The 55,626-nt window shown below is 60.0% G+C and carries 52 protein-coding genes, 1 tRNA gene, 2 pseudogenes and 1 other annotated feature (1 of these 56 running past the window's edge); of the genes and pseudogenes, 31 read left to right on the top strand and 24 right to left on the bottom strand.

Features of this window, described 5'->3' with window-relative positions:
- Positions 1-7: 7 nt before the first annotated feature.
- Entirely contained in the window at positions 8-1,189 is a 1,182-nt protein-coding gene (locus AQUI_RS0120575; protein ID WP_084294480.1) for an AcvB/VirJ family lysyl-phosphatidylglycerol hydrolase, read from the bottom strand.
- Between the two features lie 216 nt (positions 1,190-1,405).
- On the opposite strand from AQUI_RS0120575, the gene AQUI_RS0120570 reads away from it, so the two are divergent.
- Entirely contained in the window at positions 1,406-1,732 is a 327-nt protein-coding gene (locus AQUI_RS0120570) for a hypothetical protein (RefSeq protein ID WP_027259190.1), read from the top strand.
- 77 nt (positions 1,733-1,809) lie between these two features.
- On the opposite strand, the gene AQUI_RS0120565 is transcribed toward AQUI_RS0120570, so the two are convergent.
- Both AQUI_RS0120565 and AQUI_RS0120560 read right to left on the bottom strand, forming a co-directional pair.
- The gene (locus AQUI_RS0120565; RefSeq protein ID WP_027259189.1) at positions 1,810-5,640 is read right to left on the bottom strand and encodes an efflux RND transporter permease subunit; all 3,831 of its coding nucleotides are present in this window, start codon (positions 5,638-5,640) and stop codon (positions 1,810-1,812) included.
- Positions 5,637-6,752, bottom strand: coding sequence for an efflux RND transporter periplasmic adaptor subunit (locus AQUI_RS0120560; RefSeq protein WP_027259188.1), 1,116 nt, complete (start codon positions 6,750-6,752; stop codon positions 5,637-5,639). Before AQUI_RS0120560 ends, AQUI_RS0120565 begins: the two co-directional genes overlap by 4 nt.
- 291 nt (positions 6,753-7,043) lie before the next feature.
- Between AQUI_RS0120560 and AQUI_RS0120555 the strand changes: the two genes are divergently transcribed.
- The 5 genes from AQUI_RS0120555 to AQUI_RS28530 all read left to right on the top strand — a co-directional run bounded on the left by AQUI_RS0120555 (position 7,044) and on the right by AQUI_RS28530 (position 12,406).
- The gene (locus AQUI_RS0120555; RefSeq protein ID WP_027259187.1) at positions 7,044-7,715 is read left to right on the top strand and encodes a hypothetical protein; all 672 of its coding nucleotides are present in this window, start codon (positions 7,044-7,046) and stop codon (positions 7,713-7,715) included.
- A 53-nt stretch (positions 7,716-7,768) separates the two neighbouring features.
- Positions 7,769-9,091 (top strand): PQQ-like beta-propeller repeat protein, encoded by a 1,323-nt coding sequence (locus AQUI_RS0120550; protein WP_027259186.1) that lies wholly within the window; start codon positions 7,769-7,771, stop codon positions 9,089-9,091.
- 72 nt (positions 9,092-9,163) lie between these two features.
- The gene (der, locus tag AQUI_RS0120545; RefSeq protein WP_027259185.1) at positions 9,164-10,636 is read left to right on the top strand and encodes a ribosome biogenesis GTPase Der; all 1,473 of its coding nucleotides are present in this window, start codon (positions 9,164-9,166) and stop codon (positions 10,634-10,636) included.
- 296 nt (positions 10,637-10,932) lie between these two features.
- Positions 10,933-11,886 carry a fatty acid desaturase gene (locus AQUI_RS0120540; protein WP_027259184.1) on the top strand — a complete coding sequence of 318 codons (954 nt, stop codon included), beginning with the start codon at positions 10,933-10,935 and terminating at the stop codon, positions 11,884-11,886.
- 187 nt (positions 11,887-12,073) lie between these two features.
- Positions 12,074-12,406, top strand: a complete 333-nt coding sequence (locus AQUI_RS28530; protein ID WP_051371950.1) for a hypothetical protein — start codon at positions 12,074-12,076, stop codon at positions 12,404-12,406.
- Between the two features lie 76 nt (positions 12,407-12,482).
- Here the strand turns inward: AQUI_RS28530 and serS are convergent, their stop codons facing one another.
- The gene (serS, locus tag AQUI_RS0120530) at positions 12,483-13,775 is read right to left on the bottom strand and encodes a serine--tRNA ligase (RefSeq protein ID WP_027259183.1); all 1,293 of its coding nucleotides are present in this window, start codon (positions 13,773-13,775) and stop codon (positions 12,483-12,485) included.
- Between the two features lie 293 nt (positions 13,776-14,068).
- On the opposite strand from serS, the gene yajC reads away from it, so the two are divergent.
- The 10 genes from yajC to AQUI_RS0120480 all read left to right on the top strand — a co-directional run bounded on the left by yajC (position 14,069) and on the right by AQUI_RS0120480 (position 20,962).
- Positions 14,069-14,353 (top strand): preprotein translocase subunit YajC, encoded by a 285-nt coding sequence (gene yajC / locus AQUI_RS0120525; RefSeq protein ID WP_027259182.1) that lies wholly within the window; start codon positions 14,069-14,071, stop codon positions 14,351-14,353.
- Between the two features lie 34 nt (positions 14,354-14,387).
- Entirely contained in the window at positions 14,388-16,049 is a 1,662-nt protein-coding gene (secD, locus tag AQUI_RS0120520) for a protein translocase subunit SecD (protein ID WP_027259181.1), read from the top strand.
- Between the two features lies 1 nt (position 16,050).
- Positions 16,051-17,019, top strand: coding sequence for a protein translocase subunit SecF (gene secF / locus AQUI_RS0120515; RefSeq protein WP_027259180.1), 969 nt, complete (start codon positions 16,051-16,053; stop codon positions 17,017-17,019).
- The gene (locus tag AQUI_RS0120510) at positions 17,012-17,764 is read left to right on the top strand and encodes a TSUP family transporter (RefSeq protein WP_027259179.1); all 753 of its coding nucleotides are present in this window, start codon (positions 17,012-17,014) and stop codon (positions 17,762-17,764) included. The genes secF and AQUI_RS0120510 overlap by 8 nt, the downstream gene beginning before the upstream one ends.
- 13 nt (positions 17,765-17,777) lie before the next feature.
- Positions 17,778-18,131, top strand: a complete 354-nt coding sequence (locus tag AQUI_RS0120505; protein ID WP_027259178.1) for an Mth938-like domain-containing protein — start codon at positions 17,778-17,780, stop codon at positions 18,129-18,131.
- A gap of 88 nt (positions 18,132-18,219) precedes the next feature.
- Complete coding sequence (ccmA, locus tag AQUI_RS0120500) at positions 18,220-18,834, top strand: heme ABC exporter ATP-binding protein CcmA (RefSeq protein ID WP_027259177.1); 615 nt, start codon at positions 18,220-18,222, stop codon at positions 18,832-18,834.
- Positions 18,831-19,487, top strand: a complete 657-nt coding sequence (gene ccmB / locus AQUI_RS0120495; protein ID WP_027259176.1) for a heme exporter protein CcmB — start codon at positions 18,831-18,833, stop codon at positions 19,485-19,487. Before ccmA ends, ccmB begins: the two co-directional genes overlap by 4 nt.
- Positions 19,488-19,543: 56 nt before the next feature.
- Positions 19,544-20,275, top strand: a complete 732-nt coding sequence (locus AQUI_RS0120490) for a heme ABC transporter permease (protein WP_027259175.1) — start codon at positions 19,544-19,546, stop codon at positions 20,273-20,275.
- Entirely contained in the window at positions 20,275-20,430 is a 156-nt protein-coding gene (gene ccmD, locus AQUI_RS0120485) for a heme exporter protein CcmD (RefSeq protein WP_035920135.1), read from the top strand. The genes AQUI_RS0120490 and ccmD overlap by 1 nt, the downstream gene beginning before the upstream one ends.
- The gene (locus tag AQUI_RS0120480) at positions 20,423-20,962 is read left to right on the top strand and encodes a DsbE family thiol:disulfide interchange protein (RefSeq protein ID WP_027259173.1); all 540 of its coding nucleotides are present in this window, start codon (positions 20,423-20,425) and stop codon (positions 20,960-20,962) included. Before ccmD ends, AQUI_RS0120480 begins: the two co-directional genes overlap by 8 nt.
- Positions 20,963-20,977: 15 nt before the next feature.
- On the opposite strand, the gene AQUI_RS0120475 is transcribed toward AQUI_RS0120480, so the two are convergent.
- From AQUI_RS0120475 to AQUI_RS0120465, 3 genes are all read right to left on the bottom strand, one after another.
- A complete protein-coding gene (locus AQUI_RS0120475; protein WP_027259172.1) occupies positions 20,978-21,271 on the bottom strand; it encodes a putative quinol monooxygenase in 294 nt (97 codons plus the stop codon).
- 74 nt (positions 21,272-21,345) lie between these two features.
- Positions 21,346-21,684, bottom strand: coding sequence for a DOPA 4,5-dioxygenase family protein (locus AQUI_RS0120470; protein WP_027259171.1), 339 nt, complete (start codon positions 21,682-21,684; stop codon positions 21,346-21,348).
- 121 nt (positions 21,685-21,805) lie between these two features.
- Positions 21,806-22,090, bottom strand: a complete 285-nt coding sequence (locus AQUI_RS0120465) for an antibiotic biosynthesis monooxygenase (protein ID WP_027259170.1) — start codon at positions 22,088-22,090, stop codon at positions 21,806-21,808.
- Positions 22,091-22,360: 270 nt separating this feature from the next.
- Here AQUI_RS0120465 and AQUI_RS0120460 point away from each other — a divergent pair, with 270 nt between their 5' ends.
- The gene (locus tag AQUI_RS0120460; RefSeq protein WP_027259169.1) at positions 22,361-23,140 is read left to right on the top strand and encodes a substrate-binding periplasmic protein; all 780 of its coding nucleotides are present in this window, start codon (positions 22,361-22,363) and stop codon (positions 23,138-23,140) included.
- A gap of 76 nt (positions 23,141-23,216) precedes the next feature.
- Here the strand turns inward: AQUI_RS0120460 and acnA are convergent, their stop codons facing one another.
- Positions 23,217-25,904, bottom strand: a complete 2,688-nt coding sequence (gene acnA / locus AQUI_RS0120455) for an aconitate hydratase AcnA (protein WP_027259168.1) — start codon at positions 25,902-25,904, stop codon at positions 23,217-23,219.
- Positions 25,905-26,137: 233 nt separating this feature from the next.
- Here acnA and AQUI_RS0120450 point away from each other — a divergent pair, with 233 nt between their 5' ends.
- Positions 26,138-26,839: a DUF1223 domain-containing protein gene (locus AQUI_RS0120450; protein ID WP_027259167.1), complete on the top strand. Its 702-nt coding sequence runs from the start codon at positions 26,138-26,140 to the stop codon at positions 26,837-26,839.
- 9 nt (positions 26,840-26,848) lie between these two features.
- Here the strand turns inward: AQUI_RS0120450 and AQUI_RS28525 are convergent, their stop codons facing one another.
- The 4 genes from AQUI_RS28525 to purB form a co-directional block, all read right to left on the bottom strand.
- Positions 26,849-27,781, bottom strand: a complete 933-nt coding sequence (locus AQUI_RS28525; RefSeq protein ID WP_035920133.1) for a lysophospholipid acyltransferase family protein — start codon at positions 27,779-27,781, stop codon at positions 26,849-26,851.
- 135 nt (positions 27,782-27,916) lie between these two features.
- Positions 27,917-29,023, bottom strand: coding sequence for a flagellar motor switch protein FliG (locus tag AQUI_RS0120440; RefSeq protein WP_027259166.1), 1,107 nt, complete (start codon positions 29,021-29,023; stop codon positions 27,917-27,919).
- A gap of 74 nt (positions 29,024-29,097) precedes the next feature.
- Entirely contained in the window at positions 29,098-29,631 is a 534-nt protein-coding gene (locus AQUI_RS0120435) for a tetratricopeptide repeat protein (RefSeq protein ID WP_027259165.1), read from the bottom strand.
- A 161-nt stretch (positions 29,632-29,792) separates the two neighbouring features.
- Positions 29,793-31,097: an adenylosuccinate lyase gene (gene purB, locus AQUI_RS0120430; protein ID WP_027259164.1), complete on the bottom strand. Its 1,305-nt coding sequence runs from the start codon at positions 31,095-31,097 to the stop codon at positions 29,793-29,795.
- An 86-nt stretch (positions 31,098-31,183) separates the two neighbouring features.
- Here purB and AQUI_RS0120425 point away from each other — a divergent pair, with 86 nt between their 5' ends.
- Positions 31,184-31,522, top strand: a complete 339-nt coding sequence (locus tag AQUI_RS0120425) for a hypothetical protein (protein ID WP_027259163.1) — start codon at positions 31,184-31,186, stop codon at positions 31,520-31,522.
- Between the two features lie 138 nt (positions 31,523-31,660).
- Here the strand turns inward: AQUI_RS0120425 and AQUI_RS0120420 are convergent, their stop codons facing one another.
- On the bottom strand, positions 31,661-32,896 hold the full coding sequence (locus AQUI_RS0120420; RefSeq protein ID WP_027259162.1) for a bifunctional alpha/beta hydrolase/OsmC family protein: 1,236 nt from the start codon (positions 32,894-32,896) through the stop codon (positions 31,661-31,663).
- Between the two features lie 95 nt (positions 32,897-32,991).
- On the opposite strand from AQUI_RS0120420, the gene AQUI_RS0120415 reads away from it, so the two are divergent.
- Positions 32,992-33,525 carry an NUDIX hydrolase gene (locus AQUI_RS0120415; RefSeq protein ID WP_027259161.1) on the top strand — a complete coding sequence of 178 codons (534 nt, stop codon included), beginning with the start codon at positions 32,992-32,994 and terminating at the stop codon, positions 33,523-33,525.
- Between the two features lie 68 nt (positions 33,526-33,593).
- Here AQUI_RS0120415 and dddP read toward each other — a convergent pair whose 3' ends face one another.
- On the bottom strand, positions 33,594-34,937 hold the full coding sequence (gene dddP / locus AQUI_RS0120410) for a dimethylsulfonioproprionate lyase DddP (RefSeq protein WP_027259160.1): 1,344 nt from the start codon (positions 34,935-34,937) through the stop codon (positions 33,594-33,596).
- A gap of 262 nt (positions 34,938-35,199) precedes the next feature.
- On the opposite strand from dddP, the pseudogene AQUI_RS30940 reads away from it, so the two are divergent.
- A pseudogene (locus AQUI_RS30940) lies at positions 35,200-36,698 on the top strand (transposase); the annotation flags it as partial.
- Positions 35,519-35,637, top strand: a sequence feature (AL1L pseudoknot). Its footprint overlaps the pseudogene before it by 119 nt.
- 176 nt (positions 36,699-36,874) lie before the next feature.
- Here AQUI_RS30940 and AQUI_RS29445 read toward each other — a convergent pair.
- Entirely contained in the window at positions 36,875-37,726 is an 852-nt protein-coding gene (locus AQUI_RS29445; RefSeq protein WP_051371948.1) for a hypothetical protein, read from the bottom strand.
- Positions 37,727-37,810: 84 nt separating this feature from the next.
- On the opposite strand from AQUI_RS29445, the gene AQUI_RS30935 reads away from it, so the two are divergent.
- Positions 37,811-38,026 (top strand): hypothetical protein, encoded by a 216-nt coding sequence (locus tag AQUI_RS30935; protein WP_156916889.1) that lies wholly within the window; start codon positions 37,811-37,813, stop codon positions 38,024-38,026.
- A 40-nt stretch (positions 38,027-38,066) separates the two neighbouring features.
- On the opposite strand, the gene AQUI_RS0120390 is transcribed toward AQUI_RS30935, so the two are convergent.
- From AQUI_RS0120390 to AQUI_RS0120370, 4 genes are all read right to left on the bottom strand, one after another.
- On the bottom strand, positions 38,067-38,861 hold the full coding sequence (locus AQUI_RS0120390) for a lytic murein transglycosylase (RefSeq protein ID WP_027259159.1): 795 nt from the start codon (positions 38,859-38,861) through the stop codon (positions 38,067-38,069).
- Positions 38,862-38,953: 92 nt separating this feature from the next.
- A complete protein-coding gene (locus AQUI_RS0120385) occupies positions 38,954-40,201 on the bottom strand; it encodes an Hsp70 family protein (RefSeq protein WP_027259158.1) in 1,248 nt (415 codons plus the stop codon).
- Positions 40,202-40,385: 184 nt separating this feature from the next.
- Positions 40,386-41,792, bottom strand: coding sequence for a type I glutamate--ammonia ligase (gene glnA / locus AQUI_RS0120375; protein WP_027259157.1), 1,407 nt, complete (start codon positions 41,790-41,792; stop codon positions 40,386-40,388).
- A gap of 45 nt (positions 41,793-41,837) precedes the next feature.
- Positions 41,838-42,176 (bottom strand): P-II family nitrogen regulator, encoded by a 339-nt coding sequence (locus AQUI_RS0120370; RefSeq protein WP_008554830.1) that lies wholly within the window; start codon positions 42,174-42,176, stop codon positions 41,838-41,840.
- A 170-nt stretch (positions 42,177-42,346) separates the two neighbouring features.
- On the opposite strand from AQUI_RS0120370, the pseudogene AQUI_RS28505 reads away from it, so the two are divergent.
- A pseudogene (locus AQUI_RS28505) lies at positions 42,347-43,980 on the top strand (NAD(P)H-hydrate dehydratase).
- 9 nt (positions 43,981-43,989) lie between these two features.
- Here the strand turns inward: AQUI_RS28505 and AQUI_RS0120360 are convergent.
- Positions 43,990-44,517, bottom strand: a complete 528-nt coding sequence (locus AQUI_RS0120360; protein ID WP_027259156.1) for a Hint domain-containing protein — start codon at positions 44,515-44,517, stop codon at positions 43,990-43,992.
- 218 nt (positions 44,518-44,735) lie between these two features.
- Here AQUI_RS0120360 and AQUI_RS0120355 point away from each other — a divergent pair.
- A tRNA-Leu gene (locus AQUI_RS0120355) sits at positions 44,736-44,819 on the top strand.
- 554 nt (positions 44,820-45,373) lie between these two features.
- Here AQUI_RS0120355 and AQUI_RS29435 read toward each other — a convergent pair.
- Both AQUI_RS29435 and AQUI_RS30930 read right to left on the bottom strand, forming a co-directional pair.
- The gene (locus AQUI_RS29435) at positions 45,374-46,357 is read right to left on the bottom strand and encodes a recombinase family protein (protein WP_169730817.1); all 984 of its coding nucleotides are present in this window, start codon (positions 46,355-46,357) and stop codon (positions 45,374-45,376) included.
- A gap of 155 nt (positions 46,358-46,512) precedes the next feature.
- Positions 46,513-46,764, bottom strand: a complete 252-nt coding sequence (locus AQUI_RS30930; protein ID WP_156916888.1) for a hypothetical protein — start codon at positions 46,762-46,764, stop codon at positions 46,513-46,515.
- A 549-nt stretch (positions 46,765-47,313) separates the two neighbouring features.
- On the opposite strand from AQUI_RS30930, the gene AQUI_RS30925 reads away from it, so the two are divergent.
- Together AQUI_RS30925 and AQUI_RS30920 are read left to right on the top strand one after the other, a co-directional pair.
- Positions 47,314-47,646 (top strand): hypothetical protein, encoded by a 333-nt coding sequence (locus tag AQUI_RS30925; protein WP_156916887.1) that lies wholly within the window; start codon positions 47,314-47,316, stop codon positions 47,644-47,646.
- 258 nt (positions 47,647-47,904) lie between these two features.
- Positions 47,905-48,228 (top strand): hypothetical protein, encoded by a 324-nt coding sequence (locus tag AQUI_RS30920; RefSeq protein ID WP_156916886.1) that lies wholly within the window; start codon positions 47,905-47,907, stop codon positions 48,226-48,228.
- A 282-nt stretch (positions 48,229-48,510) separates the two neighbouring features.
- Here AQUI_RS30920 and AQUI_RS0120335 read toward each other — a convergent pair whose 3' ends face one another.
- A complete protein-coding gene (locus tag AQUI_RS0120335) occupies positions 48,511-49,353 on the bottom strand; it encodes a LysR family transcriptional regulator (protein WP_211236040.1) in 843 nt (280 codons plus the stop codon).
- Positions 49,354-49,465: 112 nt separating this feature from the next.
- Between AQUI_RS0120335 and AQUI_RS0120330 the strand changes: the two genes are divergently transcribed.
- A complete protein-coding gene (locus tag AQUI_RS0120330) occupies positions 49,466-50,557 on the top strand; it encodes an NADH:flavin oxidoreductase/NADH oxidase (protein ID WP_027259151.1) in 1,092 nt (363 codons plus the stop codon).
- A 159-nt stretch (positions 50,558-50,716) separates the two neighbouring features.
- Positions 50,717-51,478: an NAD(P)-binding domain-containing protein gene (locus AQUI_RS0120325; protein WP_027259150.1), complete on the top strand. Its 762-nt coding sequence runs from the start codon at positions 50,717-50,719 to the stop codon at positions 51,476-51,478.
- A gap of 302 nt (positions 51,479-51,780) precedes the next feature.
- On the opposite strand, the gene gcvA is transcribed toward AQUI_RS0120325, so the two are convergent.
- On the bottom strand, positions 51,781-52,653 hold the full coding sequence (gcvA, locus tag AQUI_RS0120320) for a transcriptional regulator GcvA (RefSeq protein WP_035920127.1): 873 nt from the start codon (positions 52,651-52,653) through the stop codon (positions 51,781-51,783).
- A 123-nt stretch (positions 52,654-52,776) separates the two neighbouring features.
- On the opposite strand from gcvA, the gene AQUI_RS0120315 reads away from it, so the two are divergent.
- The 3 genes in view from AQUI_RS0120315 to dapA are tightly spaced (at most 58 nt apart) and all read left to right on the top strand, a layout consistent with a single transcriptional unit that may run on beyond the window.
- On the top strand, positions 52,777-53,484 hold the full coding sequence (locus AQUI_RS0120315; protein WP_027259148.1) for an SDR family oxidoreductase: 708 nt from the start codon (positions 52,777-52,779) through the stop codon (positions 53,482-53,484).
- 29 nt (positions 53,485-53,513) lie between these two features.
- Positions 53,514-54,764 (top strand): NAD(P)/FAD-dependent oxidoreductase, encoded by a 1,251-nt coding sequence (locus tag AQUI_RS0120310; protein ID WP_245596952.1) that lies wholly within the window; start codon positions 53,514-53,516, stop codon positions 54,762-54,764.
- A gap of 58 nt (positions 54,765-54,822) precedes the next feature.
- Positions 54,823-55,626, top strand: partial view of a 4-hydroxy-tetrahydrodipicolinate synthase gene (gene dapA, locus AQUI_RS0120305; protein WP_211236039.1) — the 5' portion only. Its footprint extends 87 nt past the window's final position; only the first 804 of its 891 coding nucleotides appear in the window; it begins with the start codon at positions 54,823-54,825; its stop codon lies off the right edge, out of view.

Below are 55,626 nucleotides of genomic sequence, written 5' to 3'. Positions count from 1 at the left end.
TCCGGGGCTAGGGACCTGAAGACGCCAACGTTGCGAGGGCATCGGCAATGCGGCTGTAATCTTTGCCCAAGTGGTGCCCGCCGTTGAACTCCAGCCGTTGAGCACCAGGTTGCCGCACAAGCGGGCAGGCGCTGACGGTTTCCTTGAGGCCATACAGGCACAAAACCCGTTCAGGCGGCAGGCTGGCGGCTAAAACGTCAATCGCCGGGGCCACCTCAACCGAGCCGGTCTGCCGGCCCAGCCATCCGCCAACAACGATTTCAAAACCGGTATGGGTCTCAGGCGCGATCAGGCCAACACCTGCCAGCCGAGCCAGAAAATCCTCTGGCAACTCTGCGGCGGCGAAGGGCAGGGTGCTGGCGCCAAGCGAGAACCCCAGCAGCAGAATCTTGTCCTGCCTGAACGCGCGGCGGAAATGAGAGTCGATGCGGACAAGATCCGCGGCGATCTGCTCTGGGCGTTTCTCCTGCCACATGTAGCGCAAGCTGGAGATACCGGCCACCGGGATGCCCCGTGCTGCCAGCCAGTCGGACAAGCTGCTCGTCAAAATTGGCCCAACTGCCATCCCCGGACAGAAAGATGGCGTAGGTATCTCTGGCTGGCGCAACCGCCTGCTGGTGAATGGTAAGAGGCAGGCTGTCCAAGCCAGAGCAGGCTGCGCGATGTCCAGCCATCGCACCGGGGTCTTGCCAGCCTGCGCGTCTTCCAGGGCGTTGCCTGCGCAGGGCACAGGGGATGCATCGAAGTGCACGGTGACAAGCCCCTTGAAGCTGTTGGGCGCGGCGGCGGCTTGGAGGGCGATGGCCGCGCCTTCGCCATAGCCGGACAGAACCGGAGAGCGGGCCAGGGCGTCCTGCTGCTGCTGGGTGCGGCGGGCCCGGCCGGACAAAAGCGGTGCGGCGGCAGCGCAATCCCCGCCGGCCTGCGCCAGCAGCGCCCGCCCGCCAACGCCCACGACCAGAGTGTGCATGTCCGGCAGGCGCTTTGCCCGGTTCGCCAGTTCCTTGGTCCAACCGTCGGCGCCAGTGACGATCAATACTGTTGAGCGGGCCTCCTTGCCGTCCGGAGTTATGACCGCGGATGGCTGGAGCCCACGCGCACCCGGTTGGCCGAGATAAGTGCCGGCAGCCAGAAACAACAGCGCCGCGGCCCCGGCAAACCCTTTCCGCATATTAAGGTGTTGCGCCATGTGCTGCTTTTCCGGGCTCGGTCTCGTTTGCCGCCAGAATATGCAAAACTTTTCTGCGAAACCGTGAACGGCGGCAGGGCCTTGCCGAGCAGACGTTTACGCAGGGTAAGCTGTAAACCGCTTTCCCCATTGACCGGCAAGGTGACGAAACTAAAGTGCTGTCATTCCGGGGTCAGCGGCTCAGGCGCCGGCTGACCTGATTGAAAGGACACATAGATGAAGACCCTTCTGCCTGCCGCCGCCGCGGCGGCCTTCCTAGCCTATCAGGCCCCGGCCTTTGCCGAGGACCTGGAATTCCTGCTGATCAATGACAGCAGCGCCGATCTGGTTGAGTTCAATGTATCCCCGGCGTCTTCCAGCAACTGGGAAGACAATCTGATGGATGGCGGCTATCTGGCACCTGGTTACGAGATCGGTGTTGTGATTGCCGATGGCGCAACCACTTGCGTATACGACATCCGCGGCAGCTTTGACGATGGATCCGAAGCAGAAGACTACGGTCTCGATCTGTGTGATCTGGGCGAATACACCTTTACCGACTGATCGGGTCAACGGCTGGGTGTTCCCTGGCTGCTGCAAAGGAAAAGCCCCGCCTGAGCGGGGCTTTTTTGTTGACCGGACTATTCGGCTGCGCGCAGGCGGCCCTGTGGCGCGGGCGGTTCGGGCTCTCCCTCACCCGCGGGCTCATCAGTCGCATCAGAGGGCTCGCTTTCGACCCACTGGATTTCCGTCGTCGGCAGCTGGCGCGCCTTTTTGAACAGCCGCGAGTCCTGCGCGATGCGGCTGGAGCGGCCACGGGTGATCCGCGACAGCGCCCGGCCCAAGGCACGCATGTAGGTGGAGAACCATACCCGGATCGCCAACAGCGAGGGGGTGACGACCAGCGTCAGCACGGTAGCGATGCCCAGGCCGAAAACCACCGCGGTTGCCAGCTGTTTCCACCAAAGCGCAGTGGGGCTGTCGATCGAGTAGCCGCCGTCGATGAAGTCCAGGCTGACGCCGAACATCATTGGCGTCAGGCCGGCCATCGTGGTGATGGTGGTCAGCAGCACCGGGCGGATGCGCGCCTCGGCGGTGCGGATGATCGCCTCGATCCGCGGCATTTGCTGGGCGAACTCCTGATAGGTGTCGATCAGAACGATGTTGTTGTTCACCACAATCCCCGCAAGTGCGACGATGCCGGTGCCGGTCATGATGATCGAGAACGGCTGCTGCATCACCATCATGCCGATCAGCACGCCGGTGGTGGACAGAACCACCGCCAGCAGCACCAGAGCGGCGTTGTAGAAGCTGTTGAACTGGGCCAGCAGGATCACGAACATCAGCGCCAGCGCGCCGGCGAACGCCTTGGACAGGAAGGCGCCGGATTCCTCCTGCTCCTCCTGGTCGCCGGTCCATTCCCAGCCGATGCCGCGGGGCAGGGGATCGCTTTCCAGCCACTCGGTAATGACGGCGATCCGCTCGTTCGGGTTCACCGGGCTGATCCTGGCACCATCCTCAAGTGCTGCCTTCAGCGCCTCAAGGCTTTCGGCACCCGTCAGCTGCACCAGCTGCAGGGTTTTGCCATTGGGCGCGACGATGGTTTCTCCGGTCGCTGGTGTGCCTTCGGGCACGTCCTTCAGCAGCGCCAAACGGGTCATTTCGCCGGTTTCCGGATCTTCGGTCACGGCCTTGCTCAGACCTGCTTCCACGTCGGCCTTCACATCGTAGAACCGTTCCTGGCCGATGCGGTTGATCTGGGCCAGTTTCGGCACCGGCTGGCGGGTGACGAAGTTGGACAGCGGCACCAGCCCGTCGGATGTGCGGACCTTGAGGGTATCGAGCGTTGACAGCACCCGGTCCTGTTCCGGCAGGCGGACGCGGATGTCGATCTCCTCGTCCGAGCTGTCGACCCGCATGGTGTCCAGAAGGATGCCGCGGGTGACCAGCTGAACCATCGCGCCCACGGTCGCCACATCGGCGCCGAAACGGCCGGCTTTTTCGACGTCCACGTCGATCTGCCAGTCGATGCCGGGCAGCGGCAGGCTGTCTTCGATCAGGATCAGGCCGGGGGTGTTTTCAAAATGCTCCCGCGCGGTCAGGGTGGCAGCGGTCAGTTCTTCCCAGCCGTCGCCGCGCAGGCGCAGGTGCACTGGTTTGCCGGAGGCCGGACCTTGCGCCAGGGCGCGGACCTCAACCTCGAATCCGGGCAGTTTGACCATTTCGGCGTTCAGCTCTTCCAGAACCGTGTTGCCGTCGTACTCCTCGGCAATGAGTTCTTTTTCAAAACCCAGATACTTGCTCAGCAGTCCGCCGAACCAGCCGTCCAACGGCTCGCTGTCGGTGGGGCGGTCTTCCCAGGGGATGATCTCGAACTGGACCTGGCCGATGGTGTCGGGCGGCAGCTGCGCACCGGAGCTGTCGGTGTTCAGGCCGCCGTCGCCGGCAAAGGAAAAGACGTTGATCACCGCGTGGTGCTGCAGGATGATGTCTTCGGCAGCGCGAACCATTTCGTCCTTTTCCCGCAGCGAGATGTTGCCGCGGGCGCGGACATATGCGGTGGCTTGCTCCGGTTCCGAATCCACGAAAAATTCAACGCCCAGGTTGTTTTCGCCAAAGGTTTTGAACACCGTCATGATGGAGAATGCCACCACGGCGATGGTCACGATGGGCATTACCGGGTTGCCGGCGATGAACTTGATCACATGGCCGAAAGGCGTGTGATGGTAACCGGGGGTAACCTCTTTCTGCTCGCGCTCGATCTTGACCGCACTCAGGGTGATGGAAGCGGCAAAGGACGCAAGTGTGAAGACCAGTCCGCCAAACAGCACGCCGCCCAATCCGCCAGCCCCGCCGCCCAGCAGGTAAGACGGGTTCAGCATTTGCATGGCGCCTGCAAACATGCCCCACATGGCAACCGGCACCAAAGCGGCGCGCAGCCACCAAGGGGCGATCATGCGCAAGGCGCGGGAGGCGCCCTCAAACGTGCGGCTGATACGGCCGGTGACGCCGCCCATGACAGGCAGGTAGATCAGCGCGACCACCAGCGAGGCCGACAGCACGAAGATCATGGTGACCGGCAGCATCCCCATGAATTCACCGGGCACACCGGGCCAGAACAGCAAGGGCAGAAAGGCGCAGAGCGTGGTGGCGGTGGAAGACACCACCGGCCAGAACATCCGCTGCGCCGCCTCGACATAGGCGTGCATCGGGCCGGTGCCCTCCTTGATGCGCTTGTCGGCATATTCCACAATGACAATCGCGCCATCCACCAACATGCCCACGGCAAGGATCAGGCCGAACATCACCATGTTTGAAATGGTGACGCCCATCAGCGCCAGGAAGGCAAAGCACAAGAGGAATGAGGTCGGGATCGCAAAGCCGACCAGCAGCGCAGCGCGGCTGCCAAGCGCGGACAGAACAACAATCATCACCAGCGCCACGGCGGTCAGAACCGAGCCTTCCAGCTGGCTGACCATGGAGCCGACAACGCGGCTTTGGTCGTTGGAGGTGCCGACTTCAACCGCGGCCTGCAGTTCCGGCGGCCATTTGGATTTGGAGGCTTCCAGCGTCTCTTTCACCAGGTTGACGGTGTCAATAACGTTGTAGCCCTTGCGCTTGACCACCTGCAGCGCCACCGTATCGCCGCCGTTAAACCGGGCAGTACCGACCCGGTCCTCAAAGGTGAAGTTGATCTGCGCCAGTTCCCCAAGGGTCACCACACGGTCGCCGTTGGTTTTGACCGGCAGCTGATAGATATCCTTCACTTCGTCGAACGAGGAGGGGATCTTGATCGCAAAGGTGCCCTGAGCCGTCTCCACCTCGCCTGCGGCAATCAGCTGGTTGTTGTTCTGCACAACATTGATCAGCTCAAGTGCCGTGACGTTATAGGCTTCCAGCCGCAGCGGATCGATCAGCACCTCGACCATCTCGTCGCGGTTGCCGGCGATCCCGGCTTCCAGCACTGCGTCCAAGGTCTCAAGATCGTCCTGCAAGTCCTTGGCAATGCGCGCCATTGTACGTTCCGGCACTGCGCCGGTCAGGTTGACGATGACGATCGGGAATTCCGAAAAGTTGATTTCGGTGATCGAGTATTTCTCGGCGCCTTCGGGAAACTCGGCCTCGGCCTTGTCCATGGCGTCGCGCACGTCGGCCATGATCGCGGTCTTGTCCCAGCCGAAATCAAACTCAAGCGCAACACCGGCATAGCCTTCGGCGGCGGTGGAGGTCATCTTGTCCAGCCCGTCGAGGTCGGCCAGCTCGGTTTCCATCACCTTGACCATCAGGGATTCGGAATCCTCGGCCGAGATGCCGGGGAAAGGGACCGAGATGAACAGGGCGGGGATTTCGATGTCCGGCTCGCCCTCTTTGGGCAGCATCGAATAGGCGACGCCGCCGACAAGCAGCGAGATTGCTATAAAGGCAAGGACCATCCGGGCACGGCCGGCAGCCCAATCGACAATGCCAATCACTGTTCAGTCTCCCGGTAGGTGGCCGCCACGGCGACGCCTTCGGTCACAAAGTCCTGCCCCACCACGATCACATCCGCGGTTTCGGGCAGGCCGCCGAGCCAGACGCCATCGGCCTCATCTCTAAGCAGCTGCACGGGGTAGAATACCACGGTGCTGTCGGAACCGACAACACGCACGCCCAGCTTGCCTTCGTTGTTCAGTGTCAGCGCCGATTGCGGCAGCTTGTGCGCAAGCCGGCCGGCTGAAGAAATTGCAATATCGGCGGTCTGGCCGTCACGGATGCTGAGATCCGGGTTGGGCACGGTGATTTCCACCTCAAACGTGCGGGTGTTCGGGTCGGCAGAGCGGCTGAGGAAGGTGACTTCCCCTTGCACCTGCTGGCCGGTTGCCAGCTCGGCGCCCGCCGTGGCGCCCAAAGTCACCTTGTTTACCTCAGCCTCGGGCACGTATCCAACCAGCTTGATGGTGTCGAGCTGGATCACAGTGCCGCACAGGCTGCCGGGCTGCAGCAGGCTGCCCAGCTCGGCGGTGTCGCTCTCCAGCAGACCGTCAAAAGGCGCGGTGATGGTCAGATGGCTGAGTTCTTTTTCTGCAGTGGCCACGGCAGCCAACGCCGTGCGCTCCGCGGCCTCGGATGAAGCCAGCCGGGTTTCCGAGGCATAACCGCCCTGGGACAGCTTAGAGGAAGCGGTCAGGTTGATCCGGGCTTCTTTCAGCTGGGCCTGCGCCTGCAGCAGCATGGCCGGCCGGGTGCCGGGGTCCAGTTCGCACAGCAGGTCGCCCTTCTTAACATGGGACCCTTTGCGCAGAGGTTCGGAAATCACTGTCGATGTGACCTCGGCGCGAACTTCGACCTGGCGGATCGCCTGGGTCTGGCCGCGCAGGATAACCGCGCTGCCAATAGTGGTCGCTTTGCTTTGCAGGGCCACAACGCCAACGCGCGTGTCTGCGGCTTGGGTCAGCGCCTGGCCGGCATCAGTGCCGGTTTCGGTCTCGGCTGCCTCCGGAGCATTCTCCCCCCGGGCAAAGGCCAGCAGATCGTCGCGCTCAATCACCACCAGATAGAGGCCGGCCGTCACAGCCACTGCAGTCAGCATCGGAATGATACGCATGTCGGGTCTTCCTGTTTCTTGTCTGGTCCCGGGAGCAAAATGAGCCGTAGCCAGAATACGGCGGGGCCTGCTCACAACGGGAGTCGCGCGTATGTGATAAGCCTGATATAGGAGATGTCCATTCTAAACTAAGTGGTTTAGTTCACATTTCTTGCTTTTCTGGCGTAATTGCCGGCGTTTCTGGTGCAAACGGGCCACTTGGCTTGAGCTTTGAGCCGGGTTAAGAGGGGCGCAACGCATTCAATACCGGTTTGGACGGAACGTCCGGGCTGCGCATATCAGGGGCTTTTCATGAGCGATACCGACAGCTTTATCGATGAGGTGACCGAAGAGGTCCGCCGTGACCGGCTTTTCCTGATGCTGAAACGTTACGGCTGGATCGGCGGCGCTGCGGTGGCGTTGATCGTCGGCGGTGCTGCCTTCCGAGAGTACAGCAAGGCACAGGATCAGGCGGCGGCCGAAGCATTGGGGGATGCGATCACCGCGGCGCTGGAGATTGACGGCAGCGGCAGCCGGTCCGAAGCGCTGGCCGCAGTTTCAGCCGAAAGCGCAGGCGGCGCGGCCATTCTGAAAATGCTTGAGGCGGGCGCGCTGGCGGATGCGGGTAAGTCTGCTGAAGCGGTCGCGCAGCTGGAGGCCGTAGCGGTCAATGGTGAGTTGCCGCTGATTTACCGCCATATTGCCAGCTTTAAGGCGCTGACCCTGCAGTCCGGAACCCTGAGTGTCAGCGACCGGCGTCTGCAATATGAGGCGCTGGCCCAGCCTGGCGCGCCGCTGGCACTGCTGGCATCCGAACAGCTGGCGCTTTTGGATATTGAAGAGGGCAACAGCGCTGCCGCAATCACCCGGCTTCGCGGGATTGCGACGGATGCGGCTGTGAGTGCAGACTTGAAAGAACGTGCAACTCAGGTGATTGTGGCGCTTGGCGGCTCCATCGAGGATGCCTCTGCGCCTGAGGGGTAAGGCGCTCCGCGGATGGGAACTTGCGGAACACGAACGGCAGACAGGGCAGGGCAATGACAAAAAACAAAACTTTCTCCCGGGCACGGGCATTTTTGTGCGGCACCGCGGCGGTGGCAATTCTGGCCGCTTGTTCGGAGGAGGAGATCATTCTGCGCGGCGAACGCGAGGACATCCGCCCGGAGGCCGCAATTGAGGTGGTCAACCAATCCCGTGCGATTTCCTTGCCCAAGCAAGTGTCAAATGCAAGCTGGGCCCAGGGCCATGGTGCCGAGGCCGGCCGCACATCGCATCCGGCGCTGTCGGCGGCGCCGCAGCGGATCTGGTCCGCGTCCATCGGTGACGGCGACGGGCGCCGCCAGCGCATCACCGCAACGCCGGTTGTCGGCGGCGGGCGCATTTACGCGCTGGACAGCGCAGCACAGGTCTCGGCGGTGTCGCCGCAGGGGCAGGTCTTATGGCGCAGCACGCTGATCCCGGCAGCCGATGACGAGGGCCAGGCCACCGGCGGCGGATTGGCCTATGATGACGGTGTTCTTTACATCTCTTCCGGTTATGGCGTGCTGACAGCCCTGGATGCTGCCGATGGCAGCCTGATCTGGCGTCAGGAACTGGACGCCACCGGATCCGGCCAGCCGCGGGTCAGCGGCGGGCTGGTCTATCTGGTCGCGGGGGATGACACCGGCTGGGCCGTCAAGGCCAAGGACGGCCGCATTGCCTGGCAGATCGAAGCTTCGCCCTCGGCGTCGAACATCCTTGGCGCGCCTGCACCTGTGGTGACCAATGATCTGGCGGTCTTTGCCTTTGGGTCCGGCGATCTGATCGCCACTTTCCGCCGCGGCGGCCTGCGGCGCTGGAGCGCCTCGGTTTCCGGCCAGCGCACCGGGCAGACCTTGTCGCGGATCAGCGATGTGACCGGGGCACCGGTGGTCGCGGGCAAGCGCCTTTACGCAGGCAACAACTCGGGCCGCACCGTGGCGATCGATCTGGAAACCGGCGACCGGCTGTGGACCGCGCGCGAAGGCGCCTCTGGAACCGCATGGCCCGCAGGCGGCAGCCTGTTTCAGGTGAGTGACATCAACCAGCTGCTGCGTCTGGACGGCGGCAGCGGCGAGGTGGTCTGGGCAGTGGATCTGCCCGGGTTTCTGAAAGACAAGCCGGGCAAGCGCGGCAAGATCCATGTGCATTACGGCCCCGTTCTGGCGGGCGGGCAGATCATTGTCGCCTCCAACGACGGCCTGCTGCGGTTCTTCAACCCGCAGGACGGAAGCCTGATCCGCACCGCCGAGGTGCCGGGCGGCGCCACCACCGCACCGGTTGTTGCAGGGCGGACGCTGTATGTGGTTTCCTCCAAGGGTGAATTGCTGGCATACCGCTGAGCAGTGTTTCCGGGTGGCGGATGCCGCCCGGATGCGTTATGAGCCGCGTCTGAATCGCAGAAAGCTGGTCTGATGTCCTTTACCCTCGCCATCGTGGGCCGTCCCAATGTGGGCAAGTCCACCCTGTTCAACCGCCTTGTCGGCAAAAAGCTGGCCCTGGTCGACGACCAGCCGGGTGTCACGCGCGATCTGCGCGAAGGCGAGGCGCGGCTGGGCGATTTGCGGTTCACGGTGATTGATACCGCGGGTCTGGAAGACGCCACTGACAACTCGCTGGAAGGCCGTATGCGCCGCCTGACCGAGCGGGCGGTGGATATGGCCGATATCTGTATGTTCATGATCGATGCGCGCACCGGCGTGACACCGACCGATGAGCTGTTTGCCGACATCCTGCGCCGCAAATCCGCCCATGTGATCCTGGTTGCCAACAAGGCCGAAGGCAACGCCGCAGAAGCTGGCGTGCTGGAGGCCTACAGCCTGGGATTGGGCGAGCCCCTGCGCTTGTCCGGCGAGCATGGCGAAGGGATGCCGGATCTTTATTCGGTCCTGATGCCGCTGGCAGAGAAGTTTGAATCCGAGGCGGTGGATCATTCGCCGGTCACCGATGTGGTGCTGGACGAGGAAATCGGTGAGGACGACATTGAAAGCATCCCCGAGCCGACCGATGCCAAGCCGCTGCAGGTTGCCGTTGTGGGCCGCCCCAACGCGGGCAAGTCGACGCTGATCAACAAGATCCTGGGCGAGGACCGGCTGCTGACCGGACCTGAGGCCGGTATCACCCGTGACGCGATCTCGCTGCGGATGAACTGGAACGGCGTGCCGATGCGGGTGTTTGACACGGCCGGCATGCGCAAGAAGGCCAAGGTGCAGGAAAAGCTGGAAAAGCTGTCCGTTTCCGACGGCCTGCGCGCGGTGAAATTCGCCGAAGTCGTTGTGGTGTTGCTGGATGCGGATATCCCGTTCGAACAGCAGGACCTGCGGATTGCCGACCTGGCCGAGCGCGAGGGCCGCTCGGTTGTTGTGGCCGTCAACAAATGGGACATCGAAGACAACAAGCAGGAAAAGCTGCGCGACCTGAGGGAAGCCTTCGGCCGCCTGCTGCCGCAGCTGCGGGGCGCGCCTTTGGTAACGGTTTCGGCTAAAACAGGCAAGGGGCTGGACCGGCTGCATGATGCGATCATGCGGGCCTATACCGTGTGGAACCGCCGGGTGCCGACCGCGGCACTGAACCGTTGGCTGGTTGGCATGCTGGAGCAGCACCCGCCGCCAGCGCCTCAGGGTAAGCGGATCAAGCTGCGTTACATGACCCAGGCCAAAAGCCGCCCGCCGGGGTTTGTGGTGATGTGCTCGCATCCCGACAAGCTGCCGGAAAGCTATAACCGGTATCTGGTCAACGGCTTGCGCGAGGATTTCGATATGCCCGGCACGCCGATCCGGTTGTATATGCGCGGACAGGGCGACAAAAACCCTTATAAGGGCAAGCGCGCCAAGAATGCCGGCGCTTTGGCCAAGCATTTGAATAAGCGCGGCGGCGGATCCAGCTAGGGAAAGGCGCTCCCGCCCGGCCCGCGGCATTCACAGAATACCTTGGCCCGTTGGGCCCGGCGCCGCCCCGACGGGCGGCGTTATTGCGTTTCACAGGGGTGAGCGGCCTTTTGCCTGCTAATTCCCGGGGATCGTCTCCCTGTGTTTCCTTCCCTGCTGCAGATTGATACCCTTCAAGTTGAATGGATTATGCTGGGTAACCTTGTTTTTGCACAAGGCGGCGTTATCTGGACATTTACTTCGGACGGGATGCGCGGTTTGCACAGCTGTCACGCATCGGCTTTAGGGACGGGTTCATGGATCTGAGGGCACATACGCGTCAATTCACGCAGCCGGATAACCGACTGGCGTCGCTCAGCTATTTTGGCACATTTGCAGTCTATTTTGCGGCGCTTGCCGTGGCCATTTCCTTTGCGGACCGCTGGTATGTGATGCTGCCGGCAGGTGTGGTTTTTGCGTTTGCCGCAGTGCGGCTTTATGTGTTGCAGCATGACACCGGGCATCATTCGCTGTTTGAGACCCGGACCCAGAATGAGATTGCCGGCCATGTGCTGTCGCCCTTCACCTTTGCGCCGTTTGAGGTGATGAAGCAAAACCACAATCTGCACCACTCCAACATCGGCAACCTGGAACACCGGGAGACAGGTGAGATCCACACCATGACGGTGCGGGAATGGGCCAAGGCCGGGGTCTGGGACCGGCTGGGTTACCGCCTGTACCGCAATCCGTTTGTGCTGGTGCCGCTGGGGGCGGCGTTCACTTATTTCATCCGCTACCGCTGGCCCAAGAATACCGGGCGTTTTGGTGCGCTGGGGGTGGTTCTGCACAATCTGGTGATTGCCGCATTGCTGGTGCTGCTCTACCGGGCGGCGGGGATGAACGGGATCTGGGTCTGGCTGGCGTTTTCGTTCCTGGGCGGCATGATCGGTGTTTTCCTTGTCTACCTGCAGCATAATTTCGAGGACACCTATTGGGACCGCCGTCCGGACCTGAACCCGCAGGTGGCGGCGCTGCAAGGATCCTCCTGCCTGGATTTCGGCTGGGTCTTCGACATGGCGGTGGCCAATATCACCCTGCATGACATTCACCATTATAACGCCCGCATCCCGTCCTACCGGCTGCGCCAGTGTCACTACAGCCTGCCGCCGGAACTGGGGCTGCGCCGGATTAAATTTGGCGAAGCAGTGCGGGCGCTGACGCTGAAGCTGTGGGATGAGGACAAGAAATGCCTGGTGCCCTTTCCGGGCTGAGGGGGCCGCTATTGCAAGGGGTCGCAGCCAGCACTGATGGCCCATTTTCATCTGGTCTGGCCGACCGCTGCTGCACAGCATCACGGGTACCGGAGCCAGACAGGCGGTGATATTGCTGGAGCCTGCCACGGCTCAGGCGGCTGCGTCCGCCGGTCCGGGCGTGCTAAAATAGAAGGAGACCCGGTCCGTGAACGGAAAGGTGCCAGAGAAGAAAGTGGCAAACCCACCCGCTAATAAGGCATCTGATGCGCTGAAGGGGGAGCTGAACGCCAAGCTGGAAGCCGCCGAGGCCGCGCGCCGGGCAGCCGAGGACAAGGCCGCCAAAGCGCAGGCCAAGGCCCGTAAAGCCAAGCGGAAAACGGCGCAGCTGGCGGTGGAATTTGCAGCGGCAAGAATTAAAGCCAAGCAGAAGGCCAAGAAGGTCAAAGCGAAAGCGAAAAAAGCCATCGAGAAAGAAAAGGCAAAGGCCCAGGCTATTCTTGCAGCCAAAGGTGCCAGCAAGAAGAAGGCGAAGAAGTAGCGCTCAAAGCGTTGAGTGAATAGAAAAAACCGGCACCCATAGGGCGCCGGTTTCTATTTTTGCGCTGGCGTTTGGTTCAGGCCAGCGCGCCATCCGCGGTCAGGGTCAGCTTGCCGCCCAGATAAGGTGCCAGCACCTCTGGCAGTTTGACCGAACCGTCCGCCTGCTGCCCGTTCTCCAGCACTGCAATCAAGCAACGGCCCACTGCCAGGCCGGAGCCGTTCAGCGTGTGCAGGAACTGCGGCTTGCCGCCATCGGCGGGCTTGAAACGGGCATTCATCCGGCGGGCCTGGAAATCGCCGCAGACCGAGACCGAAGAAATCTCGCGGTAGGTTTTCTGACCGGGCACCCAGACCTCGATGTCGTGGGTCTTGCGGGCGCCGAATCCCATGTCGCCAGTGCACAAAACAATGGTGCGGTAGGGCAGTCCCAGCCGCTCCAAGATGTTTTCGGCGCAACGAGTCATGCGCTCATGCTCTTCACCGCTTTTGTCCGGATGCGTGACCGAGACCATTTCGACCTTTTCGAACTGGTGCTGGCGCAACATGCCGGAGGTGTCCTTGCCGGCCGAACCGGCTTCGGAACGGAAGCACTGGGTGTGTGCCACATAGCGGCGGGGCAGGTAGCCTTCCTCAACTGTCATGCCATTGACGATGTTGGTCAGCGTGACCTCGGCAGTCGGAACCAGCCACCAGCCGTTGGTGGTTTTATAGCTGTCCTCGCCGAACTTGGGCAGCTGGCCGGTGCCATACATCATCTCTTCGCGCACCAGAACCGGGGTCCAGGCCTCAGTCAGGCCGTTCTCGTCCACATGGGTGTTGATCATGAACTGTGCCAGCGCGCGGTGAATACGGGCTACCGCACCCGACAGCACCACAAAGCGGCTGCCCGAGAGCTTGGCCGCAACCTCAAAGTCCATGCCGGGCTTCACGCCTTCGATCTCGAAATGCTCCATGGCATCGAAATCGAGTTCCTTTGGTTCACCCCAGCGGCGGATTTCGACGTTGTCGTCTTCATCCTCGCCCAGCGGCACCTCATCGAACGCCAGGTTCGGGATGGTCATCAGCATATCGGTCAGCTGCTGATCCAGCGCCTTGGCCTCAGTGTTCATCGCCGCCACTTCGGCCTTCTTCTCGGCCACCAGTGCGCGCAGGCGTTCAAACTCGGCCTCATCGCCGCGGCCTTTGGCAGCGCCGACTTCCTTGGAGGCCTTGTTCTGCTGGGCCTGGGCGGCTTCTGCCGCCTGGATCTTGGCGCGCCGCGCCTCATCCAGTTCGAGAATCCCGGATGACACGCCCGCATCCCCGCGCCGCGCCACAGCGGCGTCGAATGCGGCAGGGTTTTCGCGGATAGCGCGGATGTCATGCATGAGAGTCTCTCCTGGCGTTGAATTGTGATTTGAATCAGTAGGCCCATCCTATGACGCAAGGGTGAACAAAGGGGAAGGGGCGGGCACGGTCTATATGCAACTTGGGGATTCCGGGCACTGGGCGAGCGGATTGAAGGGCTCTTGCGGGCGTGGCGTCCAGGCAAACCTGCAACGGCCTAACCTTGCTGCGCTTTTGCTTGGCGCCAGCCTTGCAACCCATCCCCCCAGCGCATAGGTTCCGCTGCAAAATTCCGGCGTGAAACCTCAGGCCGCTTTGACAGAAGGAATATCCCATGGACAGTGGCGCAATCGCCCAATTTCTCCCGCTTATTCTGATCTTCGCGATCATGTACTTCCTGCTGATCCGTCCGCAGCAGAAGAAGATGAAAGAGCATCAGAAGATGGTCGACCAGCTGCGCGTGCGTGACCAAGTAGTGACCCAGGGCGGTCTGATCGGCAAGGTCTCCAAGGTCAAGGAAGATGGCGAGATCGAAGTGGAAATCGCTGATGGTGTGAAAGTGCGCGTTGTCAAGGCGACCATTGCCCAGGTGCTGAGCAAAACCGACCCGGTGTCGTAAGCTTAGACCAATAACTAAATGAAAAGGCAGGGCAATGCTGCAAATTGATCTCTGGAAGAGGGTGCTGATCTGGTTGGTATGCGCAGCTGGATTGATGCTTGCCCTGCCAAACGGATTTTACACACGCGTCGAACAGGCCAACGACGCCGCGGCGGATATTGTCGCCAAGGGCGAGACGCCGGAGCGGCTGGAGGCAGTCGGCCAATGGCCCTCGTTCCTGCCGTCCGGGCTAGTGAATCTTGGTCTCGATTTGCGCGGCGGCGCGCATCTGCTGGCAGAAGTGCAGGTCAGTGACGTCTATGAGGCGCGGATGGATGCGCTGTGGCCGGAGGTGCGTGATGCGTTGCGGCCCGAGCGCGGCACCGTCGGCACTTTCCGCCGCCAGCCGGGGCAGGCGGATCAAATTCGCGTGAAAATCACCAAGCCCGAAGGCATGGCCCGGGCGCTGGAGGTCGTGCGCGAGCTGGCCAATCCGATTACAACATTGACCGGTGTGGGCGCCAACGACATTGAAGTTTCCGCCGAAGCCGACATCCTGGTGGTGCGCTTGAGCGAGGCAGAGAAGATCGCCTCGGACGACCGCACCGTGCGTCAGGCGCTGGAAATCGTGCGCCGCCGGATTGACGAGGTCGGCACCCGCGAGCCGACCATCCAACGCCAAGGCGCTGACCGCATCCTGATTCAAGTGCCGGGCATTGGTTCCGCCTCGGAGCTGAAGGCGATCATTGGTACCACCGCACAGCTGACCTTTAACCCGGTTGCCGGCCGCGGCAGCGATGCAGATGCTGCACCGGGGATTGGCAATAAGATCATCCCGTCGCTGGACGAGGACGGCATCTACTATACCATCGAGGCGGCCGCAGTCGTGACTGGCGAGGACCTTGTGGATGCGCAGCCCTCGTTCGACCAGAACGGCCGGCCTGCGGTGACCTTCCGCTTCAACACCTCGGGTGCGCGGCGGTTCGGCGACTACACGGCGGAAAACATCGGTTCGCCCTTTGCGATTGTGCTGGATGACGAGGTGGTTTCCGCCCCGGTGATCCAGTCGCATATTCCTGGTGGTTCGGGGATTATCACTGGCAATTTCACCATTGAGGAGAGCACCAACTTGGCTGTTCTGTTGCGCGCAGGCGCACTGCCTGCCGGATTGGAGTTCCTGGAAGAACGCACCATCGGCCCTGAACTGGGCCAGGACAGTATTGACGCCGGCAAGATCGCTACCATCGTGGCCTTTATCGCGGTGCTTGTGTTCATGGGGCTCAGCTATGGTCTGTTTGGCCTCTTTGCCAATGTGGCGCTGATCCTGAACATCGCGCTGATCTTCGGCATGCTCAGCCTCATTGGCGGCACCCTGACGCTGCCGGGCATCGCCGGTATCGTTCTAACCGTCGGCATGGCGGTGGATGCTAACGTGCTGATCTTTGAACGTATCCGCGAAGAGCTGAAGGCAGGGCGCGGCCCGGCCAAGGCCATCGACGAAGGCTACTCCAAGGCGCTGAGCGCCATTCTCGATGCCAACATCACCACATTCATCACCGCGGTGATCCTGTTCGCCATGGGCTCCGGCCCGGTGCGCGGCTTTGCGATCACCCTGGGGCTGGGTATCATGACCTCGGTATTCACCGCGATCTTTGTCACCCGCCTGATCGTCATCATGTGGTTTGAACGGCGCCGTCCGAAAACGATTGAGGTGTGATATGCGGCTGAAACTTGTTCCCGAAGGCACCTCCTTCGATTTCTTCAAACGCGCCAAGCTGTGGCTGGGCATCTCTGCCCTGATGATGGTGGTTGGTTTTGCCTCCTTCCTTCTGCAGGGACTGAATTTCGGCATCGACTTCCGCGGCGGCACCACCATCCGTACCGAGGCAACCGAAATCGTGGACGTCGGCGCCTACCGTGATGCGCTGTCGGTGCATGACCTGGGCGATGTGTCGATCACCGAGGTTTTCGATCCGGCTTTCGAAGAGGACCAGCACGTCGCCATGATCCGCATTCAGGCGCAGGAAGGCGGCGAGGCGATCTCGGGCGAGATGATCGAGACGCTGAAAACCTCGCTGGACGCGGTGGCGCCAGGCATCAAGTTTGTCTCGGTCGAATCCGTGGGCCCAAAGGTGTCTGGCGAGCTGATCCAGACTGCGGTAATCGCCGTGGTGCTCGCCATTGCAGCGGTGCTGGTGTACATCTGGCTGCGGTTTGAATGGCAGTTTGCCCTCGGCGCTGTCGCAGCGCTGGTGCATGACGTGGTGCTGACCATCGGCGTGTTCTCCGAACTGCAGATCAAGTTCGATCTGGCCATCATCGCAGCCCTGCTGACCATCGTCGGTTACTCACTGAACGATACGGTGGTTGTGTTCGACCGGGTGCGCGAGAACCTGCGCCGCTACAAGAAGAAAGACCTGGCCGAGGTTTTGAACATCTCGATCAACGAGACCCTCAGCCGGACGGTGATGACCTCGGTCACCACGCTCTTGGCGCTGATCTCGCTTTATGTGCTGGGCGGTGACGTGATCCGCGGCTTTGTCTTTGCGATGATCTGGGGTGTTCTGGTCGGGACCTATTCGTCCGTGTTCGTTGCCTCCACTATTCTGCTGAAACTGGGAGTGAAGCGCGACTGGTCGAAACAGGCGAACACCACCGGCAATCAGTTCTCGAATATCGATGCTTGAGGCCTTTCAGGCAGCCCTGCAAACACCAGGGCTGTTCTGGCTTTTGCTGACTATTGGAGCCGCGGGTCTTGTCCGCGGCTTCACTGGTTTTGGCACCGCGATGATCTTCGTCCCCGTCGGCGCGCAGTTCCTGCCGTCGGCGGATGTGGTGTTTCTGATGGTGCTGATGGGGGTATTTTCCACTATCACCCTGTTCCCGCAGGCCTGGAGCAAGGCCGACAAGGCTGAGGTTGGCGCGCTGGCGATGGCCGCTGCTGTCACTGTGCCCGCCGGCCTGTGGGTCATGTCGCAATTGGATCCGCTGACCCTGCGCTGGCTTGCTGCCGGGGTGATCGGGGTGACATTGGCCGCCGTGGTTTCCGGCTGGCGCTGGCAGGGGCGGCTGGGCTGGCCCGGCCGGTTTGCCATTGGCGGCGCTGCCGGCGTTGTTGGCGGCATGACCGGCCTGACAGGACCTGTGATTATTGTTTTCTATCTCGCCAATGTGCGTGACGTGGCGCGGGTGCGGGCCAATACAATTGTCTTCCTCGCTGCACTGGATGTGGTGATTGCTGTCAACCTGATCTTTGGCGGACTGGCCAGTCTGCAGGCGGTGATCCTGGCTGCACTGCTGGGTATCCCCTATGTTGTCACCACGCTGACCGGCAAGGCGCTGTTTGATCCCAAGCTGGAGAAGCTTTACCGCTTTGCCTCCTATTCCGTGATTGCGCTGGCCGTGCTATCCAGCCTCCCGGTATTCGACTGAAAGGACCCCGCTGATGCGCTTGAATGAAGTGAGTTTTACCGACGCGCAGCCGATTGACGGTTATGGCGCCGGGTTCTTCCGCATCGGCGGGGAGGTGCATCAGGGGGCAGTGCTGACTTCGGCTGCGGGAACCTCCCCCTGGGGCGGTTATGCGGATGACACGCCGCTGCTGGCTTTGGCCGGGGAGATAGACGTGCTGTTCATCGGCACCGGGGCAGAGATCGCCCATATCCCGGCAGAGCTGCATAAGGCGCTGGAGGAGGCCGGGCTGGGAGTGGAGGCAATGAACTCTCCCGCGGCCTGCCGCACCTACAATGTGCTGCTGTCCGAGGGGCGCCGGATTGCGATGGCGGCGCTGGTGGTCTGACTTTCTGAAGATGTATTTGACCTGCCGCAAAGCGGGACGCGGCTGCATGGTCTTTTGATGCGCGGGCACAACGGGATAAGCGAACTTCATGACACTGACTGTGACGGATCTGAGCGTGGCGCGCGGTGGCATCCCGGTGCTGGAGGGCCTCAGCTTTGCGCTGGAACCCAGCAAGGCGCTGATCCTGCGCGGCCCTAACGGGGTCGGCAAGACCACGCTGCTGCGCACCGTTGCAGGCCTGCAGCCGCCGCTGAAAGGGCAGGTCGAGGGCGCCGAGGACCAGATCGCTTATGCCGCCCATTCCGACGGGCTGAAGCCAACGCTGACGGTGGCAGAGAACCTGACCTTCTGGGCCAGCGTCTTTGGCAGAAATGGGATTGAACAGGCGCTGGACGGCTTTGATCTGCTGACCCTGCGCGACCGCCAGGCAGGTGCCTTGTCTGCGGGGCAGAAACGCCGCCTGGGCCTCAGCCGGATGTTGGTCACGGGCCGGCCCATCTGGATCATGGACGAGCCGACGGTCAGCCTCGACACCAGCTCCGTCGCCATGTTTGCCGGCGCCGTGCGGGCGCATCTGGGGCAGGGCGGTTCAGCCCTGATCGCCACCCACATCGACTTGGGGCTGGAGGCGGAGGTGCTGGATGTCGGCCCTTACAAGGCCAAGCCTCTGGCGCTGGATGACTTCGACGGAGGTTTCCTGTGATTGCGCTTCTTCTGCGGGATCTGAAGCTCGCCTTCCGGGCGGGCGGCGGTTTTGGCCTGGGTCTTGCATTCTTTCTTATCGTGACGGTGATGGTGCCTTTCTCTGTCGGCCCGCAGTCCGATCTTTTGTCCAAGATCGCACCGGGTGTTTTGTGGCTGGGCGCGCTGCTGGCGTGCTTGCTGTCCCTCGACCGGCTGCTGGCACTGGATTGGGAGGACGGCTCGCTGGACCTGCTGGCCACTGCGCCGCTGCCACTGGAAAGCACCGTCACCATCAAAGCGCTGGCCCATTGGATTACCACCGGCCTGCCGCTGGTGATGGCCGCACCGGTACTGGGGGTGCTGCTGAACCTGCCGGTGCAGGGCTTTCAATGGCTGCTGATCTCGCTGTTGCTGGGCACGCCGGCACTGTCTGTCATCGGCACCTTCGGCGCCGCGCTGACCGTCGGGCTGAAACGCGGCGGTCTGCTGATGTCGCTTTTGGTGATGCCGCTGTATGTGCCCACGCTGATCTTCGGATCCGAAGTGGCCCGCCGCGGCGCCGAAGGCATGGCTGTTCAAACACCGATGCTGCTGCTGGCCGGCATCTCCGCTGCCTCCATCGCCCTCTTACCCTTTGCAAGCGCCGCTGTCCTGCGCGTCAATTTGCGCTAGGACATTTGCCGACGCCGTGAATTGAGAAACCCGAGAACAAGAGCTAAATAGCCAACATGTCGATCTGGGAATACGCCAACCCGAAAAAGTTCCTGGCCACCACCGAAAAGGTGATGCCGGCCCTCTGGGTCAGCTCTGCGGTGCTGATTACTGTAGGCCTTGTCTGGGGTTTCTTCTTCACGCCGGACGATTACCGCCAGGGCTCCACCGTCAAGATCATCTTCCTGCATGTGCCCTCGGCGCTGATGGCAATCAACGCCTGGTTCATGATGCTTGTGACCTCGCTGGTCTGGGTGATCCGCCGCCATCACGTCAGCGCGCTGGCGGCCCGTGCCGCCGCACCGGTGGGCGTGGTGATGACCGTGATTGCGCTGATCACCGGCGCGATTTGGGGGCAGCCGATGTGGGGCACCTGGTGGGCCTGGGACCCGCGGCTCACTTCCTTTCTGGTACTGTTCCTGTTCTACTTGGGCTATATTGCCCTGTGGGAGGCGATCGACAATCCCGATACCGCCGCGGATCTGACCTCGATCCTCTGCCTGGTGGGCTCGGTCTTTGCAGTGCTCAGCCGTTATGCTGTGAACTTCTGGAACCAGGGGCTGCATCAGGGGGCGTCGCTGTCCCTGGATGAAAAGGAAAACGTGGCCGATGCGTTTTCCAACCCGCTTTATGTCTGCATGGCAGGGTTTGTGCTGTTGTTCCTTGCACTGGTGTTCTACCGCACCGGAACTGAAATCCGCGCCCGCCGCATCAAGGCATTGATGGCGCGCGAACGGCTGGAGGCGTGATGCCTGATCTTGGAAAATATGCCGATACGGTGCTGTCGGCCTATGGTGCCTCGCTGCTGCTGCTGCTGGCGCTGGTGGTGCTGACAATCCTGCGCGGCCGAAAAGTGCGCCGGGAGATGGAAACCTTGGAAACCAGGATGAAGCGCAATGGCTAAGATCTCTCCGCTGATGGCGGTCCCCGGTATCGTGTTTGCGGGATTTGTCGGTCTCGCCCTGGTGGGCATGTTCCGCGAGGATCCCAACAGCCTGCCGTCTGCCCGTGAAGGACAGCCCGCGCCGCCGGTGGTGCTGGACGAATTCCCCGGCAAGAAAATGTTCACCGACGCCACCCTGCGTGACGGCAATGTGAAGCTGGTGAACTATTGGGCCAGCTGGTGCGCGCCCTGCCGGGCCGAGCATCCGAACCTCGAGGCGCTGTCCACAGAAGGGATTCCGGTCTATGGCGTTAACTACAAGGATCAGCTGGCCAATGCCGAGGGTTTTCTGAACGAGCTGGGCGACCCCTACGCTGCGATCGGTCGCGACGAAAAAGGCCGCATGGCAATCGACTGGGGGCTTTACGGCGTGCCGGAGACCTATGTGGTGGATGGAAACGGCAAGATCGTGCTGCGGTTCGCCGGCCCGATCACCCAGCGCGTGATCGAAAGCACTCTGCGTCCGGCGATGGAGAAGGCGGCTAGTCAATAGACAGGCGTCAGTATCTTAGCCCGTGCCATGCAAGGTGAAGCTGCGGAAATCCGGTTCCTTCGACGACAGCGCATAGGCTAGCTGCAAGTCTTCTTGCTTGGAACGCCAAATCAGATACTCGCTGAACGCCTCCGCGTCGGTCCATCTTTGAAAGACCGAAATCTCGTCCCTGTCCGGGGCGAGCAGTGTTTCGGCTTGCAGGCATCCCGGAAAGCTGCGGACTGCCACCACCATCTGTTTCACAAGAGCTGTCAGCTCGGTGTATTTACCGGGCAGCGGGTGCAATTGAATGATCACGGCTTCCGTCACGAAACGCTCCATGTTGCAGCGGGCAGGGCCAGCTTGACGGGGATCAGGAAATTTCTGGTAAATTTACGCAGGCGTCAACTGAAAATGCTGAGATCCAGCGTCAGACCTGTTCCCAGCCAGATCGCGTGATCCCGATGATCTGCCAGGGCGTCGCCGGTTTCCGGATGGGCAAAGACAATCAGGCCATCGCGGTTCAATGCCAGCCAAGGCAGCAGCTTGGAAAACTGCTCCGGGCTGGCCGCCAGCTGGCAGGACCATCTAGGATGCGGTCCGACGGGCTTTTCATGCATGCGTCCCATCTCTGCTCCAAAGAGCCCGGCAGCGCGCTGGCAAAGAGCGCGGGCCTGCGTAACGGTGTTTTCGTCAAAGTAGATGTGGGCGTGATAGCCTGTGATGCTGTCTGAATGTTTCATGCCACCACTTTTTCCGGGGTGTCCATCCAAGGCAATCCAGAGATTGCGAACAGTCAGTGTGCAAGGCAAAACCCGGCGGGGCGGGCGGTGATGCAGCGCTTTCAATACGAAGGCCGGGGTCTTATGGCACTGAAAAGGTCCGGAAGTCCTGCTCCCGCCGCATGGTGGCGCTGCGGGCGTCCAAATCGCCGCGGTCGGCACGCCAGACCAAGTATCGCTCTAAATGGTCATTGGACTCCCATAGGTGGAAAACGACGATTTCAAAACGCGTGCGGTTGATACCGGCATGGGCTTCAATGCAGCCAGGAAAACAGCGCGTTTCCGGAACCATGTTCAGAACCGCTTCAACGTGTTCGTCGAATGTGTCTATGTCCGGGTAAACGACTGCTATTACAGCTTCTTTCATGTATTGGAACCCGGCCGATAAAGGAGTGTCGCGAGGAGTAAAAGATGTATCCAGAATCAATGTTTACACAACTGAACCGGACGGTATAGCAGGTATTGGCGTCAGGAGTGTATCGCTTTGGTTGTGCATGTGCCCGATCGGGAGAACGCTAATTTCCATTACAGGTTCTTTCATTTAACTGTGGGATAGGTTGGAAGCGTAAGGCAAGCGGGAGCGGCAATTTGCAATCCCGTTAAACTGAATGCCGCGCGTATGGAGAAGGCCAGGAGAGTGGAAAAGCCGACTGGGTTCATCAAAGCGCTGCTGGCATGCTTTGCTGCCTTTTGCGGGCTGGCAGACACCGCGCGTGCCGACTCTGTACTGACCTTCTGCTACGACCCCTATCCGCCCTATACGCTGGGAACCGGCGGCATTCCCGACGGCGGGCTGAAGGTCAAGCTGCTGGAGGCCGTGACGGACCGGATTGACGGGCTAAGAGCTGTTGTTGTTCTGCTGCCTTGGCAGCGCTGCCTAGCACGTGCTCAATCCGGCGAAGCCGACGGCATCCTTCCGTTGTTTAAATCCACCGCGCGCGCTTCCTATCTGGCCTTCACAGAGCCGACCTTTTTGCAGACCAACACATTCTGGTACAACCGTGAACGCTATCTGCAAGGGCTGGATCTGGACAAAGGATATTCGCGGATTTCCCGGCTGCGGCTGGGAATGGTGAACGGCAGCGTGATTGATCAGGAGATGGAACGCGCCTTTGAAAGCAACAACCGGATCGTTCGCGGCGGCGATGTGGAAGGCCTGATGCAAATGCTGCTGTTTGATCAACTGGATCTTATCGCAATTGATGATGCGGTCGGACGGTACCACGTCGTGCAAAACGGCTGGCAGGACAGAATTGCGGCTGTTGCCACTCCGATTTCCAGCACCTATTCGCATTTTGGCCTGTCGCGGAGTTCCGGCGCAGATGCTTATCTGGATGTGTTCAATCGGGCGATTTCCGAATTGCAGGCAGATGGCACGATTGCAGAGATCCTGAACAGCACCATCTTCGCCCGGTAGCCGGGACAGATTGCTTTAGCCCTGACGTAAGCAGGGCGCCCGTTTGGGCGCCCATTAATATGTTGTCTTAGCTGCCTTACGACTTGGCCAGGTTGCGCAGCACATAGTGCAGCACGCCGCCATGTTCGATGTATTCGATCTCAGGCGCGGTATCGATGCGGCACTTCAGGGTGATCTCTTTCACCGAACCATCCGCCATGGTGATCGCGCAGGGCACGTCCTGCAGCGGCTGGATGGAGTCCAGCCCAGAGATCGATACGGTTTCCTCCCCGGTCAGGCCCAGCGATTTGCGGCTGTCGCCACCGGTGAATTCAAACGGGATTACACCCATGCCAACCAGGTTGGAACGGTGAATACGCTCAAACGATTCAGCGATCACAGCCTTGACGCCCAACAGCGCGGTGCCTTTGGCCGCCCAGTCGCGCGAGGAGCCCGCGCCGTACTGTTCGCCGCCGAACACCACCAGCGGGGTGCCTGCTTCCTGATGCGCCATCGAGGCATCAAAGATCGAGGTCTGTTCGCCATCTGGGCCTTTGGTGTAGCCGCCCTCGACGCCGTCCAGCATCTCGTTCTTGATGCGGATGTTGGCGAAAGTGCCGCGCATCATGATCTCGTGGTTGCCGCGGCGCGAACCGTAGGAGTTGAACTCGCGCGGCTGCACCTGACGCTCCAGCAGATACTGGCCTGCGGGCGTGGTGGTTGCGAACGAACCTGCGGGCGAGATGTGGTCGGTAGTGACCATGTCGCCCAGAACCGCCAGAACCTTGGCATCTTTGATGTTCGAGATGGTGCCCGGCTCAGTGCCCATGCCCTGGAAGTAGGGCGGGTTCTGGATATAGGTCGACGCGGACGGCCAGTCATAGGTTTCCGCATCGGTGGTCTCGACCGCCTGCCACTTCTCGTCGCCCTTGAAAACGTCGGCGTATTTCGACTGGAAGGCTTCGCGGGTGACGGTTTGTTCAACCAGCTCCGCAACTTCCTGGGTCGAGGGCCAGATGTCTTTCAAATAGACGTCATTGCCGTCCTTGTCCTGGGCGATCGGGTCGGAAGCCAGGTTGATGTCCATGGTGCCGGCCAGTGCATAAGCGACAACCAGCGGCGGCGAGGCCAGGTAGTTGGCGCGTACGTCAGGCGAAATGCGGCCCTCAAAGTTGCGGTTGCCCGACAGCACCGAGGTCGCCACCAGATCGCCTTCGGCAATCGCCTCGGAAATCTCCTGCTGGATCGGGCCGGAGTTGCCGATGCAGGTGGTGCAGCCGTAGCCAACCAGGTTGAAGCCGACCTTGTCCAGATCCTCCTGCAGGCCTGCGGCCTCCAGATAAGCGGACACGACCTGCGAACCCGGTGCCAGCGAGGTCTTGACCCAGGGCTTGCGGTCCAGTCCCAGTGCGGCTGCCTTGCGCGCGACCAGGCCTGCGCCGATCATCACATAGGGGTTGGAGGTATTGGTGCAGGAGGTGATGGATGCAATGACCACCTTGCCCGATTCCATGGTGTAGTCTTCGCCTTTGACCGCGACTTCCTTGCCCATGGGACGCTTGAAAGTTTCTTCCATCTCTTTCGAAAAGGCGGATTTGGCACCGGTCAGCGCGACATAATCCTGCGGGCGCTTCGGGCCGGAGATCGCAGGCACGATGCTGCCCATGTCCAGCGAAAGGGTGTCGGTGTAGACCGGGCTGTAGTCGGCGCCGCGCCAGAAGCCGTTTTCCTTGGCGTAGGCCTCGACCAGCGCGATGCGGTCCTCGTCGCGGCCGGTGTTGCGCAGGTAGCGCAGGGTCTCATTGTCGATCGGGAAGAAACCGCAGGTGGCGCCGTACTCAGGCGCCATGTTGGCGATGGTGGCCCGGTCTGCCAGCGGCAGGCGGTCCAGGCCGGTGCCGTAGAATTCGACGAATTTGCCAACCACGCCCTTGGCGCGCAGCATTTCCACCACTTTCAAAACCAGGTCGGTGCCGGTGGTGCCTTCGACCATCTGGCCGGTCAGCTCAAAGCCGATAACCTCGGGGATCAGCATCGAAATCGGCTGGCCCAGCATCGCGGCTTCAGCCTCGATCCCGCCGACGCCCCAGCCCAGAACCGCGGCGCCGTTGACCATGGTGGTGTGGCTATCTGTGCCGACCAGGGTATCCGGGTACGCGACTTCCTCGCCGTTCTGGTCTGTGTCGGTCCAGACAGTCTGGGACAGGTATTCCAGGTTCACCTGGTGGCAGATGCCGGTGCCCGGCGGCACAACGCGGAAGTTGTCAAAGGCGTTCTGGCCCCATTTCAGGAACTGGTAGCGCTCCATGTTGCGCTCATACTCGCGGTCCACGTTCATCTGGAACGCACGCGGGTTGCCGAACTCATCAATCATCACCGAATGGTCGATGACCAGGTCAACAGGGACCAGCGGGTTGATCTTGGCTGCAGAGCCTTTCAGGCCAACGATGCCGTCGCGCATGGCCGCCAGGTCCACAACGGCGGGAACGCCGGTGAAATCCTGCATCAGCACGCGGGCAGGGCGGTAGGCGATCTCGCGCGGGTTTTTGCCGCCCAAAGCACCCCATTCGGCAAAGGCCTTGATGTCATCGGTGGAGACGGAAAAGCCGCCGTCCTCAAACCGCAGCATGTTTTCCAGCACCACCTTCAGCGCGGCGGGCAGCTTGGAAAAATCGCCAAAGCCGGCTTCGGTGGCTGCGGGTATGGAGTAATAAGAGATCGACTTGCCATTGACGCTGAGCGTTTTGCGCGCTTTGGCATTGTCCTGTCCGACGGTGATAGGCATGTTTGGCCTCCCTCAAGGATTTGAAATCGGGGAATTCGCTGCCTGCTAAATGCATGAGGAAGATTAAGCATTCAATAGCCCAATCGCCGCAGGGGGCGTTTTTGTATGCAATAGTACACATTTTTTGCGGTCCAACGCGGCCTCCTCGTTCAAACCCGGCTCAAAAATGATTGATTGGCGTATTCGCAGGCACATCTTTAGACCAGAAGCCTAACAAACGAAGCGGGCGATTCATGAAACTTCTGGCGTCGATCATTGCAGCTTGGTGCCTGGCACTGCCGGTTTACGGCCAATCCGCTGCGGAACCTGTGGTGGTAGAGCTTTATACATCGCAAGGATGTTCATCCTGCCCGCCGGCCGACGCATTGCTGCATAAGCTGGCTGCGCGCGAGGATGTGCTGCCGCTGGCACTGCACGTGGACTATTGGGATTACATCGGCTGGAAGGATCAATTCGCCAAGCCGTCCCATACCAAGCGTCAAAAGGGCTATGCGCATGCGGGCGGCCGCAGGATGATATACACGCCGCAGATGATCATCATGGGTCAGGATGATGTGATCGGCGCCGATGCAATGAAGGTAACTGATGCCATCGGAAAATATCAGTCCCAGCCGCGCCCGGTCACGCTGTCGGTTGAGCGGAGCGGGGAGGAACTGGTGATCCGGCTGCAGCCTCGGGTGCAGATGGGGGACGCGAGGCTGCTGGTGCAGCTGGTGCGCTACACGCCCGAAAGATCCGTCAATATCACCCGCGGTGAACTGGCCGGCAAGACCTTGAGCTATTCCAATGTGGTGGAAGACTGGCAGATCGCTGCAGAATGGGACGGGGCGGGGGATTTGGAACTGTCAGTTCCGGTGCCGGGAAACCAGCCCGCGGCTGTACTGGTGCAAGAGGCGCCATTCGGCCGTATCATTGCTGCGGCCCGCGCCGAATAGCCGCCTGGATCAGCCTGCCTCGGGTTTTGCCTTCTTGCCGGGTTTGGGCCGCGGCACATAGGGTTTCCAGCGGCGGTGGATCCAGAACCATTGGCCGGTGTGCTTGCGCACGATGGCTTCCAGATCTGCGCTCAACGATTTAGTCATGGTGAGCGGATCTGAATGCGGAATTTCCGCACTCATCACAATCTCGAAATCCAGACCGTTGTCCTGGCGCACCGCGTAAACAGGGATGACAGCAGCGCCGAATTTCAGTGCCAGTTCGGCCGGCACGGTGGAGGTGACCGCAGGCTTGCCGAAGAAGTCGATCAATTCGCCGCCCTGGGCGTGCAGATCGGTGACGATGGCGGCGATACCGCCCTTTTTCAAATGCCGGACAAGCTCGACCATGCCGCGCTTTCCCTGTTCGAACAGAGGCTCGCCGTTGCCTTTGATTGCTGCCACGTAATGGTCGTTGAAATACGGGTTGGCCATACGGCGGTATAGCGCGCCCATCTCGAAACCGCGGGCAAACAGCGCCGCGCGGGCAGCGTCGTAGTTGCCGAAATGCGCCGTCGCCAGCAGAACCGGGCGCCCTGCCGCACGGGCCTCTTCCAGCGCTTTCAGGCCAGGCCCGGAAATGGGGGCTGCCTTGGCGCGGGCGTGAAAGGGAGCACCGGCATAGATTTCAGCTATCATCCGGCCCGCATTGTCGCTGACATCCCGGTAAAGCGCGCCGGGATCAATTTCCGACAGCTCGGGGCCGACAAGATCCAGGTTGTTGCGCACCCGTTTGTCGAACCCGGCCAGCCGGCCCATGGCTGTGACCAGCCGGCCCATCATGGGCACCCGCAGCCCATAGGGGATCAGCCGGGTGCCGACCAGCAGCCCGCGCAGAAACAGGTTGCTGCCATAATATTTGACATGGCTCCAGGTGGAGAGCTCGGAAGGATCTACGGGCATGGCGTCTGGATGGTTGCGGCGCGGGAATGCGCCCGGAAGCCCGCATCATACGCAGCCGGACCGGCAGGTACAAGCCGCTCGCAGGCGCGGACAGAATGATCTGCGCGCCTGCCGAACCGGAATATGCGGCGGATCTTAGCCGCCTTCCTCCTCATCCTCGTCGGACTTCAGATCGATTTCGCCTGTTGCTACCAAATCGCGCATGGCCGAGATGATCATGCTGAACGCCGCCTCGCCATCGCTGCGCTTGACTTTGCCGCGCTCGCCCACCTCTTCGCGGATGTTGTCGGCCATCCGGCTGGACATGTTCTTGAGCAGGAATTCATTTGTGGCAACGTCTTCTTCGTCGGTGGCAAAGGCCATGGCCGTGACCAGATCCGGCTGCGATAGCACCCGCATCAGCTTGGGCACGTCGATCGGCTGCATCCGTTCGCCGATCAGGGCGTAAGTAAAGATCGCTTTGCGCACCTTGATGGCGAAGTCCTCATCCTCTTCGTCCAGCGCGGTCAGCACCTCGTCGCGCTTGGCTGCCGCCGCCTCGGTCAGGATGCCGCCAAGACGCTGGCCCGGGGTCTCATCAAAGGCGAGATCGGGCCGGGCTTCGACCTGGGCGGCAAGCGACAGGCCGATCCGGTCCACGGTGTCGGGCGTCACATTGGCGGTGTGGCTGACGGCATAGGTGATGCGGCGGGCAATCGGGCCAGGCAGATGCACCAGCATTTGCGCCGCCTTGGCGGTGTCCAGTTTGGACAGCAAAACCGCAGCCACTTCGGTGCTTTCCGCCTCGGCCAAGCCGGCCAGATCTTCGGGCGGCAGCTGTTTCAACCGCTCCCAGGGGTCGCCGAACTGGCGCACACCGGCCTCCTTGCGAAGGCGGCTGTGGGTGTGGCGGCTGATCTTGCCCTGCATGGCATTCAGCGCACCGGCCAGACCGTTGGGGAAATGCAGGCCGATATTGTCCAGCAAATCGGCAAATTCGCCCGCGACCGCGTTCAGCGTGTCACGGTCGACAATGCTCATCTTGCCCATCTGCTGGGTCAACTCCAGCTGCAGGTCGTCAGGCAGCTCCTCCAACGGGATTTCCGCGCCTTCATTCAGCAGCAGCCGGACGATAATTGCGGCCTTGGCCTTGCCGCTCAGCCCGCTGCCGCCCCCCGCGCCCAGAGGGGCCGGGGCACCGAACCCACCCAGATCCGGCCCGCCTGAAGCCATCGGAAGCGCCAGCATGTTGTCTTGAGGCATTCTCGCACCCTACCAAAGATTCTTCTTGATCATGGAGGCAAAGATACGCCGCAAGCCGTAAAGAAAGGCTGAAGCTAGTAGCTGTGGGATGCACCTGTTTCCAAGGCGTTGCGCAGCGATGCTTCGGCCCAGCTGCCGTCACCGCCGCGTGCCTTGATCTCTTTCCACTGTACCAGGGCTGCGCCGTATTTTCCCTGTTCCACAAGGCCTTGCCCCATATACGAACGGGCAAGGATGTTATCCGGATCGCGTGCCAATGCCTGATCATAATAGGCCTGCGCCACGTCCAAATTGCCTAGTTTGCGATGGGTGAACCCCCAATAGGTCAGCACTAGCGAGTCCTGCTGGTCCGCCATTGCGCCCAGCACCGCCTGCGCGTCCTCCTGACGGCCGGCATAGGCCAGCTCGCGCACCGCGCCCAGCAGCTCTTGCTGGTTCAGCGAGGATTTCTTGGGGCGCACGCAGCGTTTCTTCTGGTCGTCCCAAACCCGCTTGCCTTTGCACTCCTTGGTGGTCTGGGTGGGTTTCGGCGGGTTCCAGTCGTTGCCGCTTGCGGCAAAAGCCGTCATCGGCAGGGTCAAGGCAGCGGCGAGAGCAAAATAACGCATGTCGTCATCTCCAGATGCATAAATTGGTGATCAATGTACCCTTACAACCCGTGGGCCGGCCAATTTATTCATATCAAATATGCGTTGGTGAAATTTTTCGGACTGCAAACAAAAACGCCCCGCCAAAAGGCAGGGCGCTGAGATGCTCTGTCAGGGAAGGCTTATTCGCCGAACACGCGCTTGAAGATCGTGTCGACATGTTTGGTGTGGTAGCCCATGTCGAATTTCTCGTTGATCGCCTCTTCGCCGAGGGCGGCAACCACGTCCGCATCCGCCAGCAGCAGCTCGCGGAAGTCAACGCGCTCTTCCCAGACCTTCAGCGCGTTGCGCTGCACCATGGCATAGGCGTCTTCACGGTTGACGCCGGCCTGGGTCAGCGCCAGCAGCACCCGCTGCGACATCACCAGACCTGGGAATTTATTCATGTTGTCCAGCATGTTCTCGGGGAACACCAGCATTTTGTCGATGACACCCGCCAGACGGTGCAGGGCAAAGTCCAGGGTGACGGTGGCGTCGGGGCCGATGCCGCGTTCCACGGAGGAATGCGAGATGTCGCGCTCGTGCCACAGCGCCACGTTTTCCATCGCAGGCACAACGGTCATGCGGACCAGACGCGCAAGACCCGTCAGGTTTTCGGTCAAAACCGGGTTCTTCTTGTGCGGCATTGCCGACGAGCCTTTCTGGCCCATCGAGAAGAATTCAGCACCTTCCAGAACCTCGGTGCGCTGCATATGGCGGATTTCCACAGCAACGTTTTCGATCGAGGACGCAATGACGCCGAGGGTGGCAAAGAACATCGCGTGGCGGTCGCGCGGGATCACCTGGGTGGAGATCGGCTCAGGCCGCAGGCCCAGCTGTTCGCAGACGTGGTCCTCGACCGCCGGATCGACATTGGCAAAAGTGCCGACCGCGCCCGAGATCGCGCCGGTGGCGACTTCCCAGCGGGCTTTTTCCAGACGGTTCTTGTTGCGGTCCATCTCGGCGTAGAAGCGGGCAAAGGTCAGGCCCATGGTGGTGGGTTCAGCGTGAATGCCGTGGCTGCGGCCCACACGGACGGTGTTTTTATGCTCCAACGCGCGTTTCTTCAGCGCGGCCAGCAGCTTGTCCATGCCGTCCAGCAGAATATCGGCGGCACGCACCAGCTGCACGTTCAGGCAGGTGTCCAGCACATCCGACGAAGTCATGCCCTGATGCACAAAGCGGGCTTCCTCAGAGCCGACATGCTCAGCCAGATGGGTGAGGAAGGCGATGACGTCGTGTTTGGTGACGGCTTCAATCTCGTCGATGCGGGCGACGTCAAACTCCACGTCCTTGGCTTTCCACACGGCATCAGCATTTTCGCGCGGGATCACGCCAAGGTTTGCCATGGCTTCGCAGGCATGGGCCTCGATTTCGTACCAGATCTTGAATTTGGTCTCAGGCGACCAGATGGCGACCATCTCGGGGCGGGCATAGCGGGGGATCATGGGCGAAAGCACCTTTATGTGATTGTGCAGCAGATGCCCGGCCTATTAGATCAGGTAAGGCGTGACAGCAAGGCTGGGAGGCGGACATGAGGCACATTGCCCTGATGATTGCGGTATCATTGACAGTTTCGCCGCTTGCGGCGGCGGAATGGCGGGCGTTGAGCGGAGAGGAAGTGCAGGCAGCGCTGGAAGGGCGCAAGCTGACCTACGGCAGCGGTGCCTGGCAGGAGTTCCGGGCCACGGGCCGGACCTTGTACAATGCCGGCCATGACAGCTGGGGCTATTGGGGCGTGCGGGACAGCAAATACTGCTCCACCTGGCCGCCGTCGGACCTGTGGGCTTGTTTTGTTTTGGAAAGCGACGGTGAGGCTTTGCGGTTTGTTGGCGAGGGCGGCGACATCACCACAGGCCGTTACTCTGACTGACAGCAAGGGGGGCTCCCGCCTGCGTTGCGGCCTTCTGGCGAAGGCCTGCCGCAGCTGGGCCCGGCGCCGGGCCCAAGGCCGCTGCCGTTGCAGGTTTCCTGCAACGGCCGGGCGCGGGAGGTCTCTGGTTTTTGACAGTTACACAGTTTCCGCCTGGTGTGAGGTTTCCAGATGTGTCACCACTTTGGCGCCGCTTTCCAGGGTCCGGTGTACCGGGCATTTGTCGGCAATCTCCATAAGCTTGGTCCGCTGTTCATCGCTCAATGGGCCGCAGAGGTGGATCACCCGGGTGAACTGGTCGATTTTGGCTGGTCCCGTCGGCTGGGCATCCTGGGCATGCACCTTGTCGTGGCTGATATCGACGCTGATCCCTTCCAGCGGCCAGCCCTTGCGGCGGGCATACATGCGCAGCGTCATCGAGGTGCAGGCGCCGAGCCCGGCCGCCACGAAGCCATAAGGCGACATGCCGCGATTGGTGCCGCCATAGGCCAACGGCTCATCTGCATAGGTGTGGTGATAAGGGCCGGATTGCACGTCCTGCAAGAAGCCCTCCGAGTCCGCCTCGGTCACCCGCAGGATGCCTTCGGGCGCACCGGGCGGCGGCGCGGGCGGGGCCATTCTGACATAGCGCCCGGCCCAGGCGGCAATCACCTCGGCGGCATATTCCGCATCGGCTGCGCGGGTGATCAGGTGATCGGCATCATCCAGGGTGACAAAGCTTTTGGGGTGTTTTGCCGCGGTAAAGATTGAGGCCGCATTTTCGATGCTTACTGTTTCATCCCGCGGGGCATGCAGCACCAGCAGTGCCGCCTTCAGTTCCGCAATTGCAGGCGCCAGTGCTTCGGCGTTGATATCGTCGACGAACTCCTTGCCGATCACAAACGGCCGTCCGCCCAGGCAGACTTCAGCGCGTCCCTTTGCCTCGATCTCCGGCAGTGCCGCGTCAAAATGGTGCGAGACATGGCCGGGATCGAACGGCGCGCCCAGTGTCACCACGCCTTTGACAGACGGGATGCCTGCCCGCGCCCGCAGCACCGCCGCGCCGCCCAGCGAATGGCCGATAAGCAACGAGGGCGCCATGCCGCGCGAGGCCAGATATTGCGCCGCCATGATCAGATCCGCGACATTGGAACTGAAGGAGGTGTTTTCGAACTCCCCCTCGGAATGCCCCAATCCGGTGAAATCAAACCGTAGCACCGCGATCCCCATCGCCGCCAGCCGCCCGGCAATCCGCCGCGCGGCCGGGATGTCTTTGGAGCAGGTAAAGCAATGGGCAAACAGCGCCGTTGCAAGGACCGGTCCCTCGGGCAAGTCAAGGCGGGCGGCAAGGGGTGTTCCGGCATGGCCGGGGAAGGAGACGCGTTCAGCGGGCATGGACGTGGCCTTTGTTGGGTGTTCTGCATAGATTGAGCGCGCAATGGGCCCTGAACAAGGCGGCAGCCCGCAACGTCACGGGAAGGTGAAGGCAGATGAGCGTAATGAGCCTGAGCGGTGTTGGATGTTACAAGCTTCGGACAGCCCGCGACCGGGATATGTGGAGGCGTTTGCGGGTGTTTTGCGAAAGCGAGCCTCAGGCCTTCAGCCGTAATCCTGAGACGGGCCATGTCACCGGTTCTGCGTTTGTGATGTCACCGGACAGGACAAGCGTTCTGCTGACCCATCACCGTAAGCTGGACCGCTGGCTGCAGTTGGGCGGCCATTGCGACGGCATTGCCGACGTGCCGTTTGTCGCGCTGAAAGAAGCCTATGAGGAAAGCGGACTGTCCCGGATCAAGCCGCTGTCCGGCCAGGTGTTTGATGTGGATATTCACGAAATCCGGCAAACTGCGAAGGACCGCGCGCATCTGCATTATGACGTACGGTATCTGTTCCAGGCGGAGGCCTGGGAAATTGCCGTGAGCGGGGAATCCTATGCGCTGGCCTGGGTGCCGCTGGACCGGCTGGAGGAGGTGACGGAGTCACCGGGCGTTCTGGTGCTGCGTGAAAAGCTCAGCTGTTATTAAGCGGAGGCGCCTGACGGCGCCGCAGGATGTCCCGGCCCCGCCTGTACAGGCGGGGCCGGTTGTTCGCGTCAGGATTCGCCCATCAGTTCCTTATCGAACGGGTATTTGGTCAGATTCTCATAGCCGTCCTCGGTGATAAGCACCTGATCTTCTAGCTTGATCGAGAAATCGCCGCCCTCGGGGGAGATCAGCGCCTCGACACAAAGCACCATGCCCGGCTCCAGTTCATAGTCAAAGGCGCCCTCGACCATCTGATCCGGATAGGCGACCAGCGGCCATTCATCACACAGGCCGACACCGTGCATCATGCAGCCGTATTTCTGCTTTTGGAACTGCGGATCCAGCGGGTGGCAGGCCCTGGACAGCTCCTGAATGTTCACGCCGGGCTTCAGCATTTCCATGTTGTGGCGGATATGCTCAACCCCGTGCTGCATGGCATAGACCATGTCGGCGCGCGGTTTCTCATCGCCGATCCACCAGCTGCGCGAGATATCGATGCAGATGCCATAGGACCCCACCAGATCGGTATCAAAACTGATCATTTCATTGTTTTGGATGATGCGGGGGCCGCATTCCTGGAACCACGGGTTGGTGCGCGGGCCGGAGGCCAGCAGCCGGGTTTCAATCCACTCGCCGCCGCGGCGGATGTTTTCGGCGTGCAGCACTGCCCAGACGTCGTCTTCCGAGATATTGCCGCCGGGCACGTTTTCGCGGGCGAAAACCTCCATTGCCGCCACTGCGGTTTCGCAGGCATGGCTGGCGCAGCGCATCGCCAGGATTTCATCCGGGCCTTTCACAGCGCGGCATTTCTCGGTCAGCTCTTCGCCAGGAACGATCTCCAGGCCTTGTGCTTCCAGCGCGCGCAGCCCGTGCAGCATGACCTTGTCCACTGCCAGGCGTTTGTTGCTGCCGCTGTGTTCCTCAAGCAGTTTGCGGACCTCGTTGGAGAACACATCCGCTGCCACATCCACCTTGTCGCCGCGGTCGAAGTAAAACAGGTCCGCGCCAGCGCGCTGCTCACGCACAAGGGGGTTGAATTCGCTGAGGAACGGCGACTGTTTGTAGTCCCACAGCACCATATAGCCGTCAGCGCAGATCAGCAGAGCGCGGAACGGGTTGTGGGTGTTCCACAGCTGCATATTGGTGCTATCAGTGGCATAGCGGATGTTCAGCGGGTCAAACACCAGAAGGCCGGCGTAGCCGCGGTCGTTGATGAAACGGGTCAGCCGCTCCCAGCGGAAACTGCGCATGGCCTGCAAATCGGGCAGCTGCAGTCCGGCTTCGGCCCATTCGCCAAAAGCCAGCTGGGTCGGGCCGATTTCGACGCGGTCATTGTTGTTCGGTGTGTTGTCGCCCAGATTGGCACCGCGGGTGGGGTCGATCTTGCGGATGTCGCGGTAATGCTCGTTCATGCGTGGCCTCCGTCGCTGCACAGGTCTGTCCAATGTGCCGCCGTCTGCCGGTAGATTCGCTGCAGAAAACGACGGGTATTACAGTCGTTTCTGACCCATGCTGCAGCACCGCAGCTGAATGCCGTTGCGCAGGCCGGGGGGCATGGCGGCGCTTTTATGCGATTAGGTTTCAGGATCCGGTGCTGTTTCAGCCGTGCGGGTTTCGAAGTGAACCGCCCCGGGTTTTCCGGAGGCTTCACCTCCTGATTAGGATGAAGCCACAATGAGCAAGACAACAAACAAGTATTCTCCTGAGGTCCGCGAGCGTGCGGTGCGGCTGGTGCTGGACAAGTGAGCCATTGAGGCGCCATTGGTTCGCGCCCAATGGCGAACGGCCAGCACGGTTCCCGTTGGCAGGCGATCATGTCGATCTCCGCAAAGACCGGCTGTTCGGCGCATACGCTGAATGAGTGGGTTAAGAAGGCAGAAGCCGACAGCGGCAAGCGGGCGGGCGTGCCAACAGATGCAGCCGGCAAGATGAAGGCGCTGGAGCGGGAAAACCGCGAGCAGCGCCAGGCGAACGAGATCCTCCGCAAAGCCTCCGCGTATTTTGCGATGGCGGCGCTCGGCCGCCGGTCGAAGTGATGGTGTCATTTACCGGCATGCATCGCGCGGAGCATGGGGGCGAGCCGATCTGCATTCGCCATTGCCGCTCGGACCAATGGCGCGGCATGTCTCATTCCTGCCGATTGCCCCTTCCACGTATTATGAGCACCTGGCGAAGCGGGCCGGTCCGGCCCGGTTGTCGGAGCGTGCCCGGCGTGACGCGGCATTGCGGCCCGAGATCCGGCGGGTTTTCGAAGAGAACTGGCGGGTCTATGGCGTGCGGAAGGTCTGGCGGCAATTGCAGCGGGAAGGCTTTGACGCCGCCCGCTGCACGGTTGCTCGGCTGATGAAGGGCATGGGTATTCAAGGCGCTCGCCATTGTCCTCGGACCAATGGCGGACAAAGGCTCGCTCCGGGGCAAGCCTCACAAAACCACGATGCCTGGCAAGAAGGCCCCATGCCCCCTCTCGCACATGCTGCGCATGTGCTGCCGGGCAGTGGATGGACAAAGCAAACCGGCAATTCCGTGTGCCCGCGCCCAACATGCTCTGGGTCAGCGGTTTCACCTATGCCGCCACCTGGAAAGGGTTCGCCGATGCCGCCGCTCGCCATTGGGCTCGAACCAATGGCGCCTTCAATGGCTCGCTCATTGATGCCTATGCCCGCAAGATCGCCGGCCCCCTCTCGGCAGATTTGGCATGGCCAAATCGCCTGCCGGTCAATGGGTCGTGTCAGCACCCCGGCGCATGCCGGGTTCGTTCTCGATGCTCTGGAGCAGGCTGTTCACGAGCGGCGGCCGGCAAAGGCGATGGGGCTTGTTCACCACTCCGGCCGCCGTTCTCGGCGATGCTCGCATCGCCTGTCACGCAGTGGGTCAGCCAATACCTGTCGATCAAATACACAGAGCGGTTGGGAGAAGCTGGTATCGAGCCCTCTGCCGGCAGCGCCGGAGACAGTTACGACAATGCCTTGGCCGAGACGATCAACGGCTTGTTCAAGGCCGAGGCCGTTCACCGCCGCGGCCCTTGGCGCAACTTCGAGGCAGCGGAATACGCAACACTCGAATGGGTGGACTGGTTCAACAGCCGCCGCCTGCTCGAGCCTATCGGGAACATTCCGCCGGCAGAAGCAGAGGCCAATTTCTACGCCGCCCTGGAAACTGAGGACATTGCCGCGCAACTAACTGAAATCAGCCTCCGGCAAACCCGGGGCGGTTCGCCGGCAGTGACACAAAGAGGCGCAACAGGCATGCGGCAGACCCGAGCGGTTGTGTTCGCCATCTAGAGCTATCCTGCGGCACGGACGGACGTAATGCCTCAGTGGCCGGCAGCGGCCGGCGGCAAATCCTGAGGTCAGGGCAGCAGCGGGCGCGCGGCCTGAACCATGCCAGCGCTTTCCAGATAAAGGAACAGGGCTGTCAGCAGCAGCAGATGGCTTATGAAGCGCAGGCGGCGGGTGCCGGCCAGAGTGACCGCGGCCAGGGCCGTGGCCCGCAGCTGGCTGCCCCAGCTGATGCGCGCAAAGCCAGCCGGTGCCGGGTTGCGGATGCGGGCGTGGATCAGCCCGACGGTATCCGCGGCAGTTTCGCTGATGAGGCCGGCATTGGCCGCTTGGAAGGCACGGTCGCAATGGGCTTCCAGCTGAGGTGCGGTTTGCTCAACCGGTGTGAACCGGTCATGTCCGCGCGGTTTGGCAGACCCGGCCTGCTGATAGAGGTTTGCAGAGGCTTCTGCAGTGGCAGAAACAGGCAGATGCGTGTGTTCCGGCTGACCGTTACCGGGGGCAAAAACACCAAGGAACTGTTCGCAAGTCAGCGCGATTTCGGTATCGAGCCATTCAACAGAAGTCGCATCAACCGCCGGCAGCAGCCGCCGCAGCATTTCCGCCAGCAGCAATTCCGAGATCTCCTGGTCGCAATAGCCTGGGAAGACCGGGGACAGCGACAATTCCAGAAGCGCCGAGGGCTGCATTATGCTGCTGGTCAGTTTGCTGGAGCGCCGCAAGGGCACCCGGCGCAGCCGGACCGTTACATGGTAGTGGTCGCATTGCAGCCTGGCGGTATTCTCGGCGCGGGCGGCGATCGTCTCGGCTGGATGCCCGAAGTCCTCAAGCGTGTCCACAACCGCGGAAACCGCAGCCGAAAGAGTTCCGGTGTCGCGGCTCTCCAGGCCCAGCCTGCCTGTATACTGCATGTTTTCTGCCATCGTCCGGATCCTCCATTCAGGGTGCCGATGGAAGAAGATTAAAATTTGAAGGAGTTGAAAGTGGGGCAGGAATTAAGGATCTGAATGAAAACAGAAGAACAGAAGTGCAGGAAATGCGGCGTTGTTGAAGATATTGCTTTCAAACAATTTTTATCGAAAGAGGTAAGCGCTGCGGGCTGGAATACGGCTCAACTGTGGCGAAGGCCGGACACATTGATGCCCCAGAGCCTACAATTATTCGGGAATCGCCTGCACTGTTCCTGGGGCGGTCAGCTGCTGGTTTTCGCAGCCCGCAAATGAACGGGCGCAGATATCAGCGGCACTTTGAAAAAGACGCTGGTTAGCGGTCGATCTGGCGCCCCATGATCGCCAGCGACTGCTGATAGACCGTTGCCGCGTTCCATTGCTTCAGAACCCGGTAGTTCGGCTCGCCCTGCTGATAGCCCTTGCCGGGTTTCCAGCCCCTTTGACGCAGGTAATTCGCGGTGGAGGCCATCGCATCCCCCATGTTGTAGAAATCCACCCGCCCGTTGCCGTCCCAGTCCACGCCGTATTGCAGCGCATTGCCGGGCAGGAACTGAGTATGGCCCAGCTCGCCGTGCTTGGCGCCCAGCGTGGCCGGGGTGATGGCGCCCTGATCCACCAGCTTCAGCGCCCCCAGCGCATGCGGACGGAAGAAGTCCGAACGGCGGCAATCATAGGTCAGCGTCACAATGGCCGAAACCACCTGGCTGTCGCCCATATAGTTGCCAAACGCGGTTTCCATCCCGTGGATGGCGATCAGCACACCTGCGGGCACGCCGTATTTCCGCTCCAGCGCGGCATAGAAATCCGGGTTGCGCGCCTTTCGCTTGCGGCCCTGCGCCACGATGGTCGCCGAGCCGCGGATCTGCATGAATTTTTCCAGCGAGTACTTAAAGCTCTTCTGGTTGCGGTCAGCGGAGATGGTACGGCGGGCATACTGCGCATTGGCCAGCGCCTGCAGCCCCGCCTTACGCACGCCTGCGCGCTTGGCCTCGCGCTGGAAGTCCTGCTTCCAGGCGTCAAACCCGGCAGAGGTATTGCCGCAGGTGGCGGCCAGGGCAGGGGAAGCAAGCAGGGCGGAAATCAGGGCAGAGGCCAGCAGGCGGCGCATGAAAGAACTCTCGAAATGTGACTCGTGCCTTGCAGCCTAACGTGCTGGCAGCCCGTGTCTAACGGGAAAAGCTGTGCATGGTTCCCATTTACCTAAGTGAAGGCGGTTCCGGCTGCCAGGGCAAGACCGTCCGCCACTGCGGTCATGGCATTTCCTGTTTCAACGCGGGCATTTGGGCAAAGCCTCTGCATTTGCACCTGAACCGCCGCCAGCAGCGAAGAGCCGCCGACCAGCACGATTCTGTCTACATTGCCCGCTGTTATGCCAGCCTGCGCCAATGTCTCGGCGGCGCAAGCCCCGATGGCTTCGGTCTGTTCCGCCAGCGTCTGGTTCATCTCAGCGGCGGGCAGCGGCACCGACAGGCCGCGCTGCAACAGTTTCAGGTCGATGACTGCCGCGCCGCCTGCCGTGTTGGCCTGGATCTTGCCGCGCTCGACCGCAAAGGCCAGCTCGTGGCCCAGTTCGTCCTCCAACACGTCAACCAGCCTGGCCAACCGGCCCGGCTCAACCGCATTGGCGGCCAGATCCTTTGCTGCCCGGCGGCTTTCCGGACTGTAGAGGAAAGGGATCATCTGCCAGGTCGCCAGATCGTTGAACAGCCGGTTCGGGGCGGGCAGGGTGCCGCCGCCAAAGATATTGCGGATCTGGCTGCCGCGCCCTAGCAGCGGCATGACATGATGGATGCTCAGCTGCCGGTCGAAATCGGTGCCGCCCAGCCGCACCCCGTGCGAGGCCAGGATACGGGTTGCGCCATTTGCGTCCTGTTCAAAGGCGGTGAAGTCCGAGGTGCCGCCGCCGATATCGACAATCAGCCCGCGGCCCGGTGCAGGTGCTGCGGCCCGCAGGGCTGCTTCCGGCTCATACATGAACAGCACATCCTGAAAGCCCGCGTCCAAGTAACAGGCGCGCAGATCTTTTTCGGCCTGAATATTGCGGGCTTCATCCTTGGAATGAAACCGAACCGGCCGGCCGGACAGCGCATGTGTAAAGTCCATATGCGTTGCCGTCTCGGCGCGGGTCTTCATCTCGGCCAGAAAGCGGGCGATGAGGGTGCCAAAGCTGATCCGCTCGCCGCCCAGCCGCCGTTCCTCGTGCAGCAGCGGCGTGCCGAGCAGGCTTTTCAAGGCGCGCATGAAACGCCCCTCATCACCGTTGATCAGCGCCCGTGTGGCGCTGTGGCCGATCCGCATGCTGCGGCTGCCCTCGTCAAAGAACACCGCCGTTGGCAGGGTCTGCTCTCCCGGTTCCATCTCCACCAGCCAGGGGCGGCCACCCACGGCAATCCCGGCCGCCGAATTGGAGGTGCCAAAGTCGATACCAAGGGTGTTGGGGGCAGTCATGGAACAGGCTCCTTTCGCTGGCGGGGAGCGGGCCGGGATACAGCAGCCGCAAAACAAGAGCAAGAAAAAGCCGCACTGCTTGCGGGGCGCAGCGGGAGATGGGAGAGCTTATCAGCCGAACGCGCCCCTTGAACGGAAAAAGGGCGCCCCGAAGGACGCCCTTTCACAGTCATGACTGTGCAGCTTAGCAGCTGTAGTACATGCCGAATTCGACCGGATGGGGCGTGTGCTCGTACTTGTGCACCTCTTCCATCTTCAGCTCGATATAGCCGTCGATCTGGTCTTTGGTGAACACGTCGCCCTGCAGCAGGAAATCGTGGTCGGCGGCCAGCGCGTCAACAGCTTCACGCAGAGAGCCGCAGACGGTCGGGATGCCTTCCAGCTCTTCGGCCGGCAAATCATACAGGTTCTTGTCCATGGCTTCGCCGGGATCGATCTTGTTCTTGATGCCGTCCAGGCCGGCCATCAGCAGCGCGGCAAAGCACAGGTAGGGGTTGGCCGCCGGATCGGGGAAGCGGGCCTCGACGCGTTTGGCTTTCGGGCTTTCGGTCCACGGAATACGCACGCAGCCGGAGCGGTTGCGGGCGGAGTAGGCGCGCAGAACCGGGGCTTCAAAACCGGGGATCAGGCGTTTGTAGGAGTTGGTGGACGGGTTGGTGAAGGCATTCAAAGTCTTGGAATGCTTCAGGATGCCGCCGATGAAATACAGCGCTTCCTGGCTGAGGTCAGCGTATTTGTCGCCGGCAAACAGCGGCTTGCCGTCTTTCCAGATCGACATGTTGACGTGCATGCCGGAACCGTTGTCGCCATAGATCGGCTTCGGCATGAAGGTGGCCGATTTGCCATAGGCGTGCGCCACGTTGTGGATCACATATTTGTACTTCTGCAGCTCGTCGGCCTGTTTGGTCAGGCTGTCAAAGATCAGGCCCAGCTCGTGCTGGCAGGAGGCAACCTCGTGGTGGTGCTTGTCGACCTTCATGCCCAGACGCTTCATGGTCGACAGCATTTCCGAACGCAGGTCCTGCGCTTCGTCGGTCGGGTTCACCGGGAAATAGCCGCCCTTCAGGCCCGGGCGGTGGCCCATGTTGCCCATCTCGAATTCGGCGTCGGTGTTCCAGGAGCCGTCGGTCGCGTCAACCTCATAAGACACCTTGTTGATGGTGTTGGAGTAACGCACGTCGTCAAACAGGAAGAATTCCGCTTCCGGACCCATATAGGCCACATCGCCGATGCCGGAGGACTTGAGGTAGGCTTCGGCCTTCTGAGCGGTGCCGCGCGGGTCGCGCTCATAGGCTTCGCCGGTGTCGGGCTCAACAATCGAGCAATGAATGCAGAGGGTTTTCTCGGCATAAAACGGATCGATGTAGGCGGACGTGGTGTCAGCCATCAGTTTCATGTCGGAGTTTTCAATCGACTTCCAGCCGGCGATGGAGGAGCCGTCGAACATGAAGCCTTCTTCCAGGAAGTCTTCGTCGACCAGATCCACATCCACGGTCACGTGCTGCAGGCGGCCGCGCACGTCGGTGAAACGGATGTCGACATAGGCGACGTCGTCTTCACGGAGAGTCTTGAGAACTGCGTCTACGCTCATTCCCTTAGTCCTTCTTTAGAGATGTCTTGGAGATTTGCTGTTAACTTACAATGCGTCCGGGCCGGTCTCGCCGGTACGGATGCGGATCGCTTGCTCGACAGGCGAGACAAAGATTTTGCCATCGCCGATCTTGTCGGTCTTGGCGGCGTCGACGATGGCCTCGATCGCCTGGTCGACCTGATCGTCGTCCAGCACCACCTCGACCTTCACCTTGGGCAGGAAGTCGACCACGTATTCGGCGCCGCGGTACAGCTCGGTGTGGCCTTTCTGGCGGCCGAAGCCCTTGACCTCGATGACGGAAAGCCCCTGGACGCCGACGTCCTGCAACGCTTCCTTCACCTCATCCAGTTTAAAAGGCTTGATGATGGCTTCGATCTTTTTCATCGGCGTGGCTCCTCGCAAGCTTGTTGAGGGTGTCATTTCACTTCTAAATGAAGGCAGCAATGCACCGCTGTGCAGCTGCGGCATTTGAAGGCGGGATTTGAAGCCATCTGCCTAAAAATTAAGCATTGCGCCCGAAAAGTGCGCAGAATTGAATCGGGGAAGGGCAAAACTTGACCGAACTGCTGACCGCGGCCCAGATGCGGGCCATCGAACAGGCGGCCATCGAGTCCGGCGAAGTAACCGGACTGGAACTGATGGAGCGGGCCGGGCAAGGGGTGGTTGAGGCCATCTTTGAGGAGTGGCCGGAGCTGGCGGAGCCGGTTTCAGCCGGGCGAGGGGCCGGCCCCTCGCGCTCCCCGGAGTATTTGGAGAAAGATGAAGAGCCGCGCCGGGCCTTGGTTCTGTGCGGCCCTGGCAATAACGGCGGGGATGGATTTGTAGTGGCGCGGCTGTTGAAGGAGCGCGGCTGGGAGGTGGACGTTTTCCTCTATGGGAATGCGGAAAAGCTGCCGCCGGATGCCAAGGTGAATTATGAGCGGTGGCTTAAAGTTGGAACGGTCCGGAATTGGGATGACCAAAAAGTCCGCAGCACTTACGAAGGTGATGACGTCAGTCAGTTTCTGGTTGTAGACGCTTTGTTCGGCGTGGGGATGAACCGCGAAATGCCTTCTGATACTTTGCAGATGTGGTACGGGTTCATGCCATCGGCTCAATACCAATATGCGCATGAACCTAAGGGGGACAGGTTTGTGGCTATCGACCTGCCAAGCGGAATTTGCAGCGACACTGGAAAGAACTTCGGGGCCTTGCCCGCCCATCTTACGGTTACGTTCCACAAGCCTAAGCATGGGCATGTTGAGGGGGAAGGCCCAAACTTCTGCGGAAAAGTTATTGTTAAAGACATCGGTCTATAAGCTCAGTGAGTCAAACAGACGGAGCGGCTATGAATCCTTTTACAGAAGAAAACCTGCCTGACTTGAAGAAGGCTGCAGGACATAAGTATTCTCATGGTCACGCCCTTATCCTCTCCGGCGGCGCAGGCAAAACCGGGGCGGCCCGGCTTGCGGCCCGAGGCGCTTTGCGCATCGGGGCGGGGCTGGTCACCGTCGGCTCGCCGCGATCAGCGATGTTTGAAAATGCCGCCAACCTGACCGCCATCATGCTGCGCCAGATCGATGGCGCGCATGGGCTGGCAGAGCTGATGGAAGACGAACGGCTGAGCGCTATTTGCCTCGGCCCGGGCATGGGCCGCGGGGCGGACACCCAGACGATGGTGTTTGCGGCGTTAAAGGAAACGCGGCCCACCGTGCTGGATGCCGATGCACTCACCCGGTTTGAGCTGAAACCCGAGGCGCTCTTTGATGCCCTGCACGAAAACTGTGTGATCACCCCGCATGGCGGAGAGTTCGCCAGGCTGTTCCCGGATCTGGCCGAGAAACTGAACGCACCCGCCACCACAGGCCCGGCCTATTCCAAGGTCGATGCCACCCGAGAAGCCGCCAAACGCGCAGGCTGTGTCGTGCTGTTCAAAGGGCCGGATACGGTGATCGCCGCGCCGGACGGGCGCTGCTCGGTCAACTCCGCGCATTACGAGCGCTCCGCCCCCTGGCTGGCCACCGCCGGATCGGGGGACGTGCTGGCAGGGTTCATCACCGGGCTGATGGCGCGCGGGTTCTCCCCGATGCAGGCGGCAGAAACCGCCGCCTATATCCATGTGGAATGCGCATTGGAATTCGGCCCCGGCCTGATCGCCGAGGACCTGCCGGAGCAAATCCCCGCGGTGTTCCGCAAGCTGGGTCTGTAAAAGTCCGGCTCAAGCCGCTGGGCGCAGGTCTTCTTCCGGCGCGGCGGCGGCCGCCAGTTCCAGACCGCCTGCATAAATGACATGCGGGCGGGAAAATTCCAGGATCGTCAGATCCATCATCTGCAGCCCCAGATCGCGGATGAATTCGCCATCCACCAGCTCATAGGCCGGCACCACAGCCTGCGGCTGGCCGAACATCGCCTTGGCGCGCCAGTCGCGCACCAGGATCCGCTGGTCCCAGGGGACGGTCAGGTCGCTGTCTGCGCAGGTGTCGCCAAGTGAGCCGGCCGAAATGCACACGGCTTGCAGCATTGCACGGCGGGTCCGGACCGCTTCTACCCGGGCCATGCCCTGGGTGCGTGTGATGAGGCTGTCGCCTGCTTTGACCTCTTCCGCTGCGCGCTGGCCCTCGCGGGTCAGCACGATGGTGCCGCGCAGCAGGCTGATGTTCTGGCTGCCTTGATACAGCCGCCGGGGCTGTGCTTGGCCGCGCATCGCCAATTGCGCGCGCAAGGCCGCATTCCCAAAAGGTTTCATGTTGTTACTCGCTCTGTCTGCCTCAGACTTTTTTGTGAATCTATGCCAGAACCGGATTCCAGGCCCAGCCTTTTCCGGCGAAAGTCTGCTCATTGTTGCAATTATGCGGACGGATTGTTGCCGTTTTACACAGGGTGTCCGAGGCTGCGTTTTCCGCTCGCATCCGCCGCTGTCCTTTGATAATCACCGCGACACGCAAAGCGGTGCTTTGTGTGCGTGCGGGTGTGGCGGAATTGGTAGACGCACCAGATTTAGGTTCTGGCGCCTTTGGCGTGGGGGTTCGAGTCCCTTCACCCGCACCAAATGAGACTTATCTTCTTGAGCGTCAGCTAACAGCTTGAAAGGTAATGACACTTTTGGTGTTCGATAACCGCTTTTCCGGGAGTATCGAAGACGCTCGGAAAACGCTAACCTCAGCACCAGTTGTTTCAGCGGAAGGTCACCATTTTTGTATATTTCCCAAGGGGTTGCTAAAAATCTCAGCGAGTGTTCAATAAAATCCTCAAAATGGCCTGGGGCAGGCAAGCAATTCTGAGATTTTTCCTCCAAAAGGATCTTTTCCTCTTCGAGTTTTTGTATGCGTCGTTCATAGGCGGATACCACAGTCCGGTTTGTTGCTTCGATGAGGCGATCCACCGTGGTCTCGATATCCTTCTCAACTTTTCTCAGGTGTTTGGTCATCTCCTCCTTCTTGCTTCGTGCTTCCGATTGGCGCATTTCCCACGCATCCGTCAGCATCGCTTCAGCAATGTCGAAGAGCTTTTGGGTAGGCTGCATTTTCTGAATAATGCATGCAAATTCGTCCTCAATATTGGATCTCGGGATGGATTTTCCCTTTGACGGACAGCCGAATGTGTCACACCGATAATATGGATATTTTTTTGTTTTTTCCTTGGGACCAGCAGGAAGTCACTGGTTTGCCGCAATCATCACACAGAACGTAATTTCGTAGAGGAAAATCTTTGTGAATGTCTTTCCTCGCGGCTGGTCGCTTTTTTACGTCCAGAAACTCCTGATTGCGCGAAAATGTTTCAAAGGAAATCAGTGGTTCGTGCTGTCCCTTCCTGAGTGACACATCGTAGCCAGCAGATTTAATGCATCCGGCGTAGACCGGATTCCGCAGTAGCCTCGTTACTTTCGTGGCGCGAATCTTACCATTGGGGAGATCTTTCGGAAATCCTGCATGGGATTCGAGAAAACGCTTCACTTCTGCCTGCGATCGGAAGCGCCCATTTGCAAACCCATTCAAGGCTTCTTCAAGAATGGAAGCCTCTGGCTCGTCTCGAACCAATAGCAATCTGTGGACTCTACATTTTTTGAATTTGTAACCTACGGGCTGCTTGCTTGCCCAGTATCCCATTTCGAGGCGTGCTTTCGTTTTTTGAAATGATTGCCGTTTGTTTTGCTGACGCTCCAGTTCACCTGTCGCCACCACAATAGTCTCAACGAACATTCCTTCTGGGCTGTCATCGAACTTGAAATTCAGGCATTCAATTCGAGCACCTCGATCTTGAAATGCTCGACGTAGCTTTTTGTGGAACTCAGTGTCTCGTGTGAACCGTTTGAGATCGTCGAAAATCACCACATAGTTTTTGGTCGGCTGAGCATCTATGTAACTGAGAAGGGCCACCATTCCTGGCCGGGCCATGAAATCTCCACCGCCGGTAAAATCGTCTGGAAAAACTGCCTCTACATGGTAGCCATGTGTTTCCGCATACATTCTACACCGATGTTCCTGAGATTGTAGGCCGCTCCCTTCTATCTTTTGCTTTGCGCTTGAAACGCGGCAATAGATGATTGCCAATACCGGGGTTTCACTTTGAATATGTTTTGTAGTCATAGTTCCTCCAGTCGACCGTTCAAAGTCCAACAATGAGCTTGCTAATAAGATTGCAATGCAGGAAGAATCTCGTACCAACGTAACCAAAGCAACTGGAACTGGGCTAACCATTCGGGTCGTAGATTTTTCCTCTGTTCCTGCACCGTTTGTGTGCCTTACCGCTTTGTCGGTGGGTTTTCTTTTGAAGGCATCTGCAGTGGATGTACTTGATACCCAAGCTCAACCAACGACACGATTATTGTCCAAAGGGCCTGCAGAAGATTTTGTTTTTCTTCATCAGACAAATCCGGAGCGTCGAGCAATTCTTGATACCGATCGACGTCAACCGATGTTGTTTTCAAAGGTGTTCCAGGGGGAGCGCCCTCTTGCGTATGATGTTGTCCGTTGTCCAAAATAGGAATATTCATGCCAGCCTCCGTTTTCTCTACCGAAGTAGAATTCACACTTGGGCACCTGCGTTTGGTGCCTCTCAAGATGGACGGACGTGAGTTACTGCCCGGGAAGAGCTATTCATGCAGCTCAAAACAGACATTGGCCGGTTTCGTGAAATCCGAAGGCAAGGCGGTCTCTTTTTTTGAAATCTTGTCTTAGGAATTTTTTCTGAACGCTGAAAATTCAAACTTTTCACCCCAAAACAAGCTGGTATTGTGGATTTTGGAGATTTTGTCATCGGATCATCCTTTCTGGCCCAAACAAAGGGCAAACAAAGCAGACCAAATGCATCGACATCACGATTGGTGGCTTGAATTGCCGTTCAAGCACCATGGAACCGTCTACATTGGCCACAACAATGGCTGTGTTTGGAAAGGGTGGTCCTCTTCTACTCTTCAGCTTCAAATGAAACCTTCGTCTCTATATCACAAACTTTCAAACGTTAAAACGCCGTGTGTTGTCTTGAGTGCCATGTATCGCAACTTCTTGATGTTCGCCTTTGAGTTGAAAGGGTCCCGAACAGGTTGTTCGAGGAAAAAAAATTGCTTGGGCCAGAAGATCACGCAAGAGAGAAGATTGACTGTTTGCTGCACGCAGCGGGCTGGGAAACTCAAAACCCTGAGGATTTCAATAGGAATGCTTCCCTGGGCGTGGCTGTTCGAGAATTCCACCTTAAATCAGGTCCTTGTGACTATCTTCTGGTCGTCTCGGGCAAGGCTGCTGGTGTGATCGAAGCAAAAATGCGGGTGTCACGCTCAGCGGAGTTGCTGAGCAGTCGGAAAAAAAATGGCTGCATTGCCCGCCCATTTGGCCAAATGGGACAGTATCCTTGTCTTCGATTACGAAAGCACAAGTGATGAGACTTTTTTCCGATTTATGCGGGATCCAAAGCCTCGTTCAAGGCGTGTTTTTTCCTTCCATAAACCCGAAACATTGCTCGAATGGTTGAAGGATGAGGACACCCTGAGGGGGCGTTTGCAGACGTTGCCGCCGCTTGATTCGACGGGTCTTACACAGCTTGGTCTCGAAAGTTCCTCAGCAAAGCTATTCCCTAAGGGAACTGTTCTGATGGCCATGAACCAGCGGTCGCGGCTGAGTTGCCCAGGTCATCGAACATGCGTCTTCGAAAGGAATTCACCAAGGCGGACGAGGATGACTTCCCCAATGATGCCTTCGAATTCTTGGACCGATTTTTCCAAGGTTCGCTGAAGGAGCTTGAGGCACGAAATTCCGGGATTCAGGGGCGTCATCGTCGTATTGACGGAAACTGTTTAACGGCGGCGATTTACCAATATGGATTGTTGCGATCCCACCTTGGCACGTCGATGCCGTCGGGGGGCGGTTACAGCATCAAAGCCGTCTGCTATCCGAAGTCACATTGTTCAGGTTCGCGCCTGCAGCGAATTTACACTATCCGCCCTTCCTCACAAATGCCGTGAGCGGCCCATACATGCCATAGACCGGCCAACTCGAATGCTGCGGTGCGGCCCGTCATTGCCGACATTCGCAGCTTCTGAGAAATTAAGAGACATGCGATCTAACGCGGTGCGGACAGATCAACCGTTTCCTTTTGGTGCGAACTTCCGCAAGCAGACGGCTTTCTGGTGTCATGAGCGTGAACTTACCTTGGCCAACCAGTGTTCCGTTAGCGCATGCATCAATGCTCCTCCACGATAAAAAAACTTGATTTGCGCGAGTTCGTCTTAGCCGCCGGTGCGCGCTCAGTGCCCGCCCGCCTCCTTGACCAACCAGTCTAAGAATCGCTCGAGAGCTGGACTGCCGCTTTCAGTGACCGCGTAATAGAAGCCCTTTTCTCGGCTTGGCCAGATTTCCACCAACTCGCCGCTTTCCAAATCCGATGAGACCCAGTCACACACGGAATAGGCCACGGCTTCCCCACGGCGGACGGCCTCGATGATCAGGTTGCCGGGCATCTCGGAAATCTGTTCAGGAATAGAATCGCTCATGCCGTGACGCACAAACCAGTTTTTGACATCCGATACGCCAAGCTCCTGCAACCAGGGCAATGCTTGCAGCTTTTCATGTGTCCAAGGCTTTGCCGGTGCCAAATCTTTGTGGCACATGACATTAAGGGCGACTTCAAAAAGCGGCGATACCCCCGGTGGCAAGTCCTGATCGCGGCAATACCTTATGGCAACATCAAACCCGGTGTCTTCGAGCGCGCGCGTCTCTGCGCTCAAGTCAAGCTGAACACTCACGCCGGGATGCGCCGCCTGAAAGGATGTAACGCGGGGAACAAGCCAATACGCGGCAAAGCTGGGAGATGTCGTGACCCGTATCGCTTTCGGAGCTTTGTTCGCCATGACGGCGCGGACACCCTTGCGTATCTCGCCAAAGCCCCTTCGCAGGTACTGGGCAAGAACTTGTCCGTCATCCGTCAACAGCACTCCGCGCCTATGGCGTTTAACCAGCTTGATCCCCAGATGCCGCTCAAGTGCGCGCACTTGTTGCGTGACTGCCGGTTGGGTGACGTTCATGGCCCTTGCCGCCCCGGATACGCTGCCATGCTCAGCAAACAGGACAAAGGTCCGAATGGATGTCATGGATGGAAGGTCAGATTCATTCATAATCTGAAATTATACATCTTGAAAAATTCTTGTCTTGCCTGAATCGCGGTTTTGCATTCGTTTGTGCTGAAAATCGAATGAGGTGGCCATGCCAGATCTTTTCTCTCCATTAGTGATCAATAACGTCACCTTCAAGAACCGTATCGGGATGTCTCCGATGTGCCAGTACGCGTCCGTGGAGGGCGCCGCCACAGATTGGCATTTGGTACATCTCGGGGCGCGAGCTGTGGGTGGTGCGGGTTTGGTGATGGCGGAATGCACTGCTGTGTCACCCACGGGTCGCATATCAAACGGCTGCGCGGGCCTCTGGAATGACGCACAAGCCGAAAAAGTTTCGCAGATTGTGTCCTTCCTTAACGCCCATGGGGCAGTGGCGGGCATCCAGATCTCTCATTCCGGCCGAAAAGGTAGCGCGGCGACTGCGCTTGATGGCGGCAATCACATCTCCGATGAGAACGGCGGGTGGAGTCCAGTAAGCCCGACTTCGGAGCGGTTCGATCCAACGGAGCAACGGCTTTGGCGCCAGCCCAAAGCACTGACTGTTTCTGAGATCCAGGAAATTCAAGGACAATTCGTGAATGCCGCCAAGCTGGCGTGCGACGCGGGTTATCAGCTGCTCGAAGTGCATTGCGCCCATGGCTATCTGCTCCATTCGTTCCTGACGCCGCTTGTGAATACGCGCACCGACGAATATGGCGGCTCGCCGCAAAACCGCGCGCGTTTCCTGCTCGAAACTGTTGAAAAAGTCCGGGAGGTCTGGCCGGCAGATCGCGTTCTCGCGGTCCGGCTATCGGTCGACGACTTTGCCCCCGACGGGCTGACCGTCGAAGATATGGCTGAAATCGGCGGTTGGCTGAAAGAGCGCGGGGTCGATATCCTGGACTGCTCGGCGGGGGGAGCCGTGCCCGAGGCCCGAGGGGCGATCAACGGGCGAACACCGGAGCAGCCGGATATGGCCGGCGAGGTGCGCAAGCTTGCTATGATGCCCACCATGGCTGTCGGGGCGATCACGCGGGCGGAGCAAGCGAACGAGATCATCACCGCAGGAAAAGCAGACATCGTTCTCGTGGGCCGGGAAATGATGCGCAATCCCCATTGGGCTTTCACTGCCGCAAAGGAACTCGGCGTCGAAACGCGGCACGTCCTTGCAGAAAATTACGGGTTCTTCGTGGGCGCCTGAGGACGCGTCCGCTTGTCCCGAGAACGGTTAGCCAAAAGACCCTTCTCGCGCCTATCACCCCGAATGGGCTAAGGCAGGTGTCGCCTTGGCGATGCCACCACCGCCCGCAAACCCATGCAGCGAGTACTTTACGCGGCGATTGATGAAGGATCTTTGACAATGAAGCTTGGTTTTCTTGGGTTTGGCAGTATCGCCAGCGCCGTGGCGCAGGGCTGTGTCGCGGATGGGCATGATCTCTGGATCAGCGAACGCAGCACCACACGTTCTTCGGCCTTGGCGGCGGCGCATGGGAATGTGTCCGTGGCTGATATGCAGGCGATTGTGGATCATGCCGAAGTCGTATTTTTGGGCACGACAGCAGAAACCGCGCCCGGCGCATTGGCCCCACTCTCGTTTCGCGCGGGGCAAAAGGTCATCTCTTTCATGGTAGGCATCGAGACGGATGAAATCAAAAAGCTGATTGCGCCCGCCGAATTCGAGGCGATCATGATCCCCTTTCCGTCGATTGCTGAAGGCAATTCGCCGGTGCTCACCTATCCGCAGTCGGATACCATTGACGCGATTTTTGGCGCCTCCAACACCGTGGTGTCCGTGGCGAGCGAGGCCGCGCTTAATGACTTCCTCGCCGCACAAGCCGTTCTGTCACCCATAGTCAAGCTCTTGGCGACTGCCGTTGACTGGTTGGCGACGCGGACCGGTGATTATCACGGATCTGAACAGTTCCTGCGTCTGCTGGTTGGTGGATCACTGATGGCCAAACCAATGGACGCCCGTAAGGTCCTACCCGAGTTGATCGAGGCGCTGAACACACCAGGCGGTCTCAACCGACAGTTCCGGGAACAGATGGAATGTGACGGCGCATTCGCGGCTGCCAAACGTGGCCTGGACGATCTTGGCAAACGTCTTTCAGGTGAGAGCTGAAGGATGGAAGTGCGCGCAAATTTTCGAACGCGTGGCGCTCGGAAAGCCGTTGAAGCCTAATAGCATGGGCCGTCTTTCAGGACGGCCCAGAGCCGCTTTTCGGCTCGACGGTCAAGGCAATCGTGAAGCTTTCGCAATGCCGCTCGTGAACCTGCAGCATTTCGGGAGTCTGCATGACAAAAACGCGGGCTGCATTACCCTTTGTGCGAACAGTTCGAGTGGTCGGTTTCAATCACTTACCAAAGCCGAAGCCAAAAACCCGTTGGTAGACCAAGGCGCTTTCTCCAGTTTTTCCTTTTGGGCTATGCCTGATCAGTCAGCCATTCTCTGACAGTTGCAACGATCATTGGATTTCGTGGTTCACGGGGAGCGACCACATAGTACCCTTCCGAGGTTTTCGTCGAGAATGCAAAGGGCTGGCAAAGGAGATTGGCCTGAAGGTCGCCTTCCACGAACTCGCGGTTGGCCAGTGCAACGCCCTGACCGGCTATTGCCGCATCAATAGCCAGAGATGTCTGGCTGAATGCCATGGTTTTCATGTCCGACACCGGCAATTCTCCAAGGGCAGCTTCAAGGAAGAGAGGCCATTGGCCATGCGTGTCCTCAAGCAACACGTGGTTGAACAGGTCTTTTGGTGACCGGATCGGGTTCGGACCTGTGGCAAGATCCGGGTGGCAAACAGCGACCAGTTCGGCGGCGAAAAGCGGCTCGGCCACAAGCCCCGGCCCAAAGGGCGGTTTGCCCTGCCGGATCGCAATGTCGACCCCGTCGGTCTGAAAATTCGCAAGGGCGTTCGATGCATCCAGGCGAACGCGGATGTCAGGGTGATCCTGGGCAAATTCTCCCAGCTTTGGCACCAGCCATCGTGTGGCAAAGGATGGGGTAGAACTGATCGTTACCACGGCGTCTTGCGGCGACAGGTTGCCGGTCGCCTCGGCCATCATGTCAAAGGCACGGCGGATCGGCGGAAGGTATTTCCGACCTTCGTCCGTCAGGGATAGCCCTCGTGCCCGCCTCTCAAACAGTTTGATTTTCAACAACTCTTCGAGTGCACGTACTTGTTGGGCGACGGCACCTTGCGTGACGCCAAGCTCTTCGGCAGCAAGCCTGAAGTTCAGGTGACGCCCCGAAGCCTCAAAAGCTTTCAACGAGTTCAATGGGGGGAATTTGCGCATCAGATCTTGCCTAAGGAGGTAGAATTTCTACAGGGTTAAAGCAGAATTACTGATTAGTCAAACACCCGAAAGAGCGCCATTTTGGATCCAGATCGGCAACATAGACATCACGGAGACGGAAAAATGGCTGACAAGAAAGTGGCAATCATCATGGGTGGTGGCAGCGGCATGGGGGCAGATAGTGCGCGTCGTCTTGCAGCCGACGGCTTCAACGTCGCCATACTGTCATCGTCGGGCAAGGGCGAGGCGCTGGCGGCTGAGCTGGGTGGCATCGGTGTCACCGGCACCAACAAGTCCAGCGCAGACATGCAAAAACTGGTCGATGCAGTCATGGAAAAATGGGGCCGCGTGGATGTGCTGGTGAATTCGGCCGGTCATGGTCCCCGGGCACCTGTTCTCGAAATCAGCGATGAAGATTGGCACGAGGGTATGGAGGTCTACTTCCTGAACTCCGTGCGCGCCGCGCGGATCGTTGCTCCTATCATGATCGAACAGAAATCCGGCACGATCATCAACATCTCGACCTTCGCGGCCTTCGAACCCGACGCGGTTTTCCCGACCTCCGGCGTGATGCGGGCCGGTCTGGCCGCCTACACCAAACTGTTCTCGGACAAATACGCCGCGGATAACGTGCGTATGAACAACGTTCTGCCGGGCTTTATCGACAGCCTACCGGAAAATCCGGACTTCCTGGCGAAGATCCCGATGGAACGCTACGGAAAATCCTATGACGAGATCGCGGCCACGGTTGGCTTCCTCGCCTCGGAAGGCGGCGCCTATATCACCGGTCAAAATATCCGCGTCGACGGCGGCATCACCCGCTCGGTCTGATCCGGCCTGCAGCAACGAAAGACAAAATCATGAAACCGACTTCGAAAGACTCCTCATGGGAGATGGATCTCCCTGTGTTTTCCGCAACCCCGAAACATGACGCCTATGACGTTGTCATCATCGGTGGCGCCACCATGGGGGCCTGCACTGCCTGGTTCCTTGCCTCGAACCCCGATTTCAAGGGTAAGGTTCTGGTGGTCGAGCCCGATCCGACTTTCTCGAAGGCGCAGACCGGAGCATCGAACAACTGCATGCGCCAGCAATTCGCCAACCCGATCAATGTTAAGATTGGTCAATATGCGGCAGAGTTCGTGCGCAACTTCCGGGAAAACCTCGGTGGCGATCCAAAAGTGCCTGAACTGAGCATTCGCAACTTTGGGTATCTCTATCTGTCCGACAATGCCGATCTGACCAAGGTCCTGAAACGCGACCAAAGCGTCCAGAAAGAATGCGGGGCGGGCACCAGCATGGTCACACCCGACGAAATTTCGGCTGCCTATCCTTTCTACAAGCTCGATGACATCGAGGCGGGCAGTCTGAACACCGTTGACGAGGGGTATTACAACGCACCTCTGATGGTCGAATGGCTGATCAAGAAGTCGGTCGAACTGGGCGTCGACTATGCGCAGAACACGGTCTCCGCGATTGGCCGTGAAGGCGACAGGGTAACCGGCGTAACCCTTGCCACGGGTGAGACAATTGACGCCGGTGCCATTGTCAATGCCGCCGGTACGCGTGCCGGAGTGGTTGCCGATATGGCCGGGGTGGACCTCGATATCCAATCTAAGCGGCGTTACACATTCATCTTCCGCGCCAAGGAACCGCTTGACCGCGACCTGCCGCTGACCATCGACCCAACAGGCGTGCATTTTCGGCAGTTTGGCGACGATTACCTTGTTGGCTGCCCGCCGCTGGGGGAAGACGCAACTGTCGACGTCAACGATTTTTCGGCCGAGGAAACCATCTGGGAAGACAAGGTGCACCCGATCATCTCGAACCGCATCCCGCAGTTCAAAGATGTGGAAATCATCGACTTCTGGATGGGGCACTATGACTTCAACACCTTCGACTACAACGTGGTGATCGGTCCACATGACGAGGTGTCGAATTTCCACTTTACTAACGGGTCCTCGGGGCATGGCTCGCAACAGGGACCCGCGGTGGGTCGCGGTGTGGCCGAACAGATCATCTATGGCGAGTTTCGCTCGATGGATCTGTCGCCATTCCTCTATGAGCGCTTTGCCAAAGGTGAACGCGTGATCGAGCGCGCCGTCATCTGATTGTGATCGGCCAGTTCGCCTGAGCGGGTTGGCCATTCTCTGAACAAAGGAAACACCAATGTCCTTCAACGTGAAACTCTCGGGCGTGATGCCCGCTCTGGTTACTCCGTTCGATACCGACAACAAGATCGATTTTGAGGCTTTTGAAAACCTGCTGACCCATTTCCGCGAGGCCGGTGTGACCGGCTGGGTGCCGAACGGATCGACGGGTGAATACTTCAGCCAGTCGACCGAAGAGCGCCGTCAGGTTCTGCAATTCGTCAAGGATTTCGCCAATGACGATGAGATCCTGATCGCCGGAACCAACGCGCCCGCCACCCGCGAGGTGATCGAGCAGACCGCCATGGCCAAGGAAATCGGCTATGACAACGTGTTGCTGGCGCCGCCCTTCTACACCCGCCCAACCCAGGACGAACTGATCAAGCACTATGAAACCGTGCTGGCCGAGGTCGACGTGAACCTGGTGCTCTACAGCTACCCGGCCAAGGATGGGTCGGATATTTCGTTCGAGTTGATGGATCACTTTGCCGACAACCCACGCGTCATCGGGATCAAGGAAAGCTCGGGTGTGCTGCAACGCGCCATCGACATTTCTACCCGTTACGAGGGCAAGATCCAGCTGATCTCGGGCTCGGACGACATCGCGCTGGACTTCATGTTCTGGGGGGCAGACAGCTGGATTTGTGGCCCCTCGAACTTCCTGGCTCAGGCCTGCTGTGATCTGGACCGCACCTACAAGGCAGGGGAATTGGCCAGGGCCAAGGAGATCATGGCCAAGCTCTACCGGGCGATGAATATCCTCGAAAGCGGCAAGTTCGTGCAGAAGATCAAATATGGCTGCGAGCTTCAGGGGCTGCCGGTC

The sequence above is a fragment of the Leisingera aquimarina DSM 24565 genome (genome assembly GCF_000473165.1).
Classification (GTDB): domain Bacteria; phylum Pseudomonadota; class Alphaproteobacteria; order Rhodobacterales; family Rhodobacteraceae; genus Leisingera; species Leisingera aquimarina.
Note: the sequence above shows the minus strand (reverse complement) of the source record. Positions and strands in the feature narration are given on the sequence as shown.

What these genes read in the sequence shown, in the direction of transcription:
- AQUI_RS0120575 (WP_084294480.1), bottom strand. Translation starts at nt 1,189, where the DNA reads ATGGCGCAACACCTTAATATGCGGAAAGGGTTTGCCGGGGCCGCGGCG.
- AQUI_RS0120570 (WP_027259190.1), top strand. Translation starts at nt 1,406, where the DNA reads ATGAAGACCCTTCTGCCTGCCGCCGCCGCGGCGGCCTTCCTAGCCTAT.
- AQUI_RS0120560 (WP_027259188.1), bottom strand. Translation starts at nt 6,752, where the DNA reads ATGCGTATCATTCCGATGCTGACTGCAGTGGCTGTGACGGCCGGCCTC.
- AQUI_RS0120555 (WP_027259187.1), top strand. Translation starts at nt 7,044, where the DNA reads ATGAGCGATACCGACAGCTTTATCGATGAGGTGACCGAAGAGGTCCGC.
- AQUI_RS0120550 (WP_027259186.1), top strand. Translation starts at nt 7,769, where the DNA reads ATGACAAAAAACAAAACTTTCTCCCGGGCACGGGCATTTTTGTGCGGC.
- der (WP_027259185.1), top strand. Translation starts at nt 9,164, where the DNA reads ATGTCCTTTACCCTCGCCATCGTGGGCCGTCCCAATGTGGGCAAGTCC.
- AQUI_RS0120540 (WP_027259184.1), top strand. Translation starts at nt 10,933, where the DNA reads ATGGATCTGAGGGCACATACGCGTCAATTCACGCAGCCGGATAACCGA.
- serS (WP_027259183.1), bottom strand. Translation starts at nt 13,775, where the DNA reads ATGCATGACATCCGCGCTATCCGCGAAAACCCTGCCGCATTCGACGCC.
- yajC (WP_027259182.1), top strand. Translation starts at nt 14,069, where the DNA reads ATGGACAGTGGCGCAATCGCCCAATTTCTCCCGCTTATTCTGATCTTC.
- secD (WP_027259181.1), top strand. Translation starts at nt 14,388, where the DNA reads ATGCTGCAAATTGATCTCTGGAAGAGGGTGCTGATCTGGTTGGTATGC.
- secF (WP_027259180.1), top strand. Translation starts at nt 16,051, where the DNA reads ATGCGGCTGAAACTTGTTCCCGAAGGCACCTCCTTCGATTTCTTCAAA.
- AQUI_RS0120510 (WP_027259179.1), top strand. Translation starts at nt 17,012, where the DNA reads ATGCTTGAGGCCTTTCAGGCAGCCCTGCAAACACCAGGGCTGTTCTGG.
- AQUI_RS0120505 (WP_027259178.1), top strand. Translation starts at nt 17,778, where the DNA reads ATGCGCTTGAATGAAGTGAGTTTTACCGACGCGCAGCCGATTGACGGT.
- ccmA (WP_027259177.1), top strand. Translation starts at nt 18,220, where the DNA reads ATGACACTGACTGTGACGGATCTGAGCGTGGCGCGCGGTGGCATCCCG.
- AQUI_RS0120490 (WP_027259175.1), top strand. Translation starts at nt 19,544, where the DNA reads ATGTCGATCTGGGAATACGCCAACCCGAAAAAGTTCCTGGCCACCACC.
- ccmD (WP_035920135.1), top strand. Translation starts at nt 20,275, where the DNA reads ATGCCTGATCTTGGAAAATATGCCGATACGGTGCTGTCGGCCTATGGT.
- AQUI_RS0120480 (WP_027259173.1), top strand. Translation starts at nt 20,423, where the DNA reads ATGGCTAAGATCTCTCCGCTGATGGCGGTCCCCGGTATCGTGTTTGCG.
- AQUI_RS0120470 (WP_027259171.1), bottom strand. Translation starts at nt 21,684, where the DNA reads ATGAAACATTCAGACAGCATCACAGGCTATCACGCCCACATCTACTTT.
- AQUI_RS0120465 (WP_027259170.1), bottom strand. Translation starts at nt 22,090, where the DNA reads ATGAAAGAAGCTGTAATAGCAGTCGTTTACCCGGACATAGACACATTC.
- acnA (WP_027259168.1), bottom strand. Translation starts at nt 25,904, where the DNA reads ATGCCTATCACCGTCGGACAGGACAATGCCAAAGCGCGCAAAACGCTC.
- AQUI_RS0120450 (WP_027259167.1), top strand. Translation starts at nt 26,138, where the DNA reads ATGAAACTTCTGGCGTCGATCATTGCAGCTTGGTGCCTGGCACTGCCG.
- AQUI_RS28525 (WP_035920133.1), bottom strand. Translation starts at nt 27,781, where the DNA reads ATGCCCGTAGATCCTTCCGAGCTCTCCACCTGGAGCCATGTCAAATAT.
- AQUI_RS0120440 (WP_027259166.1), bottom strand. Translation starts at nt 29,023, where the DNA reads ATGCCTCAAGACAACATGCTGGCGCTTCCGATGGCTTCAGGCGGGCCG.
- AQUI_RS0120435 (WP_027259165.1), bottom strand. Translation starts at nt 29,631, where the DNA reads ATGCGTTATTTTGCTCTCGCCGCTGCCTTGACCCTGCCGATGACGGCT.
- purB (WP_027259164.1), bottom strand. Translation starts at nt 31,097, where the DNA reads ATGATCCCCCGCTATGCCCGCCCCGAGATGGTCGCCATCTGGTCGCCT.
- AQUI_RS0120425 (WP_027259163.1), top strand. Translation starts at nt 31,184, where the DNA reads ATGAGGCACATTGCCCTGATGATTGCGGTATCATTGACAGTTTCGCCG.
- AQUI_RS0120420 (WP_027259162.1), bottom strand. Translation starts at nt 32,896, where the DNA reads ATGCCCGCTGAACGCGTCTCCTTCCCCGGCCATGCCGGAACACCCCTT.
- AQUI_RS0120415 (WP_027259161.1), top strand. Translation starts at nt 32,992, where the DNA reads ATGAGCGTAATGAGCCTGAGCGGTGTTGGATGTTACAAGCTTCGGACA.
- dddP (WP_027259160.1), bottom strand. Translation starts at nt 34,937, where the DNA reads ATGAACGAGCATTACCGCGACATCCGCAAGATCGACCCCACCCGCGGT.
- AQUI_RS29445 (WP_051371948.1), bottom strand. Translation starts at nt 37,726, where the DNA reads ATGGCAGAAAACATGCAGTATACAGGCAGGCTGGGCCTGGAGAGCCGC.
- AQUI_RS30935 (WP_156916889.1), top strand. Translation starts at nt 37,811, where the DNA reads ATGAAAACAGAAGAACAGAAGTGCAGGAAATGCGGCGTTGTTGAAGAT.
- AQUI_RS0120390 (WP_027259159.1), bottom strand. Translation starts at nt 38,861, where the DNA reads ATGCGCCGCCTGCTGGCCTCTGCCCTGATTTCCGCCCTGCTTGCTTCC.
- AQUI_RS0120385 (WP_027259158.1), bottom strand. Translation starts at nt 40,201, where the DNA reads ATGACTGCCCCCAACACCCTTGGTATCGACTTTGGCACCTCCAATTCG.
- glnA (WP_027259157.1), bottom strand. Translation starts at nt 41,792, where the DNA reads ATGAGCGTAGACGCAGTTCTCAAGACTCTCCGTGAAGACGACGTCGCC.
- AQUI_RS0120370 (WP_008554830.1), bottom strand. Translation starts at nt 42,176, where the DNA reads ATGAAAAAGATCGAAGCCATCATCAAGCCTTTTAAACTGGATGAGGTG.
- AQUI_RS0120360 (WP_027259156.1), bottom strand. Translation starts at nt 44,517, where the DNA reads ATGAAACCTTTTGGGAATGCGGCCTTGCGCGCGCAATTGGCGATGCGC.
- AQUI_RS29435 (WP_169730817.1), bottom strand. Translation starts at nt 46,357, where the DNA reads ATGACTACAAAACATATTCAAAGTGAAACCCCGGTATTGGCAATCATC.
- AQUI_RS30930 (WP_156916888.1), bottom strand. Translation starts at nt 46,764, where the DNA reads ATGAATATTCCTATTTTGGACAACGGACAACATCATACGCAAGAGGGC.
- AQUI_RS30920 (WP_156916886.1), top strand. Translation starts at nt 47,905, where the DNA reads ATGCGTCTTCGAAAGGAATTCACCAAGGCGGACGAGGATGACTTCCCC.
- AQUI_RS0120335 (WP_211236040.1), bottom strand. Translation starts at nt 49,353, where the DNA reads ATGACATCCATTCGGACCTTTGTCCTGTTTGCTGAGCATGGCAGCGTA.
- AQUI_RS0120330 (WP_027259151.1), top strand. Translation starts at nt 49,466, where the DNA reads ATGCCAGATCTTTTCTCTCCATTAGTGATCAATAACGTCACCTTCAAG.
- AQUI_RS0120325 (WP_027259150.1), top strand. Translation starts at nt 50,717, where the DNA reads ATGAAGCTTGGTTTTCTTGGGTTTGGCAGTATCGCCAGCGCCGTGGCG.
- gcvA (WP_035920127.1), bottom strand. Translation starts at nt 52,653, where the DNA reads ATGCGCAAATTCCCCCCATTGAACTCGTTGAAAGCTTTTGAGGCTTCG.
- AQUI_RS0120315 (WP_027259148.1), top strand. Translation starts at nt 52,777, where the DNA reads ATGGCTGACAAGAAAGTGGCAATCATCATGGGTGGTGGCAGCGGCATG.
- AQUI_RS0120310 (WP_245596952.1), top strand. Translation starts at nt 53,514, where the DNA reads ATGAAACCGACTTCGAAAGACTCCTCATGGGAGATGGATCTCCCTGTG.